Origin of the sequence: Cobetia sp. 3AK, from assembly GCF_029846335.1 — a bacterium.
Taxonomy (GTDB): Bacteria; Pseudomonadota; Gammaproteobacteria; order Pseudomonadales; family Halomonadaceae; genus Cobetia; species Cobetia marina.
Window position 1 is genome coordinate 57,672 of the sequence record NZ_JARWKR010000005.1, and the last position, 57,671, is coordinate 115,342.

Here is a 57,671-nt window from a genome sequence, read left to right on the forward strand (position 1 = left end):
TGCTTACTTCATCTTGCAGGTTTCGGGGGTTTTACATGATCAAGGTCACCATGTTTGGCAAGGGCTGTGCGCTGAAGCCGCGCCCCCGCCTGGCAATGACCACCGCGCTGTTGATTGCCATGTTGTCTACCACCGGCTGTGCCTTTGCCCCCGGTGGCAACATGGATTATCAAGCGGAAACGGCTCCCCTGGATGACGCGCTCGAGGTCCGGCCCATCACCTTTGGCATGGTAGATGCCCTGAAGGACAGTCACGGGAAGGCCCAGCGTGACAACGAGACGCTGGAACAGCAGCTGGCCGATTACGATTACCGTATCGGCCGAGGGGATGTGCTCAACATCATCGTCTATGACCACCCCGAACTGACCATCCCGGCCGGCTCCGAGCGCAGCGCCATCGAATCAGGCAACAGCGTTCACAGTGACGGCACCATCTTTTATCCCTATATCGGGCGCGTGAAAGCGGCGGGGCTCACCGTCAAGGAATTGCGGGCGGTCATCGAGCGTCGCCTGTCCGGCTATATCGCCTCCCCGCAGATCGATGTGCAGGTGGCGGCATTCAAGTCCCAGAAGGTCTATGTCACCGGGCAGGTGGAAACGCCGGGAATCCTGCCGATCACCAATGTGCCGCTGACCATCCTCGACGCCGTCAATCAGACAGGCGGCCTGTCGCCGCTGGCCAACTGGCACGACGTGGTACTGACACGTGATGACAGTGATGAGCACTTCTCGCTGTATGACCTGCTACAAAACGGCGCGCTGAGCAACAACCGTCTGCTGCGCGACGGCGATGTGCTGCACATCCCGGATGTGGGCAATCAGAAGGTCTACGTGATGGGCGAGGTGCAATTGCCGGGCAGTCTGGCGATGGGCAATTCGCGTATCTCGCTGACGGATGCCATCGCACAGTCTGGCGGTATCGATGAAGGCCAGGCAGATGCCAAGGGCATCTTCGTCGTGCGGCGCGCGGACACCAGCACTGGCAAGCTGGCGACGGTCTACCAGCTGGATGCGCGTGATTCGGCGGCCTTCGTGATCGGTGCGGAATTCATGCTGCAGCCCTCGGATGTGGTCTACGTCACGGCCGCGCCGCTCAGTCGCTGGAACCGTGTCGTCAACCAGCTGATGCCGACGCTGACCGCCGTCTATCAGGTGACGCGTTCCGCCAGTGATTTCGATGACCTGCGCAGTGATGATTGATCCGCGTCATCCTCCCGTCTCCCTCTTCATTACCCACTACCACTGGTTCTCACGAGAGCCGCAGCACTCGAAGGGTGTTTCATGAATCAGACCCCGCAACATACGGCCACTGGGGCGATATCAGCGCCTGCCACTCGCGACAACGATGACGATGCGATTGATCTGGGGCGCCTGTTCGGCACTCTGCTCGATCACAAGCAATGGATCATCGCGATCACTGGCCTGTTTGCCGTCATCGGGGTGGTCTACGCGCTGTTGGCGACGCCCATCTACAAGGTGGATGCCCTGATCCAGATTGATGATGCCCCTTCGACCAATCCATTGGCTGACGTCAATTCGATTCTGGGCAAGGAGCCGCCGTCCCAGTCCGAGATCGAGATCATCCGCTCGCGGATGGTACTCGGCCGCGCGGTGGACCTGCTCAACCTGGATGTCACCGTCACGCCGAAGCGACTGCCGCTGCTGGGAGATTTCCTTGTGCGCCGCGGGGTGGAGCGCCCGGATTTCGCTCAGGGTTGGGCAAGTACCTGGGCAGGGGAGAGCATCAGCGTCAGTGAGATGCCTGTCGATGAGGCCATGCTGGGTAGCACCATTACCCTGCGTGTCGTCGATGATGCGCATTACGAGCTGATCCAGGACGGTGAGTTGCTGGGCAAGGGGCGCATCAATCAGCTGGACAGCTTTGCCGATGGTCAGCTGAATCTGCGTGTCACTGCCTTGAATGCCGCCGCAGGCGCGGAATTTGCGCTGACCCACATCAGCCGCATGCAGGCGATCGAAGATCTACGTAAATCATTCTCCGTCTCGGAGCAGGGCAAGGAGACCGGCATTCTCTCCTGGTCGATGACGGGTGAGCAGCCGCGTGAACTTCAGCGCACGCTGAATACCATCGCGGATATCTATTATTCACAGAATGTTCAGCGTCAGAGTGAAGAGGCGCGCAACAGTCTCGAGTTTCTCGATAATCAGGTACCCAAGGTGCGTGCCCAGCTCGATGAGGCGGAATCGCGCCTGAATGCATTCAGGACGTCACGTGACAGTGTGGATCTCTCACTGGAGACCCAGTCCGTGCTGGAGCGCATCGTGAATCTGGAGGCCCAGGTCAATCAGCTGGAACTGACTGAAGCCGAGATCGCCAAGCGTTATACGCCTAGCCACCCCACCTACGCGGCACTGCTCGAGAAGAAGTCTCAGCTCAAGCGCGAGATGGACAAGCTGAATGCTCAGGTGAAGGACCTCCCGGAAACCCAGCAGGAAGTGTTGCGCCTGACACGTAGTGTGGAAGTGACTCAGGCCATCTACGTGCAGCTGCTGAATAAAGTGCAGGAAATGGAGATCGCCAAGGCCAGTACGGTAGGTAATGTGCGCATCCTGGACGATGCCGGTATCTTGCCGCAGCCCGTCAAGCCGAAGAAGGCCATGGTCGTGGTCATCATGACACTGCTGGGTGGCATGCTGTCTGTCGGTGTCATTCTGCTGCGTGCGGCGTTCCGGCGTGGCGTGGAATCGCCGGACCAGCTGGAAGCGCTGGGCCTGCCGATGTATGCCACCATCCCGCTCTCGGATGAGCAGGGCAAGCTGAGCCGCAAGGTGAAGCGTGCGACAGACAAGCATTCGCGCAAGATTCCCAACGGACTGCTGGCCGAACGCAATCCTGCGGATCTCGCGATCGAGGCCTTGCGTGGCTTACGCACCAGCCTGCACTTCGCCATGCTGGAATCCTCATCCAACACCCTGATGATCACCGGCCCCAGCCCGGGGATAGGCAAGAGTTTCATTGCCGCCAACCTGGCGGCTGTCTGTGCCCAAGCCGGGCAACGCGTGCTGGTAGTTGATGCCGATATGCGCAAGGGCCACATGCACTCCATCTTCGATGAGCGCTCCGAGTGTGGTTTGAGTGACTACCTGGCAGGCAAGAAATCGCTGGAAGACGTCATTCGCCCTGTTTCCGCGCTTGAATCACTTTCCTACGTCGCGCGTGGCATTGCGCCGCCCAACCCCTCGGAGCTGCTGATGAGTGCACGTTTCCAGGACTTCCTAGCTGCGGTCAGCGAGCGTTATGACCTGGTCATCATTGACTCCCCGCCCATCCTTGCCGTCACCGATGCCGCCGTCATCGGCAAGCATATGGGCACGACACTGCTGGTGACACGCTTCGAGGTGAACGCGCCCAAGGAAGTGGAAGTCTCTCTCAAGCGCCTGGCAGCTTCTGGCATTGTCGTGAAGGGCGGAATCCTCAATGCCATGGAGCGCAAGGCCGCCGGTGCCTATGGCGAGAATTATGGCTATTACAACTACAGCTATAAATGATCCCGTTGTATTCCGTCATCAGTCATATTGAATTCGAAGGGAACCAGACATGAAAGAGGTGAGCTCTACCATGGAGCATCAACGGCGCTATTCACGTCACTACGAGCGCCTGCTTGCCAGCAAGCGCTTGCAGACATTCTTTGGCGTACTGTTGGTTGTGGTACTGCCTGCCATGTACCGCTGGGGATTCGATTTCTGGAATACCTCTACCCTGGCACAATGGAATGCGATTCTGGGTACCGCTGCCGCCTTCACCTTGTCCCTGACGCTGATCAACCGCCTTTGCCAACTGCCGGGGACGCGCTCCTTCACGTATGTCATTCCGACAGTTGCGGCTTCCTATACCTTGCTCATCATCATCTGCGGTGTGCTGGAAATCGAGGTGTCACGTCTGCAGGTCGGGATTTCCTTCGTACTGGCGATCGTCTTCGGTGGGGCCTTCTACTATGTCGACAGCAAGCTGACCACTAAGCGCATGGCAGTGGTGCCTTTCGGGAAAGCCCCTTCCTTGTGTGATCACCACAGCAAGTCAGTCTATTGGTATCAGTTAGAGGCCCCATCACTTGCGGGCGTGAAGCGAATCGATGCAGTAGTCGCAGATTTACGCGCGGATCTCCCTGAAGAATGGCAACGCTTCCTTGCTGACTGCACGATACATCGTATTCCGGTGTATCACGCCACCCAGGCTCATGAAATGATCACCGGCAAGGTACTGCTGGATCACCTCTATGCCAACGAATTTGGCTCTCTGACGCCGCGCGAAGACTACGAAGTCATCAAGCGCGGCATGGACATTCTCGCCGCGTTAATCCTGATTCCTTTGCTGACCCCTGTCATGCTGTTGACGGCACTTGCCATCCGTCTGGATAGCCCGGGCAAGGCGCTGTTCTGTCAGCCGCGTATGGGCTTCCACTGCCGCCCGTTTACCGTCTACAAGTTCCGTAGCATGTATACCGACATGAAGGGCACTGGCTTTACCCAGGAAGGCAATGATCCACGCATTACGCGTGTGGGGCGATTCATTCGCAAGTGCCGTCTGGACGAGCTTCCCCAATTGTTCAATGTCTTGAAAGGTGACATGAGCATGATCGGACCGCGCCCAGAATCCATGAGCCTCACGGAGTGGTATGAGAAGGATGTGCCGTTCTTCCACTACCGCCATGTGGTACGTCCTGGCATTACCGGTTGGGCACAGGTAGAGCAGGGCTATGCCGCAGAGGTGGAAGGTATGATTGAAAAATTGGAGTACGATTTTTACTATATTAAAAATTTTTCTATATGGTTGGATATTCTAATAATTATTAGAACTATAAAAACTGTATTAATTGGCACCGGGAGCAGATGAAATCTAATAATCATTATGCGTATATGTAAAAGGATTTAATTGGATACTAATTTTGTCGAGTTTTATTAGATTGCTAGAATATAATGTTTGAAGTAGCCACTGAATCACCGGAGTTAATTTCATAGATTATGTTTCTCAAAAATGTGTCTTTAGTAGCCGCCGGCACTGGTGTAGCTCAAGCTATAACTATAGCGACAACTCCGATTATTACACGTATCTATGGTCCGGAAGCATTTGGAGTTGTAGGGTTGTTTACAGCTATACTTGCTATTACTACACCATTAAGTGCATTTAGTTATCCTATAGCTATAGTACTTCCGAAGAACGATTTTGAAGCAATCAAAATAGCAAAGTTATCGTTTTATCTAGCCCTTCTTACATCAATATCAACTCTCCTGTGCTTGTTAGTATACAGTGATTGGATTGTAAATGTGTTTGATGTTGCGGAGATTAAAGATTTTCTATTTTTAATACCTATAGCGATGCTCTTCGCCGCAGTATATGCCATTCTAAGCCAATGGGTGGTAAGAAATAAACTCTTCAATCTAAAAGCTAAAGCTTCAATAGTGCATTCCATTATATTTAATTTATCTAAAGCTGGAGCAGGTTTGATTTCTCCAATTGCTGCAGTCTTAGTAACCATTACTTCTTTTAGTAATATGCTACACTCAGTAATAATATTTAGAGGATTGAGCGATAATAAAGCGGTGGATATAAACTCAGAATCAGAATATAATTATAAAGATTTGTTTGTTAAGTATAAGGACTTTTTGGTTTATAGAACCCCACAAGTTTTTCTTAATGCTTTATCTCAAAGTATACCTGTGATTATGCTAACAAGCTTCTTCGGAGCCACTGCTGCCGGATTCTATTCTTTGGCGAAGCTTGCCTTAGCTGCACCATCTGCTTTACTTGGCGAAGCAGTATCTTCGGTTTTTTATCCGAAATTTAATGAGTCTTTTAGGGATGATAAAGATGCATTATCACTATTTTTAAAAGCAACCTTTTTACTAGCTACTATAGGTTTAGCTCCCTTCAGTCTAATTGTTGTTTTTGGCTCAAGTTTTTTTGCATTTATATTTGGGACTGAATGGGGAACATCCGGTGAATACGCACAATGGATGGCAGTATGGCTATATTTCGGCTTCGTAAATAGGCCTAGTGTTGCAGCAATTCCTGTTTTAAAAATGCAAGGCTACTTTTTAGTCTACGAAGTATTTAGTGTAATCCTAAGAGTTGTATCGATAATAATTGGTTTTTATGTATTCAATAGTGGCTTAGTTGCAATTGCATTATTTAGTTTAGTCGGAGTAATATTAAATATCACATTGATTGTCAGTGTGTTATTAAAGATATTAAAAGAAAATAAAGCCCAATCAATTTAACGCTATTTCCTATACTGGGATATGTATTCTTTAATTCGGAGTGAATAAATTGAAAGTAAAGTATCTAGCAAAAATGATTTTGTCGAACTGCCCTCAGTGGTTAAGATACCATCTTCGCTATGTGCGGGCGCATAAACAAATATTAAATATTAATAATCCAAAAAAGTTCTCAGAGAAAATTTATAATAGAATGAGGTCGCCCAAGATCGAATTCTCTAGACTAAGCGATAAATTTTTAGTACGTGATTATGTGGCGAAAATAATAGGTGACAAATATTTAGTTCCTCTCTATACGTGCAGAAGTAAGCTTGATTTAAATATAATCCAGGATTTGCCTGAATCATTTGTAGTTAAAGCTACGCATGGAGCGGGATTTGTAAAGATTGTGAAAAATAAAAAAGAAGAAAATCTTTCTAATTTAATAGAAGAAGTAAACGGTTGGTTATCTAAAGATTTCTCCAAAGTCGGAGATGAGTTACACTACCGTAATATAGAGCCTAAGATAGTGATTGAAAAAGCATTATTAAAAAATGGAAATCCTCCTGCAGACTACAAGATACATGTTTTTAGAAAGTCGAGGCATGACGAACCTTACATTTTCTTTCAAGTTATTGGCGGACGTTTTGATGATATACAGCAAAGTTTTTTCTTAGAAGATTGGACTCCTGCCCCGTTTACTAGGAAAAGTGCTAAATCAATACAAGACCCTGAGTTATTGGAAAAGCCTAATTGCATAGATGAGATGATAGATATAGCTAAGAGATTGTCAGAGCCTTTTGGTTATTGTAGGGTAGACCTATATGTATTTGATGATGCGCCATATTTTGGTGAAATGACATTTACGCCCTTCTGCGGAAATTACGTATTTGAACCAAAGAAATGGGATTCTATATTAGGTGAATATTTTGGATGGCCAGAGCTACTAGAAAAAAATGAGGTAGTAACAAAAATATCAAAAAACAATTGATGGTGTATGTATGTGGAGTTTTAATGCGTATAGCTGATAAAACGAAATAGTATTTTATCTTATGTTAATATACTTGCATTAATGAATATTTGTTCTTTACGTGTGTTGACTATTGGTAGGCTTCTACACTTTAAACATACGTAAAGTAACAATATTTAGTGAGAAAGTGTGGGGATAAATCTTTAATTGTTAGTTTTTTAATAATTACGTTTTGTTTTAATAGCTTGTCGAGTTCGCACACTATCAGAAACATCATTTGTAATATTAGTCTATTACCTTCTTTTTACAGCAAACTTAAGAGATGTCGATAGTGATTATACCTAGAAGTATACAAGTAGCATTTACTATTTTCTTCTTTTTTTTCTTTGGGACCTGTGCAACTATTGACGTAGTATATCACAATAGCGTATTGAAAATAATTTCTCAGATTTTTGTATTTATATCGGCATTTTTTGTGCTGATTATTATTAAAGACATTAAGAATATAGCTATATATTCTTTGATTCTTGTTGTAATATTAATTGGCGCTTTAGTAAGTGGTTTTCCTGAAATTATATTCCATTTCCTGGCATTATTTATTTTGACATCTTCTGTATTTCAATATATTGAGGAAAACAATCTGGGTTATGACTTTTTTTTTCAACATGCCTTTTCTGGCTGTTTTGCGATATTTTTGCCAATTTTAATACTATCTCTGGTTGGTGTAGTAGAAAATACTGATGTCTATGTGGCGGCTATTCATGGATTTAAAAAAACGTTAGGTTTCTTTAATCCAAATATTACAGGGCTAGTAAGTGTCGGACTAGTGTTTTCGGCATTTTTTACAAGGATTACATTCTTAAAAGTCGTTTCACTAATATTGTTCCTTATTGTGGCTTACTATTCAGTCCCTAGAACTTCAATTTTAATATTTATTGTGTATATGTTGCTTGTTTGCATGACTTACTATTTAAATGACTTTGCTATAAGAGTTTTAAGTTTTTCAGTTTGTATTTTCGGTTTAGTGGCTGTCCTTGCATTAGCTTCTCTAAAAATGTTTAGCGAATTAAAGTTTGATGATAATGATTTATTGAATCTTATTGATACTATTATGTCACATAGGTTATCTATTGCTTATGTCAGAATTTTAGAAACAGATATTTCTCATTTATTTTTACCTGGAGGCGGTTATACGAATATAGATTTTTCTTGGTATAATATTATAGTTAACTTTGGCGTTCCTTTAATTTTAGTGCTATATATATTTTTAATGCTCAGCTTATCGGCGATAAAGGGTATAAAACTTAAAATTTTCTTTATTTCTTTGTCTGTTGCACATGTATCTCTATTTGGCGAAAATGCTCTTTATGCATATTTTATATTAGGCACATCCTTTACTTTACCATTAGTAATCTCGTTTTCTGTGACAGGTAGATCGTCAACAAAGTACAAAGCAATTGAGCAATAAACATATTATGAAACAATTTTCGGCGATTACTTAATATACAACATTAAGTGCAGGTTTTAATACAATCCAAATGCAATAATCTAATTTTTATAAGATTTTATATAGGATGCAATAGAAATGAAAATATATTATGTGACACCTAGTTTTTATCCGGCGGTAGAGTATGGTGGACCTATTTTTTCAACGTTAAATGTTTGTCGAGAACTTTTAAAAATAGGAGTAACTCTTGACATACAGACTACTAATGTAAATCGAAGCAAACGATTGGACTTAGATACCACAACTCATATATATGTAGAGAAATTGGGCGGGAAAGTTTGGTACCATAAGGAGACAATTACTGATCGGTTATCTTTATCATTGTTGCTGAATATGCCTAAAGCAATAAAAAAAAGTAATTTGGTGCACACTCAATCTATTTTTTCTATTTCCACTCCCACCTCAATAATACTCTCCCGTTTATATAAAAAACCTATTGTGGTATCTCCTAGAGGATCATTAGGTGAGTGGTGCTTCAACCAAGGATCTAGGTTTAAAACGCTATGGATTAATATCTTCTTTAAGCCATTTATTAAACATATATATTGGCATGTTACGGCTGATTACGAGAAAGAGGATATTAAGCGGGTTTTTCCTTTCGTAAATGATAATCAATTTATAGTGATACCTAATGGTGTTGATAAGTTCTCGGACGAGCCTTGCAGAGTTGAAGCTTTAGAAAATCATATTGGCATGGAATTACCTAAAAAATATATTTTATCAGTAGGAAGAATTGATAAGAAAAAAGGGTTTGATTATACAATCAAGGCTCTGAGTGATTTAGATGAAGATATTCATTTAATCATAGCTGGTTCCGATTATGGAGAAAAAGAATATTTGATAGGCTTGTCTAGAGACATGGGGTTAGAGACAAGAGTACACTTTGTAGGCCAAGTAAATGGTATCATGAAGGCAGCATTATATGAAAATGCTACTATATTTATGTTGAACTCACGGCATGAAAACTTCGGCAATGTGTATCTTGAGTCATTAAGTTATGGAACTCCAGTTATAGCAAGTGACAATACACCATGGAATATGCTGGACGAGAATAAAGTTGGCTTCTGCGTAAAGAATGAACCCGAAATTATCGCCCAGATGGCGAAAAATTTGATTCATATTGCACAAGAAGATAATTTAGGTTTGAAAAAACGTTGTAAGAACTTTGCCTCTAATTATTATTGGGAAAGTATAGCTGAATCTTTCTTAGATGAATATAATAGAATTAGAGGCTAATGTGAAAATCGTAGCGATTATCCTTACCTATAACGAAGAAAAGCATTTGTCACGCTGCTTAAGTAATGTGATGGATGTTGTAGATGAAGTTTATGTAATAGACTGTTATTCTAGTGATGCTACTGTAGATATCGCTAGATCTTATGGTGCACATATATTAGCTAACGAGTGGGTAAATCATGCGCATCAATTTAACTGGGCACTTTCTCAACTAGATAATATAGACTGGGTGCTACGTATTGATGCAGATGAAGTGATTACTGATGAACTTAAAAATCAAATAAAAAACAAATTACATTTATTAGATAGTAATATCAATGGGGTTTATCTCAATAGAAGAATAAATTTTCTTGGGCATGAGATTAAATATGGAGGTGTATTTCCTACCGAGGTACTACGCTTGTTCCGGTTTGGTTACGGCGAGTGTGAATATCGTTGGATGGATGAGCATATTAAAGTTGAAGGCCAAGTGACAAATCTAAGTGGCGAAATTATTGATGATAATTTAAATTCGCTTACATGGTGGACCGAGAAGCATAATAAGTATTCTAGTCTAGAAGCAATAGAGATGCTAAATCTTGAATATAGGTTCATGGGGTTAATTCCAGAAAAAGAGTCACGTATTAAAGGCAAAGCTGGCATCAAGCGATGGATAAAAGATAAAATCTACGCTCAACTTCCAGGAGGATGTCGTGCTTTTATTTATTTCCTATATCGCTATGTATTAAGGTTTGGTTTTTTAGATGGCTCCGAAGGCTCAGCTTTTCATATATTACAAGGGTTTTGGTATCGTTATTTGGTAGATGTTAAAGTGGCTGAAGTTAAAGACTATAGTCAAAAGAACAAGGTTTCGATACCTGTATCTATTGAAAGATTGCTAGGTATTAAAGTAAAAGAAAAATCAAATACTGTTGGTAGCTAATTTCTTAAGGAGTAAATGATGAGTAAACGTGCCCTAATTACAGGTGTGACAGGTCAAGACGGCTCTTACCTTGCTGAACTGTTATTAGAGAAGGGATATGAAGTACACGGCATCAAGCGCCGTGCCTCGCTTTTCAATACACAGCGCGTGGATCATATCTATCAGGACCCGCATGTTGAGAACCAGAACTTTGTCCTGCATTATGGCGATCTCTCGGATTCTTCCAATCTGACGCGCATCATTCAAGAGGTGCAGCCGGACGAGATCTATAACCTCGCCGCTCAATCTCATGTCGCTGTCAGCTTTGAATCACCGGAGTACACCGCCGATGTTGATGCACTGGGTACCCTGAGAATCCTTGAGGCGATTCGTTTGTTGGGCCTGGAGAAGAAGACCAAGTTCTATCAGGCTTCTACGTCAGAACTCTTCGGCGAAGTGCAGGAAGTTCCGCAACGGGAAACTACGCCTTTCTATCCGCGCTCTCCGTATGCGGCCGCCAAAATGTATGCCTACTGGATTACGGTCAACTACCGCGAATCCTACGGTATGTATGCCTGTAACGGGATTCTCTTCAATCACGAATCCCCGCGCCGTGGTGAGACTTTCGTAACACGCAAGATTACTCGTGGCCTTGCCAATATTGCTCAGGGCCTGGAAGAGTGCCTGTACATGGGCAATATGGATGCCTTACGTGACTGGGGGCATGCCAAGGACTATGTGCGCATGCAGTGGATGATGCTGCAGCAGGAAGAAGCTGAAGATTTCGTTATCGCGACCGGTAAGCAGATTTCAGTTCGTGACTTCATTCGTCTGAGTGCCCAGGAACTGGGTGTTACCTTGCGCTTTGAAGGTGAAGGTGTTGATGAACAGGCTATTGTTGCGCAAATCGAGGGTGACCAGGCGCCGGCACTCAAGGTTGGCGATGTGCTTGTGCGGGTTGATCCGCGTTACTTCCGCCCTGCGGAAGTCGAAACGCTGCTGGGTGATCCGTCCAAGGCAAAAGCCAAGCTTGGCTGGGAGCCCGAAATCACGGTAGAAGAAATGTGTGCTGAAATGGTGATGGAAGATCTCAAGGTCGCCAAGCGTCATGCTCTGCTCAAGGAGCATGGCTACGAGATCCCGGTTTCGGTGGAGGGTTGATCATGGCTCGCGATCTTGATCAGACAGTATTTGTCGCAGGCCATCGCGGTATGGTGGGGTCTGCCATCGTGCGTCACCTGCAGAAGCTTGGATACCGCAATATCCTGACGGCTAGCCGCGAAGAGCTGGATCTGCTTGATCAAGCCCAAGTGCAGGCTTATTTCAAGGCGCACGCCATTGATCAGGTTTACCTCGCAGCAGCCAAGGTCGGCGGGATTCAAGCCAATAACACGTATCCGGCTGACTTTATCTATCAAAATCTGTTGATTGAAGCGAACATCATTCACGCTTCACATCTGGCTGATGTGGACAAGCTGCTTTTCCTGGGGTCTTCCTGCATTTACCCCAAGCATGCTGAGCAGCCGATGCGTGAAGAAGCGCTTCTCACTGGCACCTTGGAGCCTACCAACGAGCCGTATGCCATCGCCAAGATCGCCGGTATCAAGCTTTGTGAGAGCTATAACCGTCAGTTCGGGCGTGACTACCGCAGCGTGATGCCGACGAATCTTTATGGTCCACATGACAACTTCCACCCACAGAATTCTCATGTGATTCCTGCCTTGCTGCGTCGCTTCCATGAAGCCAAGCAGCAAGAGGAAAAAGAGGTCGTTGTCTGGGGCAGTGGTACCCCGATGCGTGAGTTCCTGCATGTCGATGATATGGCAGCGGCCAGTGTGCACGTCATGGAACTCGACGATAGCGTCTATCAAGCCAATACCTCACCGATGTTGTCTCATATCAATGTGGGGACTGGTGTTGATTGCACCATCCGCGAGCTAGCAGAGACAGTGCAGCGTGTTATCGGGTTTGAGGGTGAACTCACCTTTGATGCCAGCAAGCCTGACGGCACTCCTCGCAAGTTGATGGATGTTTCACGCCTCAAGGCGTTGGGATGGGAAGCAAGCATTACTCTGGAAGAGGGGCTTGATGATGCCTATGGCTGGTTTATCGAAAATCAGGATCGCTTCCGTGGCTGAGCCTCATGCATGAGTTGCCAGCTATTACGCAGGGTTGGCTGAGCAGTGATGACTTTCGGCATGTTGTATCGCATACACCGCTTGTCTCCATGGATTTTGTAGTTACCAATCCTCAAGGCGAATGGTTATTGGGAGAGCGGCTGAATCGTCCGGCGCAGGGCAGTTGGTTCGTCCCTGGTGGGCGGATACTCAAGGGAGAAACTCTTGACGCGACAGCCCTGCGTTTGACTCACGATGAGTTGGGTCAATCGGTACCGCTTTCGAGCATGCGCTCCTTCGGCGTCTATCAACATTTCTACACCGATAGCATGCTTGATCCAGAGGTCTCGACGCATTACGTGGTACTCGCCTATCACCTGAGTCTTGATATTGATCTCGCGACTCTGCCTCGCGTGCAGCATGGTGGCTACCAATGGTGGTCACCGGGCGCTATCGCACAAGACAAGAGAGTGCATTCCAATACCCGCGCCTACCTGCCAGCAGTAACACTCTGACATCTTCAAAAGGAATTTCCATGATTACTCCCGTCATCATGGCTGGGGGCAGTGGCTCTCGGCTGTGGCCACTGTCACGTCAATTGAATCCCAAGCAGTTCCTGCCTCTCACTGGTGAAGGCAGCATGCTGCAGGAAACACTGAAGCGCCTGGAACCCCTTGAGCATCGTGCCCCATTGCTCATCTGCAATGAAGAGCACCGTTTTCTGGTCGCCGAGCAAGTGCGTCAGCAAGGGATATCTGACGCCCGTATATTGCTTGAACCAGAAGGCCGCAATACGGCACCTGCCATTGCTGTAGCAGCACTGCAAGCCATAGCGGAAGAGCCGGATGCGCTACTGCTGGTGCTTGCGGCTGATCACCTGATCCGTGATGTCGAGAAATTTCATGAAAGTATCGGCCATGCGCAAACATTGGCTGAAGCAAATCATTTGGTCACGTTCGGTATCGTACCGACTCATGCTGAAACCGGGTATGGCTATATCCAGCGTGGTGAAGGGCTCAAGGACTTCGGTTTCCGAGTCAAGCGTTTCGTAGAGAAGCCTGATAGCAATACTGCTGAAGATTATCTAGCGACAGGTGGCTATTACTGGAATAGTGGAATGTTCCTGTTCTCTGCCAAGCGCTATCTGGATGAGCTGGAGAGATTCCAGCCAGCCATGGTCGAGGCGTGTCGCGCGGCACTGGCTGGCGCGAGTCAAGATCTCGACTTTACCCGCCTGGATGCGGAAGCCTTCAAGGCCTGCCCATCAGACTCCATCGATTATGCGGTGATGGAGCGAACTGAACAGGCGGCTGTCGTGCCCCTTGAAGCAGGTTGGAGTGATATCGGCTCCTGGTCAGCGCTGTGGGATGTCAAGGAGCATGATGCGCAAGGTAATGCCTGCCAGGGAGATGTGATGCTCCATGATAGTCGCAATCTGATGGTGCATGCGGATCATCGCCTTGTGGCTACCGTGGGAGTTGATGATCTGGTGGTTGTCGAAACAAAGGATGCAGTACTGGTCGCTCACAAGGACCGGGTGCAGGAAGTCAAGAAGATAGTAGAGCGTCTCAAAAGGGAGGGACGTCAGGAGCATATCAATCACCGTGAGGTTTACCGTCCTTGGGGTGTCTACGACAGCATTGATAAGGGCGAGCGTTACCAGGTCAAGTGCATTACCGTGAAGCCTGGCGCGAAACTCTCCGTCCAGATGCATCATCACCGTGCTGAGCATTGGATCGTCGTCTCTGGGACGGCAAAGGTTACCATTGGTGACAAGACTCAGCTTGTCAGTGAAAATGAGTCAACTTACATCCCCATTGGGCAGGTTCATGCGCTGGAAAACCCAGGAAAGATACCGCTGGAGTTGATCGAGGTTCAGTCAGGATCTTACCTGGGTGAAGACGATATCATTCGTTTCAATGATCGATATGGACGAGCCTGATGAGTGAACAGTTGAAAATCTCCGTCGTGACTGCCTGCTTCAATAGTGAAGCAACTATAGGAGAGGCGATAGCGACGTTGAAGCGTCAGACCTGGAAGAATATTGAACACGTCGTAATCGATGGGGCCTCAAAGGATAATACGGTCGATGTCGCCAAGGCGACTCTCCATAACAACGATGTGTTTATTTCTGAGCCCGACAAGGGCATCTATGATGCACTGAACAAGGGTGTAGCCAACTCAACAGGTGATATCGTCGGTTTCTTGCATTCTGATGACCTCTATGCTCACGATGAAGTACTGGCACAAGTTGCCCGCTACTTTGAGGATCCGGCTGTGGGTGCCGTGTATGGTGACCTTCAATACGTCAGCGCTACAGATACTGATCATATTATACGCCACTGGAAATCTGGAAAGTTCAAGCATAAGAAGCTGAAATATGGTTGGATGCCCCCCCATCCCACGTTTTTCATGCGACGTGAGCTATATGAAGTGATGGGAGGATTTGATCTTCAGTATCGTATTGCTGGCGATTACGACGCTCTACTTCGATATCTTTCAAATGACAATTTCAAGGTTTGTTATTTGCCTGAAGTGTTGGTCAAGATGCGTGTAGGAGGTGCCAGCAACGGTAGTTTCAAGCAGATTGTCAGAAAGTCATTGGAAGATATCTCGGCCATGAGAAAAAATGGCGTGAATCCTTTCCTTGCCTTGCCATACAAGAATGTGTCCAAAATTTCTCAATTCATGAGAACTGCGGTACAAAAGTAATTATCAGATTTCTTGGTCATTCTTCACGTTTCATGCTTGTTCGTGAGGTTTCCTGATACCTGTCATGCTGTGAATATTCGGTATTTTCCAGTAGTATCAACGCCAATTTCAAGATGATAAACAGGACTGAAGATGAAAATTGCCATCGCAGGCACGGGTTATGTCGGTCTCTCCAACGCCATGCTGCTGTCTCAGCATCATGAAGTCGTCGCGTTGGATATCGTGCCGGAGAAGGTGGAGGGCCTGAACCGTGGTATCTCGCCTATCGTCGATAATGAGATTCATGAGTTTCTGGCGCGTGGAGATCTGAATTTCCGCGCTACCCTCGACAAGGAAGAGGCCTACCGCGATGCCGATTTCGTGATCATCGCGACGCCGACGGATTACGATACCACTACCAACTACTTCAATACTTCCAGTGTTGAAGCGGTGATTCAGGATGTGCGCGACATCAATCCTGACGCGGTGATGGTGATCAAGTCCACTGTGCCGGTGGGCTATACGGTAGAGGCGCGTGAGCGTTTCAATACCGAGAACCTGATCTTCTCGCCGGAATTCCTGCGTGAAGGCAAGGCGCTGTACGACAACCTGCATCCGTCTCGCATCATCGTCGGTGAGCGCTCCGAGCGTGCCGAGGTGTTCGCCGGGCTGCTCAAGGAGGGTGCCATCAAGCAGGGTGTCGATGTGCTGTTCACTGACAGCACCGAGGCAGAGGCCATCAAGCTGTTCGCCAATACCTACCTGGCAATGCGCGTCGCCTACTTCAATGAGCTGGATACCTACGCGGAATCACATGGGCTGGATGCCAGGCAGATCATCGAAGGGGTGGGGCTGGACCCGCGCATCGGCCAGCACTATCACAACCCGTCCTTCGGGTATGGGGGTTACTGCCTGCCGAAGGATACCAAGCAGTTGTTGGCCAATTATCAGGAAGTGCCCAACAACATGATCCAGGCCATCGTCGATGCCAACACCACGCGCAAGGACTTCATTGCGGAATCCGTGCTCAAGCGCAACCCGCAGGTGGTGGGGGTGTATCGCCTGGTGATGAAGTCCGGCTCTGACAACTTCCGCGCCAGTGCCATGCAGGGCGTGATGAAGCGCATCAAGGCCAAGGGTGTGGAAGTGGTGGTGTATGAGCCGGTACTGGAAGAGGACACCTTCTTCGGTTCACGCGTCATGCGAGACCTCGAGGCGTTCAAGCAGGAAGCTGACGTCATTCTGAGCAATCGCATGGCGGAAGAGCTCGCCGATGTGGTCGACAAGGTCTACACCCGCGATCTGTTCGGCAACGATTGATTCAGAGCGCTGGTTCTTGATCGAAAATACAACGCCGCATCCTCGTGATGCGGCGTTTTCGTGTCAGTGGAGAGGACATAGGTGAAGACTTTCATGCTGCTTGCCTGATGCCAAGGAGGAGGGCAGTTGTGTCAGGCTATCCCTCCCATGGAGTCCTCAATAGCCCTCTGCAGCATGCGCCTGAGTGGCTCGTGCCATCCTTCATAGAGTCATCACTGGGTCAGGAAGGCCAGGTATGCTGTCATACGATTCCCTCGCTCGTTCAGCTTCATCCCCCGTTCAAGCCGATGTTTCCTCGGTGACGTCGCGCCCCGTGTCCTGCGGCGTTTTCCTGTTCGGTCTGCTCAGTCTGGTCGTGCCCTCTGGCTATAGCATCGGGCCGGCACTGCTGGTGTTGCTCAGTGGCTATGGGTTGCTGCGCGAGTCGCGCACGCTGCTGCGCGCGCCTTGCACGGAGGACGTGACCGTCATCGGCGTGATGGCGGGCCTCGCAGCCTTGTTGCTGCTGAGCATCCTGCTGCAGGGGGATGCGTGGCAGACGGCAGGCGTGCCTATCCGCCTGTTGCTGGCTGTGCCGGTGCTGTTGCTGGTGTTGTCGTGTCCTCCGTCGCTGGGGGCGATGTGGGGTGGGTTGATCCTCGGCAGCGTGCTGACCGGCAGCTGGGCGATGTGGCAGAAGCTGGTGTGGGGTGTGCACCGCGCCGGTGGCTTTACCAACACCATCAATTTCGGCGATATCTGCATGTTGATGGGGCTGATGTGTCTCGCGGGACTTGGCTGGGCCATGAGTCAGGCAGGTGCCCGGCGGCGCTATTGGATACTGGCGCTGCTGGTTGGCGGGGCGTTCGGCATCATCGGCTCGTTGATGTCGGGGACACGCGGCGGTTGGATCGGCTTTCCCTTCGCGGCCTGGGTGCTGTATCGCAGTTATGGTGAGGTGATTTCACGCCGTGTGCTCAGGCTGGGCGTCTTCATGTGCGCCGGGGTGATCGCCTTGATGGTGATGACGCCGGCCACCGGTATCCAGCAACGTGTCGAAGCCGGTGTCTCGGATGTCACGAAGTACGTGGAGGACCGCAATGCCGGCACCTCCGCGGGGGCGCGACTCGAGATGTGGCGGGGGGCTCTACTGATGATCGCCGAGCAGCCGTGGCTGGGCAGGGGCGAGACGGGGTATGCCGAGGCGCGTGATGCGATGATCGAGCGGGGAGAGCTCAGTCGCCATGTCCAACCTTATGAGCATCCCCACAACGAGTTTCTCGATGCCTGGGTCAAGCGTGGGGTACTGGGCTTGCTGGCGTTGCTGGCACTCTATCTGGTGCCGCTGCGACTCTTCTATCGTCGCCTGGACAGCGACGACCTGACATTGCGCTCACTGGCTGTCGCCGGCGTGCTGCTGCCGCTGACCTTCCTCGACTTCGGGATGACCTGGGTGATGTTTTCCCAGGCCAGCGGCGTGATGGTCTACGCCTTCTGGCTGGCGATCGTGTGGGGCACGCTGCGGGCCCACGAACGACGCCTCGAGACACTGCAGGCACCCTGAGAGTATTTTGACCTGCGAAGGTGACAGGTCTACAGTACGCGCAAAATTTGAGCAATCGCTCACGACTATTCACGTGGGGTGAAGGAGGCTGCTTCACCGCTCAGGAGAACTGACATGCAAGACAAGCTCAAGATCGACATCGTCTCCGACGTGATGTGCCCGTGGTGCGTGATCGGCTACAAGCGCCTCGAGAGCGCCATTCAGTCACTTGGCCTGGAAGATAGCGTCGAGATCGAATGGCAGCCCTTCGAGCTGAATCCGGACATGCCGGCACACGGCGAGAATCTGCGCGCCCATATCGAGCGCAAGTACGACACCACGCCCAAGGCCAGTGCCGAGGTACGTCGCAATCTGACCGCTCTGGCAGCCGAGGAAGGCCTGGTCTTCAATTTCTTCGACGACATGCGCATGGTGAATACCCTCGAGCTCCACGTCCTGCTCGAGTACGCCGCCGAACAGGGCATGCAGCATGACCTGATGATGCAGTTCTACGCTGACTACTTCACCTTGCAGAAGGACATGTCGGACCGCGCCGTGATGGCGGACTCTCTGGCCGCGGTCGGGCTGGATGCCACCGAAGGGCTGGCACAGCTGGACGACCCGGAAGCCCTCCAGCAGGTAAGGGCGCGCGAAGCCCATTGGCAGCAGATGGGTATCTCCAGCGTGCCGACCTTCGTCTTCAATCGTCGCAGCGCTCTGAACGGGGCCCAGCCTAAAGAGGTGTTCGAGCAGGTGTTGAGCGAGCTTTCGGGAGATCAGGCTTGAGCCTCACCGAATGAGATGTCACTGAGGCACTGATTTCGGTAGTGACGATCCCGTGACAAAAACGCGGCCCCGCTTTTCAGCAGGGCCGCGTTTTTCGTTCTGGGGTGTGTCAGTCACTCAGCTGAGTTCGGACACACTACCTTCAAGCACGCTTGGGCGGGTTGTTGCCACGGCGACCGCCGGAGGGATTGCTGGTCGTGCTCGGTCCGTTCGGCACTTTCGGAGCCGGGGCTTTGCGTGCAGGGGCTTTAGGCGCCGGAGATTGCGCCTTCTTGGGCGGGTTGTTGCCACGGCGACCGCCGGAGGGGTTGCCGGTCGTGCTCGGTCCGTTCGGCACTTTCGGAGCCGGGGCTTTGCGAGCAGGGGCTTTAGGCGCCGGAGATTGGGCCTTCTTGGGCGGGTTGTTGCCACGGCGACCGCCGGAGGGATTGCCGGTCGTGCTCGGTCCGTTCGGCACTTTCGGAGCCGGGGCTTTGCGTGCAGGGGCCTTGGATGCTGGAGCGTGAGTCTTGGTCGTGTTTTTCATTGTCTTGGATCTCTTTGTATCGATTGTTTGAAATAGTTTTGAGTAGGCTGCCGGTCTATTACTTACAAGCCCCAGGGCCCCCGCGACAGGCGCATGCGGATGGGACGTGACACTTATGGTCGCCACCACAACGCATCGCCTGTGATTCAGTGCCGCCACCCGGGTAGGCGCCAAAGTGTTTTTCATACAGCGCTACCGTCTGTGCAAAGGCATCCTTCAATTGCTGGTAGTCGTCTTCACCGTAGATACCGAAGTAGGGGTAGTGGTCAATGAAGCGACCGAATACCTGGTGGCAGTCTTCGCGGTAAGCACGTGTGTCCAGGATGTGTGCATGCCATAAGGTATCGACCTCCTTGCTGGGCACGAGCGAGACAGCAGGATAGAAGGCCTTGAGTGACAGGAAGCGGCGATACTCACGCTCCGCCTTGTCCCAGGCTTCCACCGACATTTCGGCTTCGCTGGAGGCCGTGTACTTGTGCTTCAGACGAGCAAGGTCGAGACGGCTGACATTGATGTCCAGTCCGTGACGATCCACGCGGGGTTGGTTCAGAGAAACGATGGCATTCATGAGCATGACTCCTGTGAGGGGGGATTGCAGAACTTGATGTCCCGCCTTCGTTTCATCTCACGGTCGAAACTCTGACGACTGATCAGGGCGCAGGGCTCATAGCCATTGGCAGTCAGCTGGTAAAGCAGACGCCAGGCATGTCCGATCTTGAAGCGCAGATAGCCCTTGCGGCAGCGCAGGCGTTTTCCGCCAAGTGATCGGTAGGGCGTGCCATTGGCCATGGCGTGATCAATCTGGATGGCCTTGGACTGGTAGCAGCGGCTGACCTCATGGGGACAGCGGGCGAGGATGGTATCGATGGTTGGCATGACTGGCTCCGTCTTGGTTGACGAAACCAGTATTTATTTGTGGATTCCACAACACGCATGCTTCAACAATCTTTTTTGCGGAAGGTGTCCAGCAGTGCGTCGAAGGAGGAAGCGTCCTTGTATTGACGGAGGATCAGGCCGCGATACTTCACCAGCATCTCGTTGTCCGTCTTCAGCTGGCATGCCTGCTGGTGGGCTTCCTGAAGATCTCCCCTGAAGTAGGCAGCCATCATGCTATCCCCCTGGGAGAGGGCCGCTGTCTGAGCGGCCAGTCCCTTGAGTACGTTGCCCTGCAGGTGACCGAGGCCCATCTGCGGTAACGCATCGGCAAAGGGGTTGGGCAATTCCTCTGACGTGAGATCAGCATCAGGCAATCTATCCAGCAGGTGAATCAGCTCCTGACGCAACAGGCCAAGTCCTGCCAGTGATTGGCGCTCGAAGAACAGCTCACGTGCCCACTCGACCAGCTCCTGTCGCCTGGTTTTCTGCTCCAGGAGCTGAATGACGAGCTTTGGCTCACCGAAGATTCCCTGAAGCAGGATGGCATTCCAGAGAAGCGTGATGTCGCCTGGGTGGATTTGCACCCGGTTCCGGCTGTCACAGCCATGCCCGAGCGGTGTGTAATCCAGGCGCAGGTGTTGCGTCTTGCTGCGGTCGGGTTTGCGACAGACATCGTCCTTTTGCTTGAGAGAAGGACTCAGTGCATTGACCAGTGTCTTGATCGAGTTCAGGAGCTTGCCATGCTGACTGAGGGGCTTGCTCAAGCCTACCTTGCGGCAGAGCAAGTCCTCGTATACAGACGATATTTCGCGCCAGTTACCCTTGTCAGCTTCGCTCACAGGAGAACTCCAGCAACTCGTTGACCGAGATGCGCTCGCTGTAGCCAACCGACATCTCCGCTATCTTCTGAGCCTGAGTGAACCAGTCATGGGAGTAACATCTGTCATGACGACGATACTCATCCAGCACGCCCATGCAGTATCCTGCTTGCAGGGCTTCCGAGACACTTGTCGTGACACCTGCCAGCAGGTTCTGTTTATCTCTCTCGGCATAGATTCCCACCAGCTCGTTGCAGCTCTGGATCAGGCGTTCCGAATGCTTGTTGGCCCGGGCAGGCGTGGCCGAGGTGAATGCCAGCGTCACGAGGAAAGCGATGAATGAGTATTGACCGTATGGGGTTTTCACAGTGTGGGCTCCTTGAAAGTATCACTCGTGGCTGAATCAGCCTCATCGGGGGAAAGAGAGGGCCTTTCGTCCTGCTGCTCATCTTTCGTCGCTGTGCTGCGGAGCCCAGTAGGTGCTGCCAGATAGAGGGCAATCAGCAACGTGGCGTAAGTGGCCAGTTTGACGAGCGGATCATCTTCGAGAAGATACTGCTTCGGGAGCGCTTCATATTCTGACTGCCAGAGAAATATTTCACACAGGCCAATCACGACCAGTTCCACCACCGTGAGGATTCCCAGAGACACCAGCAAGCGACTGGCCCCTTTCCAGAAGCCTGTCGAGAAATGCTGGCAGTAATGGACATGACGCCACACCAGCAGGCCTGACAGCACCACGAATGCCCATTCCAGGAGTGACATGTCAGCCAGGCCTTCACCGTACTCGAAGATGGCGAAAGGGAGTAGAACCACTATCATCAGGCCGGTGAGCCAGAGCAGGAGGGTCTTGAGGGTATTCAATATCTGACAGAGGATTCGTGAGACCCCATTGTCGATTTTCCCAGTCAGGGAGAGATTTCCAGATTGAGACATCGTGCATACGTCCATGTAATCGTTGCATGAGTGTAGATATGACTTCGTGATGCGCTTATCACTTTCATGTCCCTGAAAGTTCTGTATAAAAGATGTCAAGGAACCATGTCAGTCATTGGCGTGATCATCTCAGCGAGAATATACAGGATACGATAACGAGTTGCGGGATTATTTTGGTTATTGGCCAAGAGTTTAATTTACGAAATACTGATTTATTTGAATGGAAAATATTGGCATCACCAATTGTCAGGTATCAGGACGATATTGAACGGTGTTTGAAGTGACAGGATCAGATACTCGTTTCGCAATGGCTGTATAGAGTGAACGCATACCCCATGACGCACGCGGCCCCGCTTTTCAGCAGGGCCGCGTTTTTCGTTCCGGGGGTGTGAACTGGCAGAACTGGCCGATCCGTCACGTGTGGGCTGACAACCCTCAGAGCCCTGCCTTGATGTCGCTCAGCTGCTGGATGAGGGTCTCGAGGACGGCGTCCACTTGGGTTTCGGTGTGCTCGCAGGAGAGGAAGAAGCGCAGACGGGCGCTCTTCTCCGGCACGGCGGGGTGCAGGATGGGCTGGACGTTGAAGCCGGCCTCGAACAGCTGGTTGGAGAGGCGCGCGGCCACCAGGGAGCTGCCGAGGATGACAGGCACCACCGCGACGCCCAGGCTGTCCCCGACATCCAGCCCCAGCGCACGGGCGCGCGTGAGGAAGTAGCCGGAGACGGCATGCAGGCGAGCGATGCGCTGTCTGGCATCGTCGCCCTGGAGCAGTTCGAGGATCTTCAGCGACGGGGCGGCGACCTGTGCCGGCATGCCCACCGAGTAGAGGAAGCCCGGCGCGAAGTAGCGCAGCATGCTGACCAGTTCCTTGCAGCCGGCGATGTAGCCACCGCAGCCGGACAGCGTCTTGCTCATCGTGCCCATCCAGATATCGACGTCACGCGCAGCGATGTCGAAGTGCTCCCTCAGGCCGAGCCCACGCTCCCCGAGCACGCCGAAGGAGTGGGCTTCATCGACCATCAGCCAGCAGCGGTACTGTTGCTTGAGGGCGATCAGGCGCGGCAGGTCCGGCACGTCGCCGTCCATGCTGTAGAGGCCTTCGGTGACGATCAGCACGCGCTCGAACTTGCCGCGCTGACTGCTGAGCAGGGCTTCCAGCGCGTCCGGGTCGTTGTGCGCGAAGGGCATGCGACGAGCGCCGGAGAGTTGAGCGCCGACCAGCGAGCTGTTGTGGATCCACTCGTCATGCAGGATGAGGTCCTTCGGGCCGAGCAGATAGCCTAGCGTGGACACGTTGGTGGCATGACCGCTGACGAACACCACCGCATCCTCGACCTCGTAGGTGCGCGCCACCGCCGCTTCCAGCTCGCGATGGATCGGACGCTCACCGGAGACGGCGCGTGAGGCCGACACCGAGGTACCGTAATGGGCCGCCGCCTCGGCCGCGGCCTTGATCACCTCGGGATGACGGGAATAGTCGAGGTAGTTGTAGCTGGCGAAGTTGACCAGCTCGCGCCCATCGATGCGCGTGGTGGCGCCAGCGCAGCCTTCATGCACGCGGAAGAAGGGCTCCGGCACGCCGAAGGCGGCGCCGGCCTGCTGCATCATGCTCAGCTGCTGATAACCGGGCTGGCGATCGAAGCGCACGAAGTCATCGCTGATCTCCAGTGGAGCGGTTGTCCTGTGCGCGAAGATGTCGTCTTCGGGGCCTTGAGCCTGTGCGGCGGTGGGGCGGGTACGGCGTGCACGGGCCTTGTCCAGCAACTGCTGTTTCATGTCACTGGCGGAAGATCCGGGGGTATGACGTGATGCCAAGAGTCGAATTCCTTTCACGATGTTGCTGACCCAAAAACGGGCGCGAGAGCCGTGGCTCCCCGCCCGTCGGGTACGTGATGCATGTCGGCGCCGCCGTTGGAAGCGACGCGAACCTGTGACGATATGACTGGGACGTTACGGCAAGACGGGAGCCGGCGCCAGTCTCGCCTCGCCGTCACCGTCCTGCCGTCTTCGTCCGCGTCTCATCCTCCCGGCGGCTACTTGCTGACCATCTCGCCGCGCTCACCCTGGGGAATGGCATCGCCACCGTGCTGCTTGACCAGCTGCGCCATGGCCTGATCTTCACTGCTGCTCTCGGCGTCCTCGCCATCGGCCGCGCTCATCTTGTGCATCAGACGCTCTGCCAGACGCCACAGGGTGGCAGCCTCGCTGATCATCATCACCGGGATGCTGATGCCCAGACGCGCCTCCACCGCCGTCATCAGCTCGACCCCCATCAGCGAGTCGAAGCCCATGTCATAGACGCTCTTGTTGACGTCGATGGCGGCCACATCGATCAGCAGGATCTTGCTCAGCTCGCCCTTGAGGATCTCGACGATGGCGGTCTGCAACGCCTCACCGCTCAAGCCGGCCAGGGCCGCGGCGATATCGTCCTGCTGCGCCTGACTGCCGTCATCGTCTCCGGCGCGCCGTGCGATCTCGTCAAAGCGCGGTGTCGCGGCCGTGGGCAGGAAGCGCGTCAGCGCTCCCCATTCCAGCTCCAGCACGCCCAGCGAGCGACCCGGCTTGCCGAGTGCCAGCGCCTGCTGATCCGTCACGATCATCTCGCTGAGGCAGGCCAGGGCGTGATCCGCCATCAGCGCATCGCCGCCCAGACGATTCTTGAGCGCTTCGCGAGTCTTCTCGTTGCGCGCCAGGAAGCCGGCATCCTCGATCGCCCCCCAGCGGGCACAGGTGGCTGGCAGGCCACGCGCACGACGACTGGCGGCGAGCCCTTCCAGCCAGTGATTGGCTGCCACATAGACACTCTGACCGGGATTGCCGAACAGCGTGGTTGCCGAGGAGTAGAGCACGAAGAAGTCCAGTGGCTGGTTCGCGCTCAGGCGATCCAGCAGTCGTGCGCCCTCGAGTTTCGGTGTCATCACCCGCTGGATGCGCTCGGCGTCCAGATGGCGGATCAGCGCATCGTCGATCACCGCCGCGGCATGGATGATGCCCTTGAGCGGCGCGATGGCATCTTTCGCCTCACTGGCATCCGCCGACGTGACGAAGCGTGAGAACACGGCCGTGAGCGCCGCTTCATCGGCGACATCGCAGGCCAGCGCATGCACGCGCACGCCTTGTGCCTCGAGACGCGCGACACCTGCCTGAGCCTCGTCACTGGCAGCGCCGGAGCGCCCCAGCAACACCAGTTCACGCGCGCCTTGTGCGGCCAGCCACTCGGCGCTGCGCAGTCCGAAGCCCCCGAGACCGCCGGTGACCAGATAGCTGGCTGTCGGGTCGAGACTCAGCTCGCCGGACTGACTCAGCTCGCCGGACTGCATGGCCGCCAAGCCGCCGGCGGTCATGCCAGAAGTCCCGGAACCGGCGGGAGCAGATTGCGCCTCGCTCAGCGGTGCCGCGAGGGAGCGCTGGGTGACCACCACCTTGCCGATCTGACGGGCCTGCTGCATGTAGCGGAAGGCTTCCACCACCTGGCTGGCATCGAAGGTGGTGTAGGGCAGCGGTGCGAGGGTGCCATCCTCGAACAGCGCCATCATCTCGCGGAACAGACGCGTGGTCAGGCCCGGGCATTCCTTCATCAGCTGATCGGAGTCGATACCGAAGTAGCTCAGGTTGTTGCGGAACGGACGCAGCCCCATCGGGGTGTTCTCGTAGAAGTCACGCTTGCCCAGCTCACAGAAGCGCCCGAAGGGCTTGAGCACGCGCAGATTCTGGACGATGGCCTCACCGGCCAGCGAGTTGAGCACCACGTCGACCCCGCGTGCATCCACGCTTGGATCGCGCTGCTGGCGGGCGGCGAGATCGGCCAGGATATCCTCCGCGAAGCCGTGGCTGCGCGAGTCATAGACGTTCTCGATGCCCATCAGCGCCAGGAAGTCACGCTTGGCGGGCGAACCGACGGTGGCGAACACCTCGGCGCCCAGCCACTCGGCGATCTGCAGCGCCGCGATGCCCACGCCCCCGGCAGCCCCGTGGATCAGCACCTTCTCGCCGGCTTCCAGACGCGCCAGATGCTTGAGGGCGTAGTAGACGGTGAAGAAGGTGGTCGGGATGGTCGCTGCCGCTTCCAGACTGACGCCCTGAGGCACGCGGGCCAGCGCGGTATCCGCGATCACCAGACGGTCGGAGAAGCTGGCGGGGCCGAAGCCGACCACCCGCTCACCGACCGCGAATTCGGCGTTGTCACCGGCACGTGTCACCACACCGGAGAATTCGAGCCCCAGGCTCGGGCCGGAGAAGCCGTGCTCGATGGCTTCATCCGACAGCAGCCCCAGGGTGTACATCACGTCGCGGAAGTTGAGGCCGGTGGCCTCGACACGTACCTCGACGTCACCGCGTGCCACCTCGGGCAGGCGACGCGGCTGCCACTCGAGATTACGCAGCTGGCCCGGCTGACTGAAGCCCAGACTCACGCTGCGGCGATCCTGCCTGGCTGTCTCGCTCTGGCCTGCCGCCGTCTCGTGGGACGCCTGCTCGTCGGTCATCGCGAGCCTTGCCTGTGCAGGGGCTGTCACCTGACGCAGGCGTGTCGCGAAGCGGGCGCCATTGGCATCCAGCACGACTTCCTGCTCGTGATCCGGGGCTTCGACTTCCTGTACCAGCGCGTTGATCAAGGCTGACGTGCTGACGGCGTCGCTTCCCAGTACCGGCGTGTCAAGCAGGCGGATATCCAGTGACTGGCTCTCGTTGGCCAGGCTGCGCGCAAAGCCCCAGCTGGCGGCATCGGCAGGCGCCTCGGTGGCAGTCGTATCCCCCGAGGGCGGCGATTGCCACATGGCGGCCACATCATGCGTGAGCACCCACAAGGTCGGCGCCACCAGACTGTCATCCTCTTCCTGCGCCGCCTCGAAGGCCTGGGTGATCTCGGTGAGCAGCTGCTGGCGGGTACATTGCCGGGCGTTGGCGGCAGCGGCGTCGCTGGCCTTGGCCGGCAGCGCGACCAGATGATCGACGCTCGAGAAGCGAGCGAACAGCGCCTCCGGGGTGTCTTGCGGCGGCAGCGTCACGTGCGCCACCTGATGGCCTCGCGCCTCCAGGGACTGCGACAGTGACGAGATCAGCGCCTGGTCCGCAGCCGCCTGTGGGGTATCCAGCAGCGCGATCTTCATAGACGTCTGTGGCGCATCTGACTGAGCGGAGTCCTCGACCATCGCCTTGCTCGCGGCCAGCCACCAGGCACCGGACATCGGCGTCGTGCTGGTGTCCGTCGCCGGCAGGCTCAGGCCAAGCTGGCCGAGCAGGCGCTGCCACTGGACCATGCCCGGATGACTGCGCAGCTGCTCGCCATCATCCAGTGCCAGTATCGGGCCGCTCCAGGCGGCAGGTTCACAGCCACACAGCAGGACCTCTGCGCCGGGGGCCAGGCGCTGCACCAGCTGACTGAGCAGCTCGCGGGCCTGAGACGGCGCTTCCATGTCCAGATGCACGATGGCGATCTGCACCGGCGCCTGGGGGCTTTCCCAGCCCTCGCTGGTGGTGACATCGATCAGCGGCAGGTCTTCCTGCAGGCGCTGGGCCTCGCCGAGCGCACTCTGGCTGGCGGCGAGGAAGGTGTAATCCAGCGCATCGAAAGACGGTTCACGCCGGTCGGCGAGACGCAGTGCTTCCAGTCGCTGTCCCAGCCACGGGCCGCCGGCACCGAGTTCCAGCACCGACAGACGCTGGCCGGCGGGCAGTTCACTCAGGCTGCGGGCGAGACGTTGATCCAGCTGCGCGCTCAGCCACTGCCAGCCGGCATTGCCGACGGCGGTCTTGAGCAGGGTGGGGATCAACGGCTGGCGCAACTGTGCCAGTGCCGCTTCGGCGTCCTGGGTGAGGGTGTCAGTGGCGAGTCCCTCCACGCCGGAGACTTGAGCGGTAGGCGAGCGCTGCTCGGCCTCGTCGAGGACATCGGTGGCGTCAGTTTCGGACCCGGACCCGGACCCGGACCCGGACCCGGACTCAGACCCAGGCCCGGCCAACGGTGTGCCGCTTATCGGCATGCCACGGTTGAGCCATTCGTCCAGGTGCAGATGCAGACGGCCTGCCGCATGCGTCAGCGGGAACTGCCCCGGATAGTCACGGACCAGCAGCTGCCAGATGTCGCGGGCCGCCGGCAGGTCCAGCGGGTGAATCTGCCAGTCGCCGCTCTCGCGGGATTCGGTCAGACCCTGGGCGCTGGCCCAGTCGAGCAGCACGCGGGTGAACAGCGGGCTACGGCGCTGCCAGCGAGATAGCGCTTCGTGATCCAGATGCGGGGCTGCCGGATCGCCCGGCGCCGCGTGGCGCATCAGTGTCTCGTGCACGCTGGCGAGCATCAGGCTGTCGAGCAGCGGCTCCAGCTCATCACGGAAGCGGTGGCTGTCTTCCAGCGGATGAGTGGTGTCGTCGCTGTGGGCAAGCTCGGGCGCCATCGCCTCGGCGACCAGCGACTCCAGCGCCAGGGCGGCGGCAGGGCGCGGACTCAACGGATGCGGCGCCGCCGTCAGGGCGATATCCAGATAATCGAGGTGGGCCGTGCCATCGCGACCCAGCCGCACGGCCCGGAAGCGCGCTTCCTCGGCAACGGCCACGGCGCGCCCGTCAGCATCGTACAGCTCGAAGTCGGCGCACAGCGAATGCGGGCCGCGCGAGCGCAGGACCACGCGGGCGGTAGTGATCTGTGAGGCACGTACCTGCTCACGCACCTGCAGGCGGCCGACCCGCACCGGCACGAAGGCCATGCCATCGCTGGCGGCCGTCTGGCCCTGGAGCACGCCCAGCAGCGGGATGAACAGCTGGAAGGCGCTGTCGAGCACCCCGGGGTGCAGGTGGAAGTCACCGTCCTGCATGAGCATTTCCGGGGTCAGCGCGAAGCGCGCCAGCACCTGCGGATGCGGGGCTGCGCCGACGGTGTGCCTGTTGACTGCGCCTTCGCTGCCATGCTCGACCCAGATCTGCTCGGCGGCGCGGAAGTGCGGGCCGTAGTGCAGGCCCAGCCGGGCGGCGGCCGCGATGTGGGCCTCGCGATCCAGGTCGGCGGCACGCGCAGGCAACGCCGGGGCGCGACGCTCCAGCAGACGGCCACGTGTGGCCGTAAAGGCGCGCGCTACCGCATGCAGGTTCCACTTGTCGGCATCTTCGGCGCGGGTCTCGCGGCTTTCCAGACGCATGGCACCGTTGCGGCTGTCCAGTGACAGGCGCGTCAGGCGCAGAGTGGTGTCATCGAGCAGCAGCGGGGCGCGAATCTCGAAGTCCTCGAGATCCAGCACGTCGGGCAGGGAATCCTCCTCCGCGCTGGCGGCCTGCCATTCGTGGGCGGCCGCCAGACACTGCTCCAGATAGCCGGCACCCGGGAAGACGGCACTTTCGCCGACCTGGTGATCGGCCAGCCACGCGACCTTGCGGGTATCGAGCTGCGCCTCCCAGGTGAGCTGCTGCTGAGCGAGACGATAGCCGAGCAGCGGATGCACGTAATGGCGTTCCAGCAGGCGCTGGCCTTCGCTGGTGGTCTTCACCCAGCACGGCGTGCGCTGCCAGGGATAGGTCGGCAGGTCGACGAAGCGACCGGCCACCGGGAACAGACGAGTGAGATCCACCGCACCGGAGAGCAGCAGGCGGCCGCGCAGATGCTCCAGCGCCTCCAGGCCATCATGACGGCGCTCCAGACTGGCCAGCACCTGTCCCGCCGGCGCCTCGTCACTGCGGGCCTTGAGGACATCATTCAGATAGCTGCGCAGAATCGGATGGGCACCGATCTCGACCAGCAGACGATGACGGCCAAGGTCCGCCACGCTGGCGGACTGCCAGCTGACCAGACGCGTGACGGCGGCCTCGAACTGCACCGGCTGACGGATGTTCTCCCACCAGTAGCTGGCGTCCAGGCGCTCGCCTTCGATCACGCTGCCGGTGACGGTGGAGAGGAAGGGAATGCGGGTGGCGCGGGGCGTCAGCCCTTCGAGCGAGGCGAGCAGGCCGTCCTTGATCGGGTCCATCGCCGGGCTGTGGAAGGCATAGTCGAGCCCCAGCACGCGGGCGAAGGTGCCCTGTGCGGAAAGCTCGGCACTCAGGGCCTCGAGGCGTTCGCGGTCGCCGGCCAGCGTGGTGCCGCGCGGGCCGTTGATGCCGGCCAGTGACAGCGAGGCCCATTGTGGCTGTTCCAGCCACTCGCACATCTCGCTCTCACCCAGCCCCACCGCCATCATCGCGCCGCTGCCGCGGGTGCGTCCCTGATGGTGGCTGCGCTGGAAGATGACACGGGTCGCCTGCTCGAGGCTCAAGGCACCGCTGGCCCAGGCCGCCGCCACTTCGCCCACGCTGTGGCCGGTGACGGCCACCGGCTGGATGCCGCGTTCGATCAGCCATTCGGTGATCGCCACCTGCAGGGCGAACAGGGTCGGTTGGGCGATCTCGGTGGCGTCGAGGCGGTTCTCGCCGTCCTCGGCCAGGCTGCCGTCCAGTTCCTTGAGCAGCTCGAAGCCATTGAACTCGCGGAAGGCCGCATCCAGTCGGGTCAGGCAGGCGCGCACGCTGGCGGATTCCTGCATCAGGGTGCGACCCATGCCGGCCCACTGACAGCCATTGCCGGAATACACGAACACCGGCCCACGCTCGCGAGTGAGGGAGGGCGCGCCGGCCGCCTTGCGCGGCGAGGCACCGTTGTCACTCTCGGCGGGCAGCGGGGCGAGGCGGTCCGCCAGGGTGATGCGCGGATGATCGCCAAGCGCAGCCTCACCGCCCAGGGTGTCGAGGTCCTCGATCAGCTGCTCCAGGCTGTCGGCACTCAGCAGCGCGCCGTGCACGTGATGCTCACGGCGGGCCGCCAGGTGCCAAGCGAGGTCGTAGAGGCTCGGGGCGGCATCGTGCGCCTGCGTCTCACGCAGGTGCTCGGCCAGCTCGCGCGCCATCTGTCTGAGCGCCTCGGGGGAGCGGGCGCTCAGGCGCAGCGGCGGCGTCTGATCGCCGTCTGCCGTCGGTTGCGCTACCGCCGGTTCGGGGGCACTTTCCAGCAGCACGTGGGCGTTGGCGCCGCCGAAACCGAAGGAGTTGACCCCGACCACCAGACGGCCGGAGGCCTTGAGCTTGCGCGGCTGGGTGACGATGTCGAGATTCCACTCGTCGCTGCGAATCTTCGGATTCAGACGCTGGATCTTGATGGTGGCCGGCACCTCGCGATGGGCGATCACGCCCAGCGCCTTGGCCAGCCCCGCCACGCCGGAGGCCGTCTCCAGGTGGCCCATGTTGCTCTTGATCGAGCCGATCGGCAGCGGGCTTGAGCGCTTCTGGCCGATGGCGGCACCGATGGCGCGGGTTTCCAGCGGGTCACCGACGGCGGTGCCGGTGCCGTGGGCCTCGAGATAATCGATCTCGTCAGGCGTCACGCCGGCCAGTTCACAGGCGCGCTCCATCAGCTGGATCTGCGCGGCGGGATTGGGCACGGTCAGGCCGGACTTGTAGCCATCGGTATTGACCACCGAGGAGGCGACGACGGCGAGGATGCGGTCGCCATCGGCGAGTGCCTGATCAAGGTCCTTGAGCAGGAAGATGCCGCCGCCCTCGGAGCGCGCGTAGCCATCGCCCGCCTCATCGAAGACCTGACAGCGGCCGGTCTTCGAGAGCATGGTGGCCTTGGAGAAGATCAGGAAGCCGTAAGGGTGCAGGTGCAGGCTGATGCCGCCGGTCAGCGCCATGTCGGTCTCGCCGCTGCGGATCGACTGGCAGGCCTGATGGAAGGCGACCAGCGACGAGGAACAGGCGGTATCCAGTGACAGGCTCGGCCCATGCAGGTCAAAGGCATAGGACAGGCGGTTGGAGGCCACGCTGGAGGTGTTGCCGGTGGCGGTATTCGGGCCGATGGCGCTCAGGTCATCCGCCATGCGATAGGAATAGTCGAGACTCGCCACGCCCATGAAGACGCCACAGCGCGAGCCGCGCATCTTCTCGGCGGGAATGCCGGCGTGCTCGATGGCCTCCCAGCTCATCTCCAGCAGCATGCGCTGCTGAGGGTCCATGTTGGCGGCTTCGCGTGGGCTGATGCCGAAGAACGCCGGGTCAAAGCCCGAGATGTCGCCCAGCGAGCCAGCGGCGAAGCTGTAGCTCATCCCCGGTGCCTTCTTGTCCGGGTGCAGGAGGGAGTCCTTGCTCCAGCGGTCATCGGCGACTTCGGTCACCATGTCCTTGCCGGCCAGGAGGTCGTCCCACAGAGTGGCCTGAGTGGTGCCGGGGAAACGGCTGGCAGCGCCGATGATGGCAACGCGTCGGGTCATGAGAGGCTCCTGAACTTCTGAGTCGCGGCGCTGTGGCGAGCATGACGGGCGGTCGCCTCCAGCAGCGCACTTCCTAATGTGTCGATATTGGTGACGCGCGGGTCGCCCTTGCGGCATTGCTCGTCAGTCTTGAAAGGCCCGTCGCAGTCGAGGGCCCATTCCATCAGCTCCGGGTCCTCGTCGCGCACTGTCGCCATGGTCTGGCGTGCGGTGTCGTCGGATTCCGGCAGGGCGCTGGACCAGATGAAGCCATCGGTCACGCCATTGGGTTCTCCCAGGGTCGCGTAGACCTCGGGCATGATCGGTACGTGATCCCCATAGAAACACAGCAGCCCACCGCGCGGCAGTCTGGAAAGCGCCGTGGTCAGCTGGCCGATCATCGCATCGGCGTTCACCAGGTGACGCAGATAGATGCCGAGCTCCTGACAGTTGTCCGGCAGATCGCCGTCATGCCACTCCGTCAGGCGAGCCGTGTCCAATGTCTCCAGATGCAGCGGCCCGTGATTCTCCATGGTGATCACCTGGATGAACAACGGGGTATCGCCCGCGGCCAGCAGACAGTCTTCCACCTTGGCGGCCACGGCGGCATCGCTGATGTACTGACCACACCTGTCGGCATCGCTGAAGTGCGCGATGTCGAGGAACTCATCGAAGCCCATGCGCTTGAGCACCTGATTGCGCAGATAGAAGGTGCCCGGATACGGGTGGATGCACAGGGTGCGATAGCCCAGCGCCTTGTAGCTGGCGGCCAGGTTGGAGACATCACGCCTGGCCAGCTGGTGGTAGGGGTTGAACATGTGCACGCCGAGCTGCTCGGCGGTCAGGCCGGTGAGGAAGGCCGTCTCGGTGCGCACGGTATTGGCGCCCCAGGCCGGTACGGCCAGCCGCCCGCAGGGCAGCCCCTGAGACAGGGCGGTGAAGTGACAGCGGTCCAGATTCGGCAGCAGGTCATCGCGCACCTTGGGGTAGACGCGGCGCGCATCGAAGAAGGATTCGCTCTGAACGCTCACCACGTGGGGCAGACAGCCTGGTGCAGCTTCGTTGCCGATCGCCTCCAGCGCCTCACGCGCCGACTGCCCAGCCGCCTGCAGGGGATCGTGATCCGGCATCAGCGGACGACGGGCCAGGCGAGCGTATGCCAACAGATAGGCGACCATGCCGCGCTCACGCAGGTCATATTCCGGGAACAGCATGATGTCTCGAGTCAGTCGATTGCCGAGCGCATAGGTCATGGCGCCGCTCGCCAGCAGCAGGGCGACCAGCGGTACCAGCCAGGCGCTGGTGTCATCGGCGTAGCGCGCAGAGAACCCCAGCGCGGGTTCCAGCCACAGACCCGTCCCGATCGCCAGTGCGCCGGCGCAGAGGGCGGCAATCGTCAGGCCGATGCCGAAGAAGGGGATATACAGCCGGGGATGCTTGATGGCGTCGGTGAAATACTCGAAGTCCTGGCTCAGGAAAGGCTCACGCAGCGAGACGTATTTGGTTTGACTGACCTGCAGCACCACCAGCCACAGGGCATTGACGACCACCACGGAAAACCACGGGCGTTGCGTGATCAGGGTGCAGAGCGCCCAGCTCGCGCACCAATACCCCACATGGGCGAGCTGGGCGCTCCAGGACCGGCGCCAGAAGACCACCGGTGCCGAGTCCATCTGGCGCAGGATCAGATGCTCCAGCACCAGCGTGACCAGCAGCCCTGCCAGCAGCGGCCAGACCATGAAAGACACGAACGCAATGACAAACTCCATGTAATGCCGACCTCGTTAGCGCTGCCACGGCAGCAGCGGTGTAATGTTCTGGCGCAGATCGCGACCGTCTGGAACCCTGCCCGCGATGCCTGGCATGCGACGGACAGGGTGGGGTGAGGCAGCCATTCAGTGAGTGTAATTGAACCATCCCAGCAGACGCTGTGAGATACCGGCTGGCAGCACGCTGAGCCACCAGCAGCCGAAATTGAGCGGGAAGGGGAAGCTGATGCGGGCCCGGTTGCGTGCCGCACCCTTGAGAATGCGGCGTGCGGCTTGCTCGGCGGGCATCTCGAAGGGTTTGGGGCCCGGCATCGCCTCGCACATCGGGGAGGTGACATAGCCGGGCATCACCACCGTCACGCCGACCCCGAACGGCTTCAGCCAGCTTCTCAGTCCTTCCCCGTAGGCCTTCACCGCCGCCTTGCTGCCGCTGTAACTCGGCGTGAGTGCCAGGCCGTGCCAGGCGGCAAGCGAGCTGAGCAGCACCAGCTGGCCGCTGCCCCGCGCCTTCATCGCCATGGCCAGATGATGCGCCATGCCGAAGGTGCCCACCACGTTGGTCTGCAGCAGGCGACGCGCGTCTTCCCAGCGCTCGCCATTGCCCTGGGGGCCGATGTCGGTGTTCATGCCGGCATTGGCGATGGCGATGTCCGGCACTCCCTGTGCGCAGACCTCATCCAGCCAGGTAAAGAGTGTCTCTTCATCGCACAGGTTGAGTACCGTGCACTCCACCTCGGCACCCAGTGCGCGGCATTCGCCGGCAATGGCATCCAGCTTGCGCTGCTTGCGACCGGTGAGGATCAGCGTGGTGCCCCGGGCGGCATAGGCACGCGCGAGCGCACCGCCTATCTCGCCGGTCGCGCCCGTGATCAGCACGCGGCGCAGGGCAGTGGCAGGACGCGAATTCTGCTGCGGTGCGCCATCCGGAGCTTGCTTTCCTTCACGCTGCTCGGTGGTCGTTGCGTCATCCCGTGCGGACGGTGCCGGGGTGTCAGGCTGCTGCGGGGGCATTGCCGTCATGATCGTCTCCCTTGAATCCCGACACTCACGGTCGGCAGTTCCCTTGCGTTGTTCATGGTCGTTCTTCTTGTGGCCCTGAGGCAGACACGCGGCCTGCCTTCGGGGGTTCCTGCTCTGCAAGGCGCCTGATGGCGCTCTCATGATCGACGGTGGCATCCCTGCCAACGACGATCTCGATGTTCGGCCCGGAGGCAGGATCAGCAGCGACTCAACATCTGCTCCAGCGGCGAGCGCTCGGCACACAGTATCTTTGAGGCTCCCCTCACCGCGAGCTGCATGCCCGGCTTGCAGTAGAAGCCGCCATTGAGCTGCACGGTATGGATGACGGTGTTGCGGAAGCTGCGAAACAGCGTGGTGTCCGGCTTCTCGCCCTGAGTCCAGAACTCGTGCAGGCTGCCCTGGAAGGTCAGGCCGGGCAGGTTGAAGATCGGGTCGCCCATGCAGTAGGTCGGGCAGCGATACTGCAGCGCGACATTGCCGGTGGTGCTGTTGACGGTGATCATGCCTTTGGCATGCTGCAGCAGCTTCTCGAGATTGCCGCTTTCCAGATAGACGATGCGGCCGATCACGTCATAGCGGCGCTCGAGCTCTCGGATCAGCTTCGGGTAATCCACCAGACCCATGTCGAGTGGGTGGTTCTTGATCACCAGGCGCGCCCCGCGCGGAGCGTTCAGGGCAAAGCTCTTCATCACTCGCTGGATGACTTCCTGCATGTTGGAAAAGCGCGAATGATGACGGATCTGGGCATCGGTATTGAGCTGCAGCGGCAGCAGGTAGAAGGGCGCGCCACTGTTCATCAGCTGTTCGATGCGCCCGGCATCCCGCCGCTTGTACCAGCGCATCAACGGCAGGCGCGTGGCATAGCCGCAGTATTCCTCCGCGGCATTGATGCTGTGCGGACGATAGCGCGGGAACAGCAGCGGATTGGCGGCACCGGCCAGATGATAGGTCATGTCATGACGGGCGCGCTCCCAGAAGGAGGCCTTGAAGCGCTGCGGCGTGGGCGCGTCGTCCAGTTGCCTGCCCGCCTCACGGAACCAGTCGGGGTCACGCGGCAGCAGGGAGTGGCCATTGACCCCCTCGCGCTCCAGCGTCACCCAGAAGGGGCGGAAGTAGCCTTCCTCGAAGACATGGGTGCGAATCCCGAAGTATTCCGCCTTGAGCACGGCATCCCGGTGCACGGGACGACGATCCCCGAACAGCACCTGATCCGTGACGTGGTGCCTGCGCCACAGCTCGGCGATCCACTCGCCGAGGTCTTCACTCCGGCCGCGATAGGCGTAGGCCTTGTCGTGGCGCCAGTAGAAGCTGTCGCCACTGTTGAAGTTGACCTTGATGACCTCGTGCCCGTCCTGCTTCAGCTTGTGGGCAAGATGCAGGAAGAAGGGCGAGCAGACCCCTTGCAACAGCAGGAAGACACGCCGCTGTCCACCGCCGGGAATGCGACGCGCGACAGGGGGAGGAGTCAGCAGAGAGGAAGGTGTGTCCTGCGTGGTCGGATGCATCACCCCGATATCTTCCGACAGCTTGAACAGCGGCTGCAGCGATGCCAGGCCGCGCGCTTCAGAGCCGCCCGACAGGGGAGAATGATGATTCGGCAACGCCAGACTTCCTTGTTGCATAGGTCAGTGCCTTCCAATGAATAGCGCACGATAGCCGCGGTAGAGCCTTGTTTTCCAAGGCAGGGTGATCTTGCGGGTGCCATTTCTCAGCATGGTGCGTTGTTGTTCCAGAATCGTGACAACCGTCTCGGCGTTGCAGTGATGCCCGTACACCGGGTCCACGTACAGTGGGTACTCGATCAGGGCACCCGCCACCAGCGCATCAAGACTCAGGCGCCGTGTGCGACGTTCACAGCTGACGCGATCATGGGTCAGCCCCCAGCCGGCATAGAACGGCAGCCCGTGGGTCGTGACTTCCACTCCGCGCAACAGTGCCTCGAAGCCCGCCAGGGAACACAGCGTGTGGACATGATCGACCTGTTCGAACAGCTGGCAGATATCGCCTGATGTCAACACCAGGTCCTCTGGCGTATTCTCGCCGGACATCTCCCCGCGCCGCCCACCAGAGACAACGTCAGGATGCGGTTTGTAGATCATGTAGGCATCAGGATGCAATTCCCGCGCCGCTTCCAGAAGCTCACGGTGGGTCTTGATGCCCGGGCAGGCATGACGGATCGAGGCGTCCGACTCCACCTGGCCGACCACCAGCACGATCTCGCGCTCGCCGGCCAGGGCCCGCAGGTCCGGCAGGGCGTCATGTTCTGCATTGTACTTGCTCAGTCCCAGCGCAATGATGCGCTCCCGCAGACGACGCGCCCGCGCAAGTTCGGCGTCGTCAAGCGCGTGGTGCTCAAGCCAGTCCTCCAGCGTGCTGGCACGCTGGGCATCGAAATGCATCGCCTTGTCGTCGACGATCAGCGACAGGGGGCGGGTGAGGTCCACTCCCAGGCCGACGGAGCGCAGGAAGCCGTCTTCCATCATCCAGAGCTCGCCGCCGGCTGATCTGACCTTCTCCTGGCGCTCGGGGGGCGTGCGGCCAGCCCAGCTCAGGACCTTCTGTGGCAATGCGGAAGCAGTCGGCTGAGTGAGACGCTCCAGTGCGCGTTCAGGATGCTTCTCGAAGCGAAGTTCCGACCATGGTCCCAGGAAGAAGCCGATGAACTTCTGTTTCCATCCGGAAAACTCCAGCCCTTGCCACTGTCCTGCCATGCGTGAAGCGACTCGTTTCTGGTCTGCCAGCAGCTGAAGGACCTCCTCCAGCGAAGCGCGCTCCCCGGTGTAGGGGTTGGCATAGCGTGAATACTCGAGGTACGCCGCGGCGAAGACCTGTTCCAGGCGGCGTGATTCGCCGCGGCGCTCGCACGCCTGGCGATCCTCGGTCAGCCCCCAGCCGGCATAGAAGGGCAGGCCATGACAGGTCACCGTCAAGCCGGCCAGCAGTGCCTCGAAGCCCAGCTGGCTGGTCACCACATGCACGGCGTCCACCTGCTCGAACAGTGACCAGGGATTGATGTCGTCGCTGAGCAGGGTACACCCCAGTCGGCGCGCCTCTTCCACCAGATAGCCCTGCTTCTTGCCGGCGATCACATCCGGATGTGTCTTCACCCACACCTCGGCCTCCGGCTCGGCGCACGCCTCTCTCAACATGGCGAGAAAGGTCGCCTGCGTAGCCATGCCGCCTTCTACCGAGGCATCGCCAGATGTCTGGTCTACCACCAGTACACGCCGCGCCTTCGTCCTGGCAGGCAGCTGTCGCTCCGGCGCATGGTTGTACTTGCTCAGGCGCTGGTGGCGAAGACGCTGCATGGCAGTGCGGGCACGCATCAGAAGCGCCTCGTCCTGACGCTCAGGCGCCTCAAGAATCAGCTGCTCCAGGTCACTCGGCTGGCGGGCGTCGTAATAGATGCCCTGATGATCCACCACCATCGACATGGCGGGGTAGCCTGCACTTGCCAGCGTGAGTGAGCGCACGAAGCCATCTTCCAATGCGATATAGGGCAGCGCATGTCGCCGGGCATACGCGCGCGCCTGAGCCGCCGTTTCCTTGTGTCCCCATCCGACGACAGCGCTGGATTCAGTGCGGAAAATACTGCATACATTAGCATTTTTTGTACTACTAAAGCCGAATATCGAAGGGGAAGAAGTGGCCTTGATGGGCGTTGTTTTCTGGCGAGGTAAACATGCAAAAAGTGGTGATTTTCTTACATTTTTGCCGGTCGCAGGTGGGGTGGCAGCGGCGTTTTTCGGGCGACACGAGGGGGGGGGGCATGCCGGCGAACGGCATGTCGCACCGAGAGATGCCGAGACGCCGGCCTTCTTCAGTGGCAACAGCTCCGGAATGAAAGCCTCAAGGTGAGGCTGGCGCAGGATTCCACGCGAGAAGCACAGTGTCTGCCGGGAGGCCCCGCATGTCGGGGGGGGCCGGCGATTCGGGTAGTCAGCGAGAAAGGCGCAGCGAGACTGCATGAAAAGCCACCATCCGTGTTTTTTGATTGCGCCCAGCATGCAAGATATCCGTTGCACTGAAAAAAAGTGACTACTCACTCGTGGTGATGGCGACGTCCTTGCCGCTCTTGCGGCATTACCGTTGACGCAGAGTCCGCAAATAGGGAAAGTACGCAAAGTGACGAATGAATTCAATCAAAGTCTTCGTGGATGAAACTGGTAGCAGGCAAATGATTAGTCTGAGCGTTTTGCCTCAAGTCAGTCTTATTAACTGCATGCTTTAGTGGCATGAGCTTTGCTGCTAATGTGTCCCGCTTCGATAGAGAATGTCTCCTCGCCAAGCTCGGTGGGTCATGCACCTCACGAATGAACGCGCTGAGCAGAAACGAGAAGCGGCAGGATGCCAAGGGAACATCTGTAGATGGATATTGCGCAGCACATGGATGCTGTCATTACACTCGTCGTCACGATAGGTGTGCTGGCAGGACTGATCTGGAACCGCTGGCCCGCTGAGTGGCTGATGATGGCCGCCGCCGTGCTGCTGATCCTGCTGGGTGTCATTTCTCCTACCACCTTCCTGTCCGGTTTCGCCAATCCGGGGATCATGACCATCGGCGCACTCTTCGTGGTGGCGGCCGGGGTCCAGGAGACCGGCGCGCTGCGCTGGATGCTGGAGCGTCTGCTCGGGCGTCCCACCTCACCGTCTTCCGCATTGGCACGCCTGATGCCGATCACCTCGCTGTTGAGTGCCTTCCTCAACAATACTCCCGTGGTCGCACTGTTCATCGGTCTCGTTCAGGGCTGGTGCGCGCGCATGAAGATCTCTCCCTCCCGTCTGCTGATGCCGATGAGCTACGCCGCCATTCTCGGCGGCACCTGTACCTTGATCGGCACCAGTACCAATCTGGTGGTGGATGGCCTGCTGCAGTCACAGGCCAAGCAGCCCGGACTTGGCATCTTCGACATCACGGCGCTGGGGATCCCGGTACTCATCGCGGGCACGCTCTGGATGGTGCTGGTGGGCTGGCGCTTCCTGCCGCAGCGCAAGGGGCTGGTCGAGCAGCTCGGCAATGGTCGCGAATACTCCGTGGCCATGCGTGTCGCCGACAAGGGCCCACTGCACGACAAGAGCATCGAAGAGGCGGGGCTTCGCAGTCTGCAGTACGGCTATCTGGCTGAGATCGAACGCTCCGGCAAGCTGCTGTCCATGGTCGGGCCTGACACCATCCTGCAGTCAGGCGATCGCCTCATCTTCGTCGGTGTGGCGGATACCGCTCATGAAGTCCGCGCCTTCCGCGGGCTCGAGAGCGATGCGGCCGGGCTGGATCTCGACCACCACCAGCGCCGCATGGTCGAAGCCGTCATCGCGCCCAGCTCACCGGTGGTCGGGATGAGCATCAAGGAAGCACGTTTTCGTACCCGCTATCACTCCGTGGTGCTGGCCGTCTCGCGGGACGGTGAGCGCATCAACAGCAAGGTCGGGGATATCGTGCTGCGCCCCGGGGACACCCTGTTGCTGGAAGCCGCGGCCGATTTCACGCGCCTGCACCGTTACAATCGCGAATTCCTGCTGGTCAGCACCCTGGACGGCAACGGCATGCCCAACCTGACCAAGGCGCCCATCGCGCTTGCCATCATGAGCCTGATGATCGTCACGCATCTGGCCGGCATGGTCGAACTCGTCGAGGCCGCTGTCGCCGCCGCCATTCTGATGGTCTTCACCGGCTGCCTGCCTGCCGCCCAGGCGCGTGCCAGCATCGATGGCAGCGTGCTGGTCGTGATCGCCGCCGCCCTCGCGCTGGGCCAGGCCATGACCGATAGTGGTGCAGCCCAGATCGTGGCTGACCAGTTGATGCAGTTCGGCGGTGGTTCTCCCTTCCTGATGCTGGTGCTGGTCTATCTCACCACGACGCTTTTCACCGAGATCATCACCAACAATGCCGCCGCCGTGCTCATGTTCCCGATCGCCATGGCGGTGAGTGAGCAGATGGGCGTCTCCCTGATGCCCTATGCGATTGCCATCATGTTTGCTGCCTCAGCCAGTTTCCTCACACCTCTGGGTTATCAGACCAATCTGATGGTGATGGGGCCCGGTGGCTACAAGGTCTCGGATTACATGAAGGTCGGGCTGCCGATGAGCCTCATCGTCGGGGTGACATCCGTCGTCCTGATTCCCGTGATCTGGCCATTCACTGGTTAGACCGGGGACCCGGGAAAGCCGGTGATGGCAGGTTTCTTGCCTCTGCATCAGGCGAGGCGATGTGGCGCCGCTGGCAGGACATGGCCGAAACAATAGAACGCCGATGGCGGCACAGGCGCGTATCACCTCAGCCATCAGCGACACAATCCACCTCAGTACAAGACATCAATACGCACAGGAAGGCACATGACAGACACGACTGCGGCAAGTACCACACGCGCGATGTTGACCGCGCTCGAGTCGATTGCTCGCAAGGCCGGCGCCGCCATCATGGACATCTATGAGAGTGGCGACTTCACTGTCGACATGAAGGCGGATGACTCCCCGCTGACCACGGCAGACCGTGCGGCACATGCCGTCATCGTCGAGGGTCTCAAGGAGATGGAGGCTGAGTTCGGCGCCACGCCGATCCTGTCCGAGGAAGATGCCGACATCCGCTGGGACGTGCGCAGCGAGTGGTCCCGTTACTGGCTGGTGGACCCGCTGGATGGCACCAAGGAATTCATCAAGCGCAATGGCGAATTCACCGTCAATATCGCGCTGATCGAGCAGGGCGTGCCGACGATGGGCGTCGTCTATGCGCCGGCCATCGAGACGCTTTATGTGGGTGCCCAGCAGAGTGAGGGCCAGGCATCCATCGCCGAGAAGCAGGTCGGCGAGGGCGAGCGCCAGGCGATTTCCGTCGCTCAGGTGCCCGGTGAGCAGGACAGCTGGCGCATCGTCGGCAGCCGCTCCCACCAGAGCGATGATTTCAAGGCCTTCGTCGCCGATTTCCATGCCTGTGACATCGTCGCCATGGGCAGCTCACTGAAGCTGTGTCTGGTGGCGGAAGGGGCGGCAGATCTTTACCCGCGCCTCGGCCCGACCTGTGAGTGGGATACCGGCGCGGCACATGCCGTCGTCGAGGCTGCCGGTGGGCAGGTGCTCAATGCCGAGACTCGCCAGGCGCTGCGCTACAACCAGCACGATAGCGTGCTGAATCCCTATTTCATCGTATGTGCCAGACCGGCAGCCCCCTGGGCGTGATGCGCGACTGCGTGTGGTGAGTCGCTACGTCACAGGACTGACGTCTGTGCATGTCAGTCTCATGTCAGAAAACAAGGTGTTCTCTTCACTCCTTTGGACTTCAAATACGACCTGCGAGTGAAGAGGGCAGGAACAACTAGCAGAGTGATCTCAAGGAATCTGTAATGACAGCATCTTCCACGGCTGAAAAACTCGGTATCACACCGGAACGTCAGACCCACCTCAAGCAGCTCGAGGCCGAGTCCATCCACATCATTCGTGAAGTGGCGGCCGAGTTCTCCAATCCGGTCATGCTCTACTCCATCGGCAAGGACTCCGCCGTGATGCTGCACCTGGCGCGCAAGGCCTTCGCGCCGGGCGTGCCGCCGTTCCCCCTGATGCACGTCAACACCACCTGGAAATTCCAGGAGATGATCAAGTTCCGCGATGAGATGGCCGCGGAAGTCGGCATGGAACTGATCGAGCACATCAATCAGGAAGGCGTCGAGGCGAACATCAACCCGTTCGAGCACGGCAGCGCCAAGTACACCGACATCATGAAGACCCAGTCGCTGAAGCAGGCGCTGGACAAGCATGGTTTCGATGCGGCCTTCGGCGGTGCGCGTCGTGACGAGGAAGCTTCACGCGCGAAAGAGCGTGTCTACTCCTTCCGTGACCAGTACCACCGCTGGGACCCCAAGAATCAGCGTCCGGAGCTGTGGAACATCTACAACTCCAAGATCAACAAGGGCGAGTCCATCCGTGTCTTCCCGCTCTCCAACTGGACCGAGCTGGACATCTGGCAGTACATCTATCTTGAATCCATCAAGATCGTGCCGCTCTACTACTCCGCCGTGCGTCCGGTGGTGAAGCGTGACGGCCTCGACATCATGGTCGATGACGACCGTCTGCCGCTCAAGGACGGCGAAGTGCCGGAGATGAAGTCCGTGCGCTTCCGCACCCTGGGCTGCTATCCGCTGACCGGCGCCGTGGAATCCACCGCCGCGACCCTGCCGGAAATCATCCAGGAAATGCTGCTGACCCGTACCAGCGAGCGCTCCGGTCGTGCGATCGATCACGATCAGGCAGGCTCCATGGAGAAGAAGAAGCGCGAAGGCTACTTCTAGGCGGCGGGCGCACCAGAATTGCGTTAGCCCGCAACGGCTACTGCACGATGTCAGGCAAGCAAGACTCAACGAAATTGACAGGACACGGGATGTTCGCAGCGCTGGAAGCCTCATGGGAGGCTCGCGCCGGACAGGCCGGGTTCAGGGAGAACGACAGTGTCACACCAGTCAACAATGATCGCGGAAAACATCGAAGCCTATCTCAAGGAACACGAGCAGAAAGATCTGCTGCGTTTCATCACCTGCGGCAGCGTGGATGACGGCAAGTCGACCCTGATCGGTCGTCTGCTTCATGACTCCAAGATGATCTACGAAGATCAGCTGGCCGCCATCACCCGTGATTCCAAGAAGAGCGGCACCACCGGCAAGGTGGATCTGGCGCTGCTGGTCGATGGTCTGCAGTCAGAGCGTGAGCAGGGCATCACCATCGATGTCGCCTACCGCTACTTCTCCACCGACAAGCGCAAGTTCATCATCGCCGATACCCCGGGGCACGAGCAGTACACCCGCAACATGGCCACCGGTGCCTCCACCGCGAGCCTGGCGATCATCCTGATCGATGCGCGCTATGGCGTGCAGACCCAGACCCGTCGTCACAGCTACATCTGCTCGCTGCTGGGCATCCAGCATCTGGTGGTCGCGGTCAACAAGATGGATATCGTCGACTACTCCCAGGAACGCTTCGACGAGATCGTCGCGGACTACCAAGCGTTCGCCAAGGACCTGGAAGTCCCGGATATCCGCTTCGTGCCGCTGTCCGCACTGGAAGGCGATAACGTCGTCTCTCTCAGCGCCAATACCCCGTGGTATGACGATGCTGCCTACGAAGCGCGTCCGCTGATGGACATCCTCGAGACCGTCGATGTCACCGAGGACAGCAACCTGACCGACCTGCGCTTCCCGGTGCAGTACGTCAATCGTCCGAACCTCAACTTCCGTGGTTACTGCGGCACCCTGGCCGCCGGCACTGTCTCACCGGGCCAGCAGATCAAGGTACTGCCGTCCGGCAAGACCTCCACGGTCGAGCGTATCGTCACCTTCGACGGCGATCTCGACATCGCCTGGCCGGGCCAGGCTGTCACGCTGACACTGACCGATGAGATCGACATCTCGCGCGGCGACATGATCGTGGCGGTGGATTCCGACATGGAACCCTGCACCGCGTTCACCGCGGACGTGGTGTGGATGCACGAGAACCCGCTGGTGGTCGGCAAGGAATACGAGCTCAAGCTCGGTACCTCCAGTGTCATCGGCCGCGTCGGGCGCATCATTCACCAGACCGACGTCAACACCATGGCACGCAATGAAGCGGAGAACATCCCGCTCAATGGCATCGCCCGCGTGCAGGTCGAGCTGACCCAGCCGCTGGCCATGGACAGCTACCAGCGTTCGCCACATACCGGCAGCTTCGTGTTCATTGATCGCCTGTCCAACATCACCATCGGTGCGGGCATGGTCAAGGAGACCCTGAGTGCCAGCAACATCGTGTGGCACGACATGGCGGTCACCAAGCAGCGCCGCGCCGAACGCAACAAGCAGAAGCCCTGCATCATCTGGTTCACCGGCCTGTCCGGCGCCGGCAAGTCCACCGCCGCCAACGCGCTGGAGCGTCAGCTGTTCGCCATGGGCTACAACACCTACCTGTTGGATGGCGACAACGTGCGTCACGGCCTGTGCGGGGATCTCGGCTTCAGCGAGGATGATCGCGCCGAGAACATCCGTCGTGTCGGCGAAGTCGCCAAGCTGATGGTCGATGCCGGCATGATTACCCTGGTCAGCTTCATCTCGCCATTCCAGGCGGATCGCCAGACCGTGCGCGACATGGTCGGCACTGACGAGTTCATCGAAGTCTTCGTCAACACGCCGATCAGCGTCTGCGAAGAGCGGGATCCCAAGGGGCTGTACCGCAAGGCGCGTGCCGGCGAGATCAGTGACTTCACCGGTATCAGCTCCCCGTACGAAGCCCCGGAGAAGCCGGAAATCGAGATCAACACCGGCGAGCTGACGTTGGAGCAGACCGCTCTCACGCTGGTCAGTCAGCTCAAGCACTACAACGTCATCGGCTGATGCATCCACGCCGATCAGCCCTCGCCGCAAGGCGGGGGCGTCTGCCGTTTCAGGACTTCCTCATGATTCAATCCCGATTCACACCCCGTCTGCCGAGCGCCATGCGACTCGTGGCGGTCACAAGCCTCGCACTGACCATCGCCGGTTGCGCGACGTCCTATCCCGCCTCCACCGGCGCTGGCAGCACCAACCTGGCCAATCTCACCGGTGCTGCGTCACTGCCGGCGGATGTCTCGTCATTTCTCGACAGCTCTGCCCCCGGCAGCGTGATCGCCGTGCCCACCAGCCCCTGGGGCAGCGATGTAGAAGTGGTCGCCCATGAGCGCTACTTCGCCGCCAGTGGGCGTATCTGTCGCGAGCTGACGGTCTCCAATGCGCGTGACCTGCCGAGCAAGGAGCTGGCCTGTCGTACCAGCAACGAGGGCAAGGCCGGCGAGGGCACCTGGGTGACCCAGCGGCTGGTGACCGGTCTGCTGGAAGAGGCGCGCTGACGCGCTTGCGGCAACTTCTCGCTGACAGGCCCGCACCGCGACACGGTATGAACCGACGACAACAGGGAACAGGCTGGCGTGACCGGCACTGACATTCCTGATCAACACTGCACCATTTTTTGCACTACGAGGGGCCTAGCCCGATGACAATTTCCAGATTCTTGCTCCGGGCCGGGTGCCTGGTGGCGGTAGCGTGCCTGAACGCCAGCCCTGCCATGGCAGCCGGCCTGGGCGGTGGTTCCATCCTGTCCAGCGACGACCAGGCCTCCAGCATTCCGCAGAAGACGGACAGTGTGGAAGACAAGGCGCGCGCCGACTGGCGCAGTGGCACCTACGGCCCGCTGACCTCACGTGAGCAGACCGACCCCGACTCTCTGCCGCCGTTCGGCGAAAACCTCTTTACCGGTGGTTTCCGCGGCATGATGGCCGATGGCCTCAACAGCAGCTACACCATCAAGCCAGGTGATCAGATCACCCTGCGCGTCTGGGGTGGCGTGGAGATGGAGTCTGTCCTGCCGGTGGATGCGCAGGGCAACATCTTCCTGCCGGGTATCGGCCCGGTGAGAGTGCAGGGCACCACCAATGCCCAGCTGGACGGCAAGGTGCGTGCTGCCATCCAGGAGGTGTATCCGGAGAATGTCAGCGTCTATACCAATCTGCAGGGCGTACAGCCGGTGGGCGTCTTCGTCACCGGTTACGTCAAGAATCCGGGTCGTTATGCCGGTACCCCGAATGACTCCATGCTGTATTTCCTGGATCAGGCCGGCGGTATCGACCAGGCACTCGGCAGCTACCGCAAGATCAAGATCAAGCGCAACGGCCGCGTCATCAACACGGTCGATCTGTATGACTTCCTGATCAACGGCGAGATCGCCCGTCCGCAGTTCCGCGATGGGGATACCGTCGTCGTCGAGGAGCGTGGCCCGGCCATCAGCGTGGTGGGAGATGTCGAGCGTGACTATCGCTATGAACTCACCGACTCGCGCCTGAGCGGGGAAGACGTGCTGAATCTGGCGCGCCTCAAGTCTGGTGTCTCGCACGTGCTGCTGCGCGGCTCGCGTACGGACGGCCCCATCTCGCGCTATCTGCCGGTGGCGGAATTTCGTGGCGCTGACGTGCGCGCCGGGGATGAAGTGCTGTTCAGTGCCGACCAGCGCGACGAGACCATCGTCGTGCAGCTGGAAGGCAGCTTCTATGGCCCCTCACGCTATGCACTGCCGCGGGATGCTCATCTGGGCGAATTGCTCAACGCCGTCGGCGTGCCCAAAGGGCTGACCGACTACCAGAGCGTTTCCATCCGCCGCGAAAGCGTAAAGGAACAGCAGGCGCAGGCACTGCAGGACAGTCTCAAGCGTCTTCAAGCCACCTATCTCGGCGCGTCTTCCTCGACCACCGAAGAATCCGAGCTTCGTGTCCAGGAAGCCGCGATGATCGAGAAATTCGTCGAGCAGGCCAAGAAGGAAGAGCCGACCGGGCGACTGGTCGTGGCACGTGACGATGGCAACATCGCCGACGTGCGTCTGCAGGACGGCGATGTCATCACCATCCCGGAAATCAGCGATTCCCTGTTGATCAGCGGCGAAGTCGTGGTGCCTCAGGCCGTGGTCTACACCCAGGGCATGACGGTGATGGACTACATCAACAGTGCCGGTGGCTTCACCCAGCACGCGGATGAAGACCAGATTCTGGTGGTGCGCCAGAACGGCGCCGTCCGCCGTGCCGAGGAAGTCGAGCTACGCTCGGGTGACCAGATTCTGGTACTGCCGGAACCGCCGACCAAGAATCTGCAGCTGGCCACCAGCATCACGCAGATTCTCTATCAGGTCGCCGTCGCCACCAAAGTCGCGATAGACCTCTGATCATGGCCAGTGACATGAACGGTGACATGAGTCCTTCAGTTCAACACCCATCAGACGACAACAAGAGCGGGCCCAAGGCCCGCTCCGCCTGGGCCGTGACGCGCAGTGTCTGGTACGCCATGTTCGTGCGTGAAGCCGTCGGCCGTACCATGGCCGATCGCATGGGCTGGTTCTGGATGATCGCGGAACCGATCGCACTGGTCGGTATCATGGTGTTCATTCGTTCCTTCGTGCGAAATGACAGACTGATTATCAATGCAGAATTCATTCCCTGGCTGATCGTGGGGTTGATGGGATTCCACCTCGTCAGGGAAGGGATGATGCGCGGCATGGGGGCCGTCAACGCCAATCAGGCGCTGTTTACCTATCGGCAGGTACAGACATCAGACCCGGTCATCGTGCGCAATTTCCTGGAGGGCATGCTCAGGACCTTCGTCTTTCTGCTCTTCATTGCCGGGGGCTTGTTGCTGGGAATACCGCTAGCCCCAGATGATGCGCTGTTTGCGCTATTCAGCTGGTTCTCACTGTGGGGCCTGGGCCTGGGGTTGGGGCTGACACTTTCAGTACTCGCCACACTGGTGGAGGAGGTGGAAAGGGTCGTCAAGATCATCAGCCTGCCATTGTTGATCATTTCGGGTGTCATCTTCCCCATCAATCATCTGCCGCATTGGCTGCTGGAATACTTGATGTGGAACCCGATCCCTCATGGGCTGGAGTTGCTTCGCCTTGGTTTCTTCGAGGGATATCACGTGGTAAAGGGAACGAGTCTTCTCTACCTATGGTTCTTCATCCTGTCATTGAATGCGCTGGGTCTGATGTTACATATCCGTTTTTCTCATAAACTCAAGGCGAAGTAATCCATGAAAGCCTTTATGACTCGTCAGCCCCATTGGGCCCTGGCACTGATCGCCATCGTGTTGGTGACCTTGTACTGGAGCCTGTGGGCATCGGACCGTTATGTGTCCAAGGCGACGGTAGTGCTGGAAAGCCCACAGATCGCCACGACGGACTTCAGTGTCTCTTCTCTGCTGACTGGGGGGAGCACTGACAAGGACCTGCTGCTGCTGCGTGAATACCTGCTATCCACGGACATGCTGAAGCTGGCTGATGAAAAGCTGGGCTTCAGGGAGCACTACAGCCAGCATGGTGACCTGTTCTCGTCACTGATGGATCAGGATGCTCCGATCGAAGAACTGCATGATTATTATCTTCGTCGCGTCAATATTGAAATGGATGAATACGCGGGCGTACTGGATATCGAAGTCCAGGCGTATACCCCCGAATTTGCCCACAAGATGACTGAGTTGCTGCTCTCGGCCGGCGAAGCTCACATGAACGAGATGGGACGCCGACTGGCCGAAGAACAGGTCACGTTCCTCGAGAAACAATTGGCCCGTCTTGAAGGGCGTCTGGATGATGCCAGAGAAGCCTTGCTGGAATTCCAGAACAAGGAAGGACTGGTTTCACCGACGAGCACAGTGGAAAGCATCAATCAGGTAGTAGCGACCCTGGAAGGGCAATTGGCAACGTTGCAGGCCCAGCGCAAGGCATTGGGAAGCTTCCAGAGCAACCGCGCCTCTGATATGCGTCGTGTACAGGCGGAAATAGTGGCAATGCGTGAGCAGATCACCAAGCAGCGCGATCGCCTGGCACAGGCAACAGGTGGTTCACTCAACAGCATATCGTCACAGTATGAAACGCTGGAACTCAAGGCCACCTTTGCACAAGAGACATACTCCAGTGCTCTGGCCGCGCTGGAAAACACACGTCTTGAAGCTGCTCGCAAGTTGAAGCAGGTCAGTGTGCTGCAAAGCCCTCTGATGCCAGAATATTCGACCCAGCCTGAACGCCTTTACAACATCACGGTCTTTGCACTGATTACCATCTTCCTGGCTTTCATCGCCAGCATGTTGATGTTGATCATCAAAGAACATCGGGACTGAGTCATGATAGAGATCAAAAATCTCTACAAGCGCTATCACAACCATCATGGTAGCGATTGGGTGCTGCGAGATATCAATCTCACGATTCCGTCCGGTGTGAGTGTTGGTCTCATCGGTGCCAATGGGGCTGGCAAATCAACCTTGCTCAGATTGATTGCCGGCATGGACACTCCGGAACGTGGCGAAGTGATTCGCCATAGCCGAGTTTCCTGGCCAATCGGGCTGTCCGGTGGCATGCAAGGCAGCATGACCGGTCGGCAGAATGTCAAATTCGTGGCACGCGCCCAGGGGCGTGCCACGGATGTGGCTGAAATCGTCGATTTTGTCGAAGACTTCGCGGAAATCGGCAAGGCCTTCGATGAGCCCGTCAAGACATACTCCTCCGGGATGCGCTCCCGCCTCTCCTTCGGACTGTCCTTCGCGTTCGATTTTGATGTCTACATCTCGGATGAGGCGACCGCCGTGGGGGACAGGGCTTTCAAGGCCAAGGCGCAGGAGTTGTTTCAGCGTCGGGTTGGCCAGGCCTCATTGATCATGGTGTCTCATGGTGAGGGGATGCTGCGTGAACTCTGTCAGGCGGGAATCTATATCCGCCAAGGCGAGGCCATCTGGTATGACGACATCAATGACGCCATCCTTGCCTACCATCTCGATTCAGACAAGCAGGATCCGACGACAGAATCGAGCGAGGAGATTGCCCTCAGCGGAATGGACCCCGCCCTGTTGACTGCGGAAAAACTGGCTGGCTTGCAAAAGATGATTCAGCAAAGGCAACCCAAGGTAGGCGGGTTGTGGCAGGTGATTCGTCAGACCAAGGATGCAGGCTGGCCACAGCAGGACATCAAGGTGCTCAATCAACTGCATCAGCATTGGAAAGGGGAGCTGGAAGACCTGAAAGCCATCGTGGCCGCCACGCCGCAAGAACAGCGCAAGCAAGCCAAGCAGCAGGTCAATCAGAATCGCAAGGGGCTTGAAGCCATCAAGCTGGGCCAGCAGCAAGTGGAATCTGGCAAGGTACCCTTGAATAAGGAAGATAAAGAAGTGCTCGACAAGGCGTTGCGTTTGATGAGGGAGCAGAAAGCGCAGTTGGAAGCCAGGTTGGATGCCCTGGATGGACTGGACTGATGGGCCTTCGCAGGCAGACCATGTATCTGCTTGCACCAGCCAATATATGCCAGGCCCAGCCTCATCATGCGCTGGAGACTACATCGGATTATCCACCTTCTTAACCGCCCTGCGAGTCTCACCATGTGTGCAGCAAGTTTCAATAACGTCATTGCCACCATCATCATCCCCATTCGCGCCCAGGAAGTAGAGCAGCGCGAGATACATCGACTCAAAAGACTGCTGAGCACTATTCCCGGTGGTTTTGAAGTCGTGGTGGTGGATGATGGAAGTCCGTTTTCCGTCAAGCGCTATCTCAAGCAGCTAGTGTCCAGCGGTTCGCATTATTCGGCGAAAATCACATTGGTATCCCTGCAGACGCAATGGCGCCGTTTTTCTCTGGCGCGGGCCCGGAACCGAGGTGTCAAAGCGGCCAAGGCTCCCGTCGTCATCTTTCATGATGTGGATTTCATTGGCTGCCCTTCGGTGTATGAGCGCATCAAGCAACATGTTCTGCATACGCAACTGGCCGAGAAACCTCAGAATTTCTTCTGTATCCCGGTTGCCTTCCTCACGGAAGAGGGCACTGATGATTTTATCTACGCTTTTGAGCAAGACCAGGAAGCCTGGTGCTTCAAAGAGTGTCATCAGCACCTGAAGGGAAAGCTGCAGTTCCTGGTACAGGGGAGTTCCGCCATCGTCTCGCAGCGCCAGGACCTGCTTGCCATGGGAGGGCATGATGAATCCTTCAAGGGGCACGGGGCAGAAGACTTCGAGCTGCTGCATCGCCTGGGGCAGCGTTATCCGATAGCGCCTTTGCCGCCGGAATATCTGCGGAACATGGGGAGCGGGGATATTAACGAGTACCGTGGTTTCCGTGCGTATTTTTCCCTGTATGGCGAGCAAAGCCGTTTGGCAGGTACCACCCTGGTACATCTTTGGCATCCCAAACGTGCGTCCAAGGGTTACTATCGGCATAAGCAGAATTTCGCGCGATTGCAGAAAGTCATGAAAAAAGAACCAAAGATAGATAGCTCACTCAAATCTAGGGAATCGCTATTACCCAGGAAGAGTCAGGCTCAGTACCCTGGCGAGTCTCAGAAGCCTGTCGTCACTCAGGAGATCAATGATGAGTGAAGAAGCTGAAGTGACGATCAGTTACCTGATTCTGTGTCATGACAGCCCAGATCGTATCGTTCGGCTGGCCACCAGGATTTTATCGGATGATGAGACTGGCCAGGTGGTCATTCATTTTGATAAAAACTCATCACGCGCTAAATTCAATGAGTTGAAGGCAAGACTTCATGGTACTTCGAGATGCCATATATTGAAGCATCGAGTCCGGTGCGGGTGGGGCCAGTGGAGCCTAGTTGAGGCTTCATTGCGTATGCTAAAGGAGGCTAATAATAAGTTTAAGACTCGCTATTATTATCTTTTAAGCGAATTTTGTTATCCTGTGCAGGCTTTAAATAAATTAAAGCTGTTTTTGAGTAAAAGTAATAATTGTAACTATATGGAGTGTGAAGGAAGTAATTGGATAAAAGGAGGTATAAGAGAAGATAGAGTTTTGTATAGACATTTCCTTAATAAAAGGAAATATCCCAAGGCCCATAGATACCTTTATAAAGTACAGAAAAAATTAAAGATCAAAAAAAATATTTCTGAGAAAATAACGATTAAATATGGCAGCCAATGGTGGTGTCTAGCTAACCCTACTGTAGAATACGTACTTGCCAATCACCAAAAGTATATATCTATATTTAAATATTCTTGGATTCCAGACGAAAGCTTCTTTCAAACTGTAGTTTTCTCTATGCCCATAGCATGCCGACATATTTCTAACTACACCCTTACTAAATATGAGTTTGATAGTAAGGGGAATCCAATAATCATACGTGATCCTCGTATTTATCATCCAAAATACTACTTTTGTAGAAAAATACTTTAGGTTATCTCATGATTCCAGAGTTTACAGGCAACAATATAGGCAAGTTCCATACATCCAAGACTTATTGCAAATATAGTTTAACTAACTTGGATAAACCTGTTGTTATTACATTCTCAATGCTAGGTAAATACGCAGATAGTAAAAGTATCACCGAACATCAAGATGTCTGGGGTTATGATTATTTTGTCAAAAGAGGATTTAATTGCGTTTCTTTCTGCAGTATAGATCGACCTTATTGGTATCGCGATAACGATTTATTTGAAATTCTCAGAAAATGTGCATCTAATCTGTCTATATTTAAGGAAAGATTAGGGTATGGTGGTAGTATGGGTGGTTTTGGCGTTTTATCGTTAGGTAACTTATTAAATATTGACCGCGTTCTTTTATTTAACCCAATTACCACCTTATCTAATGAGTTGGCATGCTTTGAGACTAGATTTGTCAAAGCACAGACAGGATTAGACTGGACTTCTGAGTTTTCTGATGGGGCATTATATAATGGCAAAGGCACTGTTATATATGATCCACTGTTTAATCTAGATAGGTTGCATGTTAAGAGATTGAATCTTGGCGAGCTTAAATTACCTGGAGTAGGCCATTTTATCCCAGTTCATTTGAAAAAGCTATCAATGCTCGATTGGATTGTTAATGCCTTTTTAAACAATGAGATTGATCCATTAGGGTTTTATAAAAAAGCTAGATCCAGGCGATATTACAACAGGTATTACGAGTGGCTGACAAGCGATCAGAATATATATCTTACTCCTAAGAGAAAGTCAGTAATTAATAAGTATTGGCGTGAGTATCTTTATGCCTCTGCTGGTGCAAAAATAATAAAGGGGGATGAGATAACTAAGTTAAGGGACATTGCAATTGATATAGAGAGCTACGATATTTCTGCTTCTCGAGCCATAATGAATATTTTACATGAATTAAGGCCAGAGGGCATAATGATAGCCAACAAACTTAAGGAGTATAATGCATATGTCAAGTGATAATACTGTTCGCCCAGATTTCCTATGTATTGGTGCCCAGAAAGCTGGTACAAGCTGGTTGTATGATATGTTAAGGCAGCATCCTGATATTTGGTTACCTGATATTAAAGAGGTGCATTATTATGACTATCATTTCGGTGAAGGGACTGGGGCTAGACAATGGGCTCCAAAACATATAGAAAACGCCATTAATAGAATAAAATCAAAGTCAAATAAAACATCATCTGATCTTGCTTATATTAATGGTATTGAGTTGAACGAGCCCTTGACTAAAGAGTGGTATTTCTCGTTATTCAATCACGTTGAAGCATATAATAGGTCAGTAAAAGGAGAGATTACACCTGAGTATAGTGCTATCTCTGAGGCTGGAATTAAGAAAATCAAAGAAGACTTAGGTGATATAAAAATTATTTGGCTTGTTCGCGATCCGGTTTCTAGAGCTATTAGCCAAGCCAAAATGGTGCTTAACAGGTCTGGTATTGACGCATCTACAGTAGATAATACCAATATAGATAAGTATGTAAGGTATAAGGGTAGGGCGGATTATTTGCAGAATATGCCGCTTTGGGAAAAATATTTTTCACAGATATTGTATTTACCTTACGGAGACATTAAGAGAGCCCCTCTTGCATTACTAGGCAAGGTTAGCGAGTTTCTAAATGTAGAAAACCATACCTATGAAGGCGCGAGTAAAGTTATTCATAGAACCAAGCCTACAGAGCTCACCACTAGCGCGGTTGATATGTTAGTAAAGGATTCAGCACCACAATATGATTTTCTTGAAGATAAGTTCGGCTCTGAGTTTATGGAAAGAATAAAATGATAAATAACCTTATACTCCACCTTGGTGTACATAAGACAGCAACCACTTATTTTCAATCTCGACTTTATAACTCTACCTCTATATTGAAAGAGCACTCTATAGCTTATCTCGATTTAGAGTCGACTCGTAAAGCTATTACTTCTCGTTTACATGAGAAGATAGATATGTCTGATTCTCTTGTAAAAAACCTTAAGTTATCTCGAACAATAATTATTTCTGACGAAAATATTCTCGGTGGTACTGAAAGGATTACTAGTCAGTTAATTTACCCTGATGTCGTGAACCGATTAAAGGCGTTAAAAGTTAAAACCAAATATAAGGATATAGAAGCACACATAACTATACGTGACCCTGAGTCTTATCTTATTTCTCGTTATTGTGAATACCTTAGGCATTATCGGTTTATTAGTATTGGTCAATATTTTGATAGTTTTGAACTGAAGAGTTTTTCATGGCTTCCGTTGTTAAATGCAATCGAAAGCACGCTAGAATGTAAAGTAAAAGTAACATGTTTTGAGAGTATATTTGACGACGAAGATAAATATCTTAACTCGATAACCAATCTTAATGAAAGTTATGCTAAGGCAGGTGAAGGTGCATCGATTAAGCGATCTAAAATATCTCTTGAATCTTACCGTATACTAGAACACATGTCAGATCATTATCCAGCTCACATGACTAAAAAGTTAGTCAATATGATGGATAATAATAAACAAAAAAGTAAAGCGACTGTCTTACGCCCTTTCAGTGAAGAGATAAGCCAACAATTAAAGATTAATTATGAGCGTGATAAGTCTAAGTTGAAAATTGACTAATATATAAGATAGAGGGTTTTATGCTGGATTTACTGTTAAAGCAAGGAAAAACCTTGCAGCCATCGCTAGTGAAAGCATTACAACACTCTAAAGATCTAATAAAGCGTGTTGATAATACTGAATCTATAAAAAATAATGATATACTTCTTTTTTCAACTATGAAGAATGAAGGGCATCGCCTAGAATATTTTTTAGAGTATTACAGAGCGTTAGGTGTTTCTCACTTTTTCATTGTAGATAATGGATCTAACGATAATACGTATAATATTTTGAAAGAGTATTCTGATATTAGTTATTGGTACACTGAATCAAGTTATAAAGATTCAAATTTTGGCATGCATTGGTTGAATTACCTCTTGCGTGAATATGGTGCTGGTCACTGGTGTGTTACCTGTGATCCGGATGAGTTTATAGTATATCCACATATTGAATCTAGAGATCTGATAGATTTAACTCAGTATATGGACTCTATCAAGCAGGAGTCCTTCTTCACAACTATGCTAGATATGTATAGCGATAAGCCAGTTAATAAAACAGTCTATACGCCTGGAACAGATCCATTAGAGGTATGCAAATATTTCGATGGCTATGGATATTCGAAATCTTATAATCCTGACATAACTAATTTGTTTGTACAAGGAGGAGTAAGGCAGCGTGTCTTTTCAAGACACGCTCCCTCATCCTCTCCGGCACTAAACAAGGTGCCATTGGTCAAGTGGAAGAAGAACTATGCTTATATCTCTTCTATGCATATGTTGCTCCCAAGGAAACTTAACCGTTGTATCGATGAGCGAATGGTGACTGGAACTCTATTACATTTTAAGTTTATCAGTCAGCTCGATGATAAGGTCAAGGAAGAAATGGTTGCTAAACAGCATTACAATGACTCAGCAGAATACAAGCAATATGGCGATGTCATTAATGCACAGGGCATGCTGTACAACTCTGGTATTTCAATACCATTCACTGGTTGGAAAGACTTGGCCCGACGTGGTTTATTGAATACTGGAGGGTGGTAAAATGAAAGTTTCTTTTATTCTTTTGGCACATGAGCACCCCGCACAACTTAAGTCTTTAATAGAGCCTCTGCTTAAGTCAGGTAGTAACATTTTCGTCCATCATGATGCTACCTCACCTGGAAATCTAGAGAGTGCAATTACTGAATGGGGATTTGACTCCTTTCCAGGTAATATCTACCACGCAGATAGAGTCAAGGTTGTATGGGGGGAATGGTCTATAGTTCAAGCTACCTTGAATTGCCTTGAGCAGGCCAAGCTTCATGACACCGATAGTGATTACTTCATGCTGATTTCAGGCTCTTGTATGCCTATCAAGCCTGTTGAGCTATTGGAGAAATACTTACAGCGTAGTGGCAAAGATCATATTGAAGCGGTCAACGCGCAAGAGCACAAATGGGTCACTGCTGGATTACAAAAGCAGCGTTGGACCAAGTACCACTTCTTCAATTGGCGGTACCAACAGCCGCTTTTCGATAATTCACTCAAGCTACAGCGGAAGCTCAAGATAAATCGTAAGATTCCGCTTGGGCAGACGCCCCATATGGGGTCTCAGTGGTGGTGCTTACGCCGTTCCACTATCATGCGTGTTCTCTCATTGGTAGAGAAAAAATCGGTGCTCAAACGCTTTTATCGATTCACTTGGGTTCCGGATGAGCTTTTCTTCCAGACCTTGGTGGCAAATCTGGTGCCAGAGGATCAGCGTGACAGCGAGCTATTGACACGCTACACCTTCAATTCGTGGGGAATACCCAGAGTCTATTATGATGATGACTACCCTGAATTGCTTGGTGAAAGTAAATTCTTCGTCAGAAAAGTTTCACACCGCGCTGATGATTTGAGAGCAAAATTGGCGGCTATCGCGCCTATGCAGGCTGCTGACTATTCAGATCTGTTATTGCAAGCTGATGAAGAACGC

The 57,671-nt window shown here is 55.4% G+C and carries 43 protein-coding genes (1 of these 43 only partly in view); 32 read left to right on the plus strand and 11 right to left on the minus strand.

The genetic code is table 11. The features are described 5' to 3' along the window. The first annotated feature begins 35 nt into the window (after window positions 1-35). The 16 genes from QD228_RS08510 to QD228_RS08585 all read left to right on the plus strand — a co-directional run bounded on the left by QD228_RS08510 (window position 36) and on the right by QD228_RS08585 (window position 19,265). Window positions 36-1,199: a polysaccharide export protein gene (locus QD228_RS08510; protein ID WP_279875147.1), complete on the plus strand. Its 1,164-nt coding sequence runs from the start codon at window positions 36-38 to the stop codon at window positions 1,197-1,199. 81 nt (window positions 1,200-1,280) lie between these two features. Further along, a complete protein-coding gene (locus QD228_RS08515; protein WP_279875149.1) occupies window positions 1,281-3,509 on the plus strand; it encodes a polysaccharide biosynthesis tyrosine autokinase in 2,229 nt (742 codons plus the stop codon). A 49-nt stretch (window positions 3,510-3,558) separates the two neighbouring features. After that, window positions 3,559-4,854 (plus strand): exopolysaccharide biosynthesis polyprenyl glycosylphosphotransferase, encoded by a 1,296-nt coding sequence (locus QD228_RS08520; RefSeq protein WP_279875151.1) that lies wholly within the window; start codon window positions 3,559-3,561, stop codon window positions 4,852-4,854. A gap of 128 nt (window positions 4,855-4,982) precedes the next feature. Continuing rightward, complete coding sequence (locus tag QD228_RS08525) at window positions 4,983-6,239, plus strand: oligosaccharide flippase family protein (RefSeq protein WP_279875153.1); 1,257 nt, start codon at window positions 4,983-4,985, stop codon at window positions 6,237-6,239. 49 nt (window positions 6,240-6,288) lie between these two features. Beyond that, window positions 6,289-7,206 carry an ATP-grasp fold amidoligase family protein gene (locus QD228_RS08530; protein WP_279875154.1) on the plus strand — a complete coding sequence of 306 codons (918 nt, stop codon included), beginning with the start codon at window positions 6,289-6,291 and terminating at the stop codon, window positions 7,204-7,206. Window positions 7,207-7,507: 301 nt separating this feature from the next. Beyond that, entirely contained in the window at window positions 7,508-8,653 is a 1,146-nt protein-coding gene (locus QD228_RS08535; protein ID WP_279875156.1) for a hypothetical protein, read from the plus strand. Between the two features lie 117 nt (window positions 8,654-8,770). Beyond that, a complete protein-coding gene (locus QD228_RS08540; RefSeq protein WP_279875158.1) occupies window positions 8,771-9,928 on the plus strand; it encodes a glycosyltransferase in 1,158 nt (385 codons plus the stop codon). Further along, window positions 9,903-10,850: a glycosyltransferase family 2 protein gene (locus tag QD228_RS08545; protein WP_279875160.1), complete on the plus strand. Its 948-nt coding sequence runs from the start codon at window positions 9,903-9,905 to the stop codon at window positions 10,848-10,850. Before QD228_RS08540 ends, QD228_RS08545 begins: the two co-directional genes overlap by 26 nt. Window positions 10,851-10,865: 15 nt before the next feature. Continuing rightward, window positions 10,866-11,990 (plus strand): GDP-mannose 4,6-dehydratase, encoded by a 1,125-nt coding sequence (gene gmd, locus QD228_RS08550; RefSeq protein ID WP_279875163.1) that lies wholly within the window; start codon window positions 10,866-10,868, stop codon window positions 11,988-11,990. 2 nt (window positions 11,991-11,992) lie between these two features. Further along, window positions 11,993-12,967 (plus strand): GDP-L-fucose synthase, encoded by a 975-nt coding sequence (locus tag QD228_RS08555; RefSeq protein ID WP_279875165.1) that lies wholly within the window; start codon window positions 11,993-11,995, stop codon window positions 12,965-12,967. 5 nt (window positions 12,968-12,972) lie between these two features. Next, window positions 12,973-13,461: a GDP-mannose mannosyl hydrolase gene (locus QD228_RS08560; RefSeq protein WP_279875167.1), complete on the plus strand. Its 489-nt coding sequence runs from the start codon at window positions 12,973-12,975 to the stop codon at window positions 13,459-13,461. A gap of 20 nt (window positions 13,462-13,481) precedes the next feature. After that, window positions 13,482-14,888, plus strand: a complete 1,407-nt coding sequence (locus tag QD228_RS08565; protein ID WP_279875169.1) for a mannose-1-phosphate guanylyltransferase/mannose-6-phosphate isomerase — start codon at window positions 13,482-13,484, stop codon at window positions 14,886-14,888. After that, on the plus strand, window positions 14,888-15,658 hold the full coding sequence (locus tag QD228_RS08570) for a glycosyltransferase family 2 protein (RefSeq protein ID WP_279875171.1): 771 nt from the start codon (window positions 14,888-14,890) through the stop codon (window positions 15,656-15,658). The genes QD228_RS08565 and QD228_RS08570 overlap by 1 nt, the downstream gene beginning before the upstream one ends. A gap of 132 nt (window positions 15,659-15,790) precedes the next feature. Beyond that, complete coding sequence (locus tag QD228_RS08575) at window positions 15,791-16,957, plus strand: nucleotide sugar dehydrogenase (protein WP_279875173.1); 1,167 nt, start codon at window positions 15,791-15,793, stop codon at window positions 16,955-16,957. 235 nt (window positions 16,958-17,192) lie between these two features. Further along, the gene (locus tag QD228_RS08580) at window positions 17,193-18,500 is read left to right on the plus strand and encodes an O-antigen ligase family protein (RefSeq protein ID WP_279875175.1); all 1,308 of its coding nucleotides are present in this window, start codon (window positions 17,193-17,195) and stop codon (window positions 18,498-18,500) included. A 114-nt stretch (window positions 18,501-18,614) separates the two neighbouring features. After that, the gene (locus tag QD228_RS08585; RefSeq protein ID WP_279875177.1) at window positions 18,615-19,265 is read left to right on the plus strand and encodes a DsbA family oxidoreductase; all 651 of its coding nucleotides are present in this window, start codon (window positions 18,615-18,617) and stop codon (window positions 19,263-19,265) included. A 584-nt stretch (window positions 19,266-19,849) separates the two neighbouring features. Here the strand turns inward: QD228_RS08585 and QD228_RS08590 are convergent. The 11 genes from QD228_RS08590 to QD228_RS08640 all read right to left on the minus strand — a co-directional run bounded on the left by QD228_RS08590 (window position 19,850) and on the right by QD228_RS08640 (window position 39,002). After that, window positions 19,850-20,359, minus strand: coding sequence for a glycine-rich domain-containing protein-like (locus QD228_RS08590; protein ID WP_279875179.1), 510 nt, complete (start codon window positions 20,357-20,359; stop codon window positions 19,850-19,852). After that, window positions 20,356-20,667: a hypothetical protein gene (locus QD228_RS08595; protein ID WP_176494477.1), complete on the minus strand. Its 312-nt coding sequence runs from the start codon at window positions 20,665-20,667 to the stop codon at window positions 20,356-20,358. The genes QD228_RS08590 and QD228_RS08595 overlap by 4 nt, the downstream gene beginning before the upstream one ends. Before the next feature lie 62 nt (window positions 20,668-20,729). Continuing rightward, complete coding sequence (locus QD228_RS08600) at window positions 20,730-21,506, minus strand: hypothetical protein (protein ID WP_279875182.1); 777 nt, start codon at window positions 21,504-21,506, stop codon at window positions 20,730-20,732. Continuing rightward, window positions 21,493-21,852 (minus strand): hypothetical protein, encoded by a 360-nt coding sequence (locus tag QD228_RS08605; protein ID WP_279875184.1) that lies wholly within the window; start codon window positions 21,850-21,852, stop codon window positions 21,493-21,495. Before QD228_RS08605 ends, QD228_RS08600 begins: the two co-directional genes overlap by 14 nt. Next, window positions 21,849-22,421 (minus strand): hypothetical protein, encoded by a 573-nt coding sequence (locus tag QD228_RS08610; protein ID WP_279875185.1) that lies wholly within the window; start codon window positions 22,419-22,421, stop codon window positions 21,849-21,851. Before QD228_RS08610 ends, QD228_RS08605 begins: the two co-directional genes overlap by 4 nt. Before the next feature lie 435 nt (window positions 22,422-22,856). Then, window positions 22,857-24,197, minus strand: a complete 1,341-nt coding sequence (locus QD228_RS08615; RefSeq protein WP_279875428.1) for an aminotransferase class I/II-fold pyridoxal phosphate-dependent enzyme — start codon at window positions 24,195-24,197, stop codon at window positions 22,857-22,859. 257 nt (window positions 24,198-24,454) lie between these two features. Continuing rightward, window positions 24,455-32,644, minus strand: coding sequence for a type I polyketide synthase (locus QD228_RS08620; protein ID WP_279875187.1), 8,190 nt, complete (start codon window positions 32,642-32,644; stop codon window positions 24,455-24,457). Beyond that, entirely contained in the window at window positions 32,641-34,392 is a 1,752-nt protein-coding gene (locus QD228_RS08625) for an LTA synthase family protein (RefSeq protein ID WP_279875189.1), read from the minus strand. Before QD228_RS08625 ends, QD228_RS08620 begins: the two co-directional genes overlap by 4 nt. Before the next feature lie 126 nt (window positions 34,393-34,518). Then, on the minus strand, window positions 34,519-35,412 hold the full coding sequence (locus QD228_RS08630; RefSeq protein ID WP_271303431.1) for an SDR family NAD(P)-dependent oxidoreductase: 894 nt from the start codon (window positions 35,410-35,412) through the stop codon (window positions 34,519-34,521). Between the two features lie 197 nt (window positions 35,413-35,609). Beyond that, on the minus strand, window positions 35,610-37,034 hold the full coding sequence (locus QD228_RS08635; protein WP_279875193.1) for a capsular biosynthesis protein: 1,425 nt from the start codon (window positions 37,032-37,034) through the stop codon (window positions 35,610-35,612). Between the two features lie 3 nt (window positions 37,035-37,037). Then, the gene (locus QD228_RS08640; RefSeq protein ID WP_279875431.1) at window positions 37,038-39,002 is read right to left on the minus strand and encodes a capsular polysaccharide biosynthesis protein; all 1,965 of its coding nucleotides are present in this window, start codon (window positions 39,000-39,002) and stop codon (window positions 37,038-37,040) included. Between the two features lie 778 nt (window positions 39,003-39,780). Here QD228_RS08640 and QD228_RS08645 point away from each other — a divergent pair. The 16 genes from QD228_RS08645 to QD228_RS08720 form a co-directional block, all read left to right on the plus strand. After that, window positions 39,781-41,559 carry an SLC13 family permease gene (locus QD228_RS08645; protein ID WP_255304546.1) on the plus strand — a complete coding sequence of 593 codons (1,779 nt, stop codon included), beginning with the start codon at window positions 39,781-39,783 and terminating at the stop codon, window positions 41,557-41,559. Between the two features lie 186 nt (window positions 41,560-41,745). Then, window positions 41,746-42,585, plus strand: coding sequence for a 3'(2'),5'-bisphosphate nucleotidase CysQ (gene cysQ, locus QD228_RS08650; protein ID WP_279875197.1), 840 nt, complete (start codon window positions 41,746-41,748; stop codon window positions 42,583-42,585). 164 nt (window positions 42,586-42,749) lie between these two features. Then, window positions 42,750-43,691, plus strand: coding sequence for a sulfate adenylyltransferase subunit CysD (gene cysD / locus QD228_RS08655; RefSeq protein ID WP_200017172.1), 942 nt, complete (start codon window positions 42,750-42,752; stop codon window positions 43,689-43,691). 156 nt (window positions 43,692-43,847) lie between these two features. Continuing rightward, the gene (cysN, locus tag QD228_RS08660) at window positions 43,848-45,758 is read left to right on the plus strand and encodes a sulfate adenylyltransferase subunit CysN (protein ID WP_279875201.1); all 1,911 of its coding nucleotides are present in this window, start codon (window positions 43,848-43,850) and stop codon (window positions 45,756-45,758) included. Window positions 45,759-45,820: 62 nt separating this feature from the next. Then, a complete protein-coding gene (locus tag QD228_RS08665; protein WP_279875203.1) occupies window positions 45,821-46,249 on the plus strand; it encodes a DVU3141 family protein in 429 nt (142 codons plus the stop codon). Window positions 46,250-46,392: 143 nt separating this feature from the next. Beyond that, window positions 46,393-48,108, plus strand: a complete 1,716-nt coding sequence (locus QD228_RS08670) for a polysaccharide biosynthesis/export family protein (protein ID WP_279875205.1) — start codon at window positions 46,393-46,395, stop codon at window positions 48,106-48,108. 26 nt (window positions 48,109-48,134) lie between these two features. Then, the gene (locus tag QD228_RS08675) at window positions 48,135-48,965 is read left to right on the plus strand and encodes an ABC transporter permease (protein WP_279875433.1); all 831 of its coding nucleotides are present in this window, start codon (window positions 48,135-48,137) and stop codon (window positions 48,963-48,965) included. 3 nt (window positions 48,966-48,968) lie between these two features. Beyond that, window positions 48,969-50,051: a chain-length determining protein gene (locus QD228_RS08680; protein ID WP_279875206.1), complete on the plus strand. Its 1,083-nt coding sequence runs from the start codon at window positions 48,969-48,971 to the stop codon at window positions 50,049-50,051. 3 nt (window positions 50,052-50,054) lie between these two features. Then, complete coding sequence (locus tag QD228_RS08685; RefSeq protein WP_279875207.1) at window positions 50,055-51,176, plus strand: ABC transporter ATP-binding protein; 1,122 nt, start codon at window positions 50,055-50,057, stop codon at window positions 51,174-51,176. Window positions 51,177-51,299: 123 nt separating this feature from the next. After that, on the plus strand, window positions 51,300-52,292 hold the full coding sequence (locus tag QD228_RS08690) for a glycosyltransferase (RefSeq protein WP_279875208.1): 993 nt from the start codon (window positions 51,300-51,302) through the stop codon (window positions 52,290-52,292). Beyond that, window positions 52,285-53,103: a beta-1,6-N-acetylglucosaminyltransferase gene (locus QD228_RS08695; RefSeq protein WP_279875209.1), complete on the plus strand. Its 819-nt coding sequence runs from the start codon at window positions 52,285-52,287 to the stop codon at window positions 53,101-53,103. Before QD228_RS08690 ends, QD228_RS08695 begins: the two co-directional genes overlap by 8 nt. Window positions 53,104-53,111: 8 nt before the next feature. Next, complete coding sequence (locus QD228_RS08700; protein WP_279875211.1) at window positions 53,112-54,098, plus strand: hypothetical protein; 987 nt, start codon at window positions 53,112-53,114, stop codon at window positions 54,096-54,098. Then, window positions 54,088-54,921, plus strand: a complete 834-nt coding sequence (locus QD228_RS08705; RefSeq protein ID WP_279875212.1) for a sulfotransferase — start codon at window positions 54,088-54,090, stop codon at window positions 54,919-54,921. Before QD228_RS08700 ends, QD228_RS08705 begins: the two co-directional genes overlap by 11 nt. A 164-nt stretch (window positions 54,922-55,085) precedes the next feature. Then, window positions 55,086-55,736 (plus strand): hypothetical protein, encoded by a 651-nt coding sequence (locus tag QD228_RS08710; protein WP_279875213.1) that lies wholly within the window; start codon window positions 55,086-55,088, stop codon window positions 55,734-55,736. 20 nt (window positions 55,737-55,756) lie between these two features. Beyond that, a complete protein-coding gene (locus tag QD228_RS08715; RefSeq protein WP_279875214.1) occupies window positions 55,757-56,755 on the plus strand; it encodes a glycosyltransferase family 2 protein in 999 nt (332 codons plus the stop codon). Between the two features lies 1 nt (window position 56,756). Further along, window positions 56,757-57,671, plus strand: the beginning of a protein-coding gene (locus tag QD228_RS08720) for a beta-1,6-N-acetylglucosaminyltransferase (RefSeq protein WP_279875215.1). Its footprint extends 1,299 nt past the window's final position; 915 of the gene's 2,214 nt are visible here — the first part of the coding sequence; it begins with the start codon at window positions 56,757-56,759; the stop codon falls past the right edge of the window.

Excerpts from the sequence above, each read along its gene's own strand:
- QD228_RS08510 (WP_279875147.1), top strand. The coding sequence starts at position 36 with ATGATCAAGGTCACCATGTTTGGCAAGGGCTGTGCGCTGAAGCCGCGC.
- QD228_RS08515 (WP_279875149.1), top strand. The coding sequence starts at position 1,281 with ATGAATCAGACCCCGCAACATACGGCCACTGGGGCGATATCAGCGCCT.
- QD228_RS08520 (WP_279875151.1), top strand. The coding sequence starts at position 3,559 with ATGAAAGAGGTGAGCTCTACCATGGAGCATCAACGGCGCTATTCACGT.
- QD228_RS08525 (WP_279875153.1), top strand. The coding sequence starts at position 4,983 with ATGTTTCTCAAAAATGTGTCTTTAGTAGCCGCCGGCACTGGTGTAGCT.
- QD228_RS08535 (WP_279875156.1), top strand. The coding sequence starts at position 7,508 with ATGTCGATAGTGATTATACCTAGAAGTATACAAGTAGCATTTACTATT.
- QD228_RS08540 (WP_279875158.1), top strand. The coding sequence starts at position 8,771 with ATGAAAATATATTATGTGACACCTAGTTTTTATCCGGCGGTAGAGTAT.
- QD228_RS08545 (WP_279875160.1), top strand. The coding sequence starts at position 9,903 with ATGAATATAATAGAATTAGAGGCTAATGTGAAAATCGTAGCGATTATC.
- gmd (WP_279875163.1), top strand. The coding sequence starts at position 10,866 with ATGATGAGTAAACGTGCCCTAATTACAGGTGTGACAGGTCAAGACGGC.
- QD228_RS08555 (WP_279875165.1), top strand. The coding sequence starts at position 11,993 with ATGGCTCGCGATCTTGATCAGACAGTATTTGTCGCAGGCCATCGCGGT.
- QD228_RS08560 (WP_279875167.1), top strand. The coding sequence starts at position 12,973 with ATGCATGAGTTGCCAGCTATTACGCAGGGTTGGCTGAGCAGTGATGAC.
- QD228_RS08565 (WP_279875169.1), top strand. The coding sequence starts at position 13,482 with ATGATTACTCCCGTCATCATGGCTGGGGGCAGTGGCTCTCGGCTGTGG.
- QD228_RS08570 (WP_279875171.1), top strand. The coding sequence starts at position 14,888 with ATGAGTGAACAGTTGAAAATCTCCGTCGTGACTGCCTGCTTCAATAGT.
- QD228_RS08575 (WP_279875173.1), top strand. The coding sequence starts at position 15,791 with ATGAAAATTGCCATCGCAGGCACGGGTTATGTCGGTCTCTCCAACGCC.
- QD228_RS08580 (WP_279875175.1), top strand. The coding sequence starts at position 17,193 with ATGCTGTCATACGATTCCCTCGCTCGTTCAGCTTCATCCCCCGTTCAA.
- QD228_RS08585 (WP_279875177.1), top strand. The coding sequence starts at position 18,615 with ATGCAAGACAAGCTCAAGATCGACATCGTCTCCGACGTGATGTGCCCG.
- QD228_RS08590 (WP_279875179.1), bottom strand. The coding sequence starts at position 20,359 with ATGAATGCCATCGTTTCTCTGAACCAACCCCGCGTGGATCGTCACGGA.
- QD228_RS08595 (WP_176494477.1), bottom strand. The coding sequence starts at position 20,667 with ATGCCAACCATCGATACCATCCTCGCCCGCTGTCCCCATGAGGTCAGC.
- QD228_RS08610 (WP_279875185.1), bottom strand. The coding sequence starts at position 22,421 with ATGTCTCAATCTGGAAATCTCTCCCTGACTGGGAAAATCGACAATGGG.
- QD228_RS08615 (WP_279875428.1), bottom strand. The coding sequence starts at position 24,197 with ATGAAACAGCAGTTGCTGGACAAGGCCCGTGCACGCCGTACCCGCCCC.
- QD228_RS08620 (WP_279875187.1), bottom strand. The coding sequence starts at position 32,644 with ATGACCCGACGCGTTGCCATCATCGGCGCTGCCAGCCGTTTCCCCGGC.
- QD228_RS08625 (WP_279875189.1), bottom strand. The coding sequence starts at position 34,392 with ATGGAGTTTGTCATTGCGTTCGTGTCTTTCATGGTCTGGCCGCTGCTG.
- QD228_RS08630 (WP_271303431.1), bottom strand. The coding sequence starts at position 35,412 with ATGACGGCAATGCCCCCGCAGCAGCCTGACACCCCGGCACCGTCCGCA.
- QD228_RS08635 (WP_279875193.1), bottom strand. The coding sequence starts at position 37,034 with ATGCAACAAGGAAGTCTGGCGTTGCCGAATCATCATTCTCCCCTGTCG.
- QD228_RS08645 (WP_255304546.1), top strand. The coding sequence starts at position 39,781 with ATGGATATTGCGCAGCACATGGATGCTGTCATTACACTCGTCGTCACG.
- cysQ (WP_279875197.1), top strand. The coding sequence starts at position 41,746 with ATGACAGACACGACTGCGGCAAGTACCACACGCGCGATGTTGACCGCG.
- cysD (WP_200017172.1), top strand. The coding sequence starts at position 42,750 with ATGACAGCATCTTCCACGGCTGAAAAACTCGGTATCACACCGGAACGT.
- QD228_RS08665 (WP_279875203.1), top strand. The coding sequence starts at position 45,821 with ATGATTCAATCCCGATTCACACCCCGTCTGCCGAGCGCCATGCGACTC.
- QD228_RS08670 (WP_279875205.1), top strand. The coding sequence starts at position 46,393 with ATGACAATTTCCAGATTCTTGCTCCGGGCCGGGTGCCTGGTGGCGGTA.
- QD228_RS08675 (WP_279875433.1), top strand. The coding sequence starts at position 48,135 with ATGAGTCCTTCAGTTCAACACCCATCAGACGACAACAAGAGCGGGCCC.
- QD228_RS08680 (WP_279875206.1), top strand. The coding sequence starts at position 48,969 with ATGAAAGCCTTTATGACTCGTCAGCCCCATTGGGCCCTGGCACTGATC.
- QD228_RS08685 (WP_279875207.1), top strand. The coding sequence starts at position 50,055 with ATGATAGAGATCAAAAATCTCTACAAGCGCTATCACAACCATCATGGT.
- QD228_RS08690 (WP_279875208.1), top strand. The coding sequence starts at position 51,300 with ATGTGTGCAGCAAGTTTCAATAACGTCATTGCCACCATCATCATCCCC.
- QD228_RS08695 (WP_279875209.1), top strand. The coding sequence starts at position 52,285 with ATGAGTGAAGAAGCTGAAGTGACGATCAGTTACCTGATTCTGTGTCAT.
- QD228_RS08700 (WP_279875211.1), top strand. The coding sequence starts at position 53,112 with ATGATTCCAGAGTTTACAGGCAACAATATAGGCAAGTTCCATACATCC.
- QD228_RS08705 (WP_279875212.1), top strand. The coding sequence starts at position 54,088 with ATGTCAAGTGATAATACTGTTCGCCCAGATTTCCTATGTATTGGTGCC.
- QD228_RS08710 (WP_279875213.1), top strand. The coding sequence starts at position 55,086 with ATGTCTGATTCTCTTGTAAAAAACCTTAAGTTATCTCGAACAATAATT.
- QD228_RS08715 (WP_279875214.1), top strand. The coding sequence starts at position 55,757 with ATGCTGGATTTACTGTTAAAGCAAGGAAAAACCTTGCAGCCATCGCTA.